Genomic DNA, 55,879 nt, shown 5'->3' with positions numbered 1-55,879 from the left:
CAGGCCGTGCTCGATGAGCGCGGCGTCGCGGCGCTGGAGGCCGAGGCAGATGCGGTACGTGACGGCGTACGCCAGGACCGGGCCGAGGATGATCGCGGCGCGGAAGAACCAGGTCGTCCAGAAGAGGGGGATCTGGAAGGTGTGGGCGATGACGTCGTTGCCGCCGGCCGCCCACAGGACGCCGTAGAAGACGACGCCGCCCATGCCGATCCCGGTACGGGCCGGGACGTCGCGGGGCCGGTCGAGCAGGTGGTGGATCTCCTTGTCGCCGGTGACCCAGCGTTCCAGGAACGGGTACGCGGCCAGGCCCGTGAACAGGATCCCGGGGACGACCAGGGCGGGGACGACGACGCTCATCGCGATGGTGTGCCCGAACGCGTTGATCTCCCAGGCCGGCATGATCCGGAGGGCGCCCTCCAGCCAGCCCATGTACCAGTCGGGCTGCGAGCCGGCGCTGATGGCGCCCGGGTCGTACGGGCCGAACAGCCAGATGGGGTTGATCTGGAAGAACGTCGCCAGCAGCGCGGTGGCGGCGAAGACCCACAGGAAGAACGCGGTGGTCTTGCCGATGAAGACGGGGAAGAACTGGTATCCGTAGACCGTCCGGTTCGTACTGCCCTTGCCGGGGAACTGGGTGTGGGTCTGCATCCAGGTGAGGACGACGGCGTGGAGCGGGATGAGGGCGAGCAGGAGGCCGGGGATGAGCAGGACGTGGATGATGTACAGCCGCGGGATGATCAGATCGCCCGGGAACTCGCCGCCGAACAGGAACATCTGCGCGTAGGTGCCCACGACCGGGATGCCGAGCAGGACGCCTTCGAGGATCCGCAGGCCGGTGCCGGAGAGCAGGTCGTCGGGGAGCGAGTAGCCGAAGAGGCCGTTCACCATCACGAGCATGAACAGCACGATGCCGATCAGCCAGTTGAGTTCGCGCGGCTTGCGGAACGCCCCGGTGAAGAAGTTGCGGAGCAGGTGGACGACGATGGCCGCCATGAAGACGATCGTCGCCCAGTGGTGGATCTGCCGCATGAGCAGCCCGCCGCGCACGTCGAAGCTGATGTGCAGGGTGGACGCGTACGCCTCGCTCATCCGGACGCCGCGAAGGTGCTGGTAGGAGCCTTCGTACACGACCTCGGTCATGCTCGGCTTGAAGAAGAGGGTGAGGAAGACCCCGGTGAGGAGGATGATCACGAAGGAGTACATCGCGATCTCACCGAGGAGGAAGCTCCAGTGGTCGGGGAAGGCCTTCCGGATGGACTTGCGGGCCCAGGCGGCCCCGCCGAACCGTTCGTCGATCGCCTTGCCGGTGCCGGCCAGTGCCTTCGGCGGCCGCCGGTGCTGCTGTCTCGCCACGCGGACCTCCCGCACGGGCGGCCCGTCGCGGTCCACCCATCGCTTCGGTGGTTCGTCCTCCAATGTCGCACTCACCGGGTAGACGGGCCAGGGGGTCCGGTTGTGACATCTCGACATCGAAGCAGTCCGAATCTGGACGAATCTCCAACTGGACTTTGCGTCCAGCGCCGTCAGGGGACATGATTTTCACCACATAAGTCGCATAAGTGAGCAATTACCCCGCGTGTCCGGCCTGCGACAACGCGGGATCGGACGGGGCAGGGAGGTACACGTGGCCGAGGACGGAGCCGGGCCCTTCGGGCGGCCGTGGAGCGACCTGCCCCGGGAGCTGGCCGATCACATGCGGCCGCACCTGGACGAGGTCGCCGACGACATGATCCAGGAGATCCGGACCCGGGTCCGCGAGTACGACCGGCCGGGCGACGGCGCGTACTCCGGCACCATGCGGCAGGCCGTCGAGCGCGTCCTGCACTACTTCGTCGACCGGGTCGGCGACGCCGGGCACGACTCCGGGCCGGTGGCCGACTTCTTCCGCGCGATCGGGCGCGGCGAGGCGGGCGAGGGGCGCAGCCTCGACGCCGTCCACACCGCGATGCGCGTCGGCGGCATGGTCGCCTGGCGGCGGATCACCGAGGGCGCCACGGTGCTGGAGGTGTCACCCGGCACGCTGGGCGCCGTCGGCGAGGTCATGATGCAGTTCCAGGACGAGCTGGCCACGGCCGCCGCCGAGGGGTACGCGCAGGCCAAGGCCGCCGTCGCCGGCGAGATGCAGCGGCGCCGCAAGCGGCTGCTGGACCTGCTGTTCGCCGATCCGCCGGTCGGCCCTGAGGCGATCGCCGACCTGGCCGCCGCCGCGCACTGGCCGGTCCCGCGGACGATCGCCGCGGTGGCGCTCGGCCGGGACGGCCACGGCGCCCGCCAGCCCGCGTTCCCGCCGGACGTGCTGGTCGACCTGACCCGCCGCACCCCCAGCCTGATCATCCCCGACCCGGACGGGCCCGGCCGGGCCAACGTCGTGGACCGCTCCCTCAGCGGCCGGCTGGCCGTGGTCGGGCCGACCGTGCCGGTCGCGGAGGCCGCCCGGTCGATCCAGTGGGCCCGCAAGACCCTCGGGCTGGTGGAACGCGGCGTGATCGAGGCCGACAGCGGTGTGATCCGCAGCGTCGAGCACATGTCCACGCTGATCCTCTTCCAGGACGAGGAACTGATCACCTCGCTGGCCGAGCTGCGGCTGGCCCCGCTCGCCCACCTGCGCGCCGGCCAGCAGGACCGGCTGGCCGAGACACTGCTGGCCTGGCTCCAGTCCGGCCGCAACGCCAACGAGGTCGCGCTGCGGCTGCACGTCCACCCGCAGACCGTCCGCTACCGGCTGCGCCAGCTGGAGGAGCTGTTCGGCGACCAGCTGATGGACCCCGACCTGCGCTTCGACCTGGAGATCGTGCTGCGCGCCCGCGCGCTGCTCACCGACCAGGCGGGGGAGCGGGTGCCGCCTGCCGCCCGGGAGGCCGTCGGCGACTCCGGCGAGGTCGTCACGTTCCGCCGCTGACCTCGTCCGCTGTTTCGGGCCGTTCCACAGGTGGGTCGGGGATCGTGACGCGGATGTGGCAGCCGCGCGCCGTGTCGAGGACGCGGATGTCGCCGCCGTGCAGGTCGACCGCCCAGCGCGCGATGGCCAGGCCGAGTCCCGTACCGCCGCCCGGGGTGCCGATGCGGGCGGCCTGGACGGCCGTACCGCGGGAGAAGCGCTCGAAGACCCGGGCGCGCTCGCTCGGCGGGATGCCGGGGCCCTCGTCGGCGACCTCCAGGACCAGTCCGCCGTCCTCGGCCGGGCGGGCGGTCACCGTGACGGGCGCGCCGGGCGGGCTGTGCCGGGACGCGTTGTCGAGCAGGTTGGCCACCACCTGGTGGAGCCGGTCGCGGTCGGCCACCGCGCGCAGGCCCGGCACCACGTCCGCCTCGATGGCACCGCCGGGACGCCCCGCGCTCGCCTCCGCGATCACGTCCCCGAGGAACGCGGCGACGTCGATCTCGCTCGCGTCCAGCCGCGCCGCGCCCGCGTCCACCCGGGACATGTCGAGCAGCTGCGTGACCAGGCGGCCGAGGCGCTCGGTCTGCTCCAGCGCGGACTCCAGCACGTCCGGGGTCGCCGGGGTGACGCCGTCGGCGACGTTCTCCAGCACGGCCCGCAGCGCGCTGATCGGCGTGCGCAGCTCGTGCGAGACGTTCGCGACGAACTCGCGGCGCTGCCGGTCCACCTCGGCGAGGTCGGCGGCCATCCGGTTGAACGCCTGGGCCAGCTCGCCGACCTCGTCCCGCGACGTGGCCCGTACCCGCCGGCTGTAGTCGCCGCGCGCCATCGCCCGCGCGGCGGCGGTCATCTCGCGCAGCGGCGACGTCATGCCGTGCGCGAGCAGCTGCGCCACGACGAGCGAGCCGAACACGGCGACCGGGAGCGTCTGCCGGGCGCGGAAGTCCAGCAGGTACCCCCACAGCACCATGAGGATGGCCGTGCACGCCATCACCGCCGCGACGATCCCGAACTTCACCTTGATCGAACGCAGCGGGTCCAGCGGGCGCGGCAGCTTCGCCCACAGCCTGTGGACGACGGGGGCGCTCACGCGTCCCCCCGGCCGCCGCCGACGGGTTGGGGCACTTCCAGGCTGTAGCCGACGCCGTGGACGGTACGGATCAGGTCCGCGCCCAGCTTGCGGCGCAGCGCCTTGACGTGGCTGTCGACGGCCCGCGTCCCGGACGCGCCCGCCCAGTCCCAGACCTGCTCCAGCAGCACGGCGCGGGTCAGCACCGTGCCGCGGTTGCGGGCCAGGCAGCCGAGCAGCTCGAACTCGGTCGGGGTCAGGTGCACCTCCCGCCCGTCCCGCCGGACGCGCCGCGAGCCCTGGTCGATCTCCAGCGGCCCGGCGCGCAGCGTCGCGGTCTCGACGGGCGTGGCGGGCGGGGCGGCGGACCGCTCGACCCGGCGCAGTACGGCGCGTACCCGGGCCGACAGCTCGCGCATGCTGAACGGCTTGGTGATGTAGTCGTCGGCGCCGACGCCCAGGCCGACCAGCATGTCGGTCTCGTCGTCGCGCGCGGTGAGCATCAGCACCGGCACGGGGTGCTCCGCCTGGACGCGGCGGCAGACCTCCAGCCCGTCGAAGCCGGGGAGCATGACGTCGAGCACGATCAGGTCGGGCGCGTACGACCGCGCCGCGGCCACCGCCGCGGGCCCGTCCGCGGCGATCTCCACCGCGAACCCCTCGGCCGCCAGCCGGTCGGCCACCGCCCGCGCGATCGTCGGCTCGTCCTCAACCACCAGGATGCGTTGCACAGCCCGACTGTATGAGGGAAATGTGGGGATTGTGTGGTGATAAGCGGCCCTGGTCAGGGCCCGATCGGCCAGGTGTGAACGGGCTCGTTCGAATGCATCAGCCGCGCGTAGCTCTGCGTCATCAGCCGCAGCGCCTCGTGCCGCTCCGTACCGAACGACTCCTGGATCGCGTCGACGGTCTGGAGCTGCCAGGCCGCCCCGGTCTGCCCGGTCGCGCAGCGCCGCTCGATGATCCCGAGCAGCCGGTCGCGGCGGGCCGGGTCGACCTCCCAGCGGTCCAGCCCCTCGTACGCCAGCGGCAGCAGCGTCCGCTGGATCAGCTCGGCGGCCGGAACCTCGCCGATCCCGGGCCAGTACAGGATCGCCTCCAGCCCGTCCCGCGCGGAACGGTGCAGGTTCTCCGCCGCGGTCGCGAACGACATCCGCGTCCACACCGGCCGCTCCTCCTCGGCGAGCATCCGGACGAGGCCGTAGTAGAACGCGCCGTTCGCCACGACGTCGGCGACGGTCGGCCCGGCCGGCAGGACGCGGTTCTCCACGCGCAGGTGCGGGCGGCCGTTCACGACCGCGTAGATGGGGCGGTTCCAGCGGTAGACCGTCCCGTTGTGCAGGCTCAGCTCGCCCAACTCGGGGATCCCGCCCTCCTCCAGCACGGCGTCCGGGTCCTCGTCGTCGCACAGGGGGAGCAGCGCGGGGAAATAGCGGGTGTTCTCCTCGAACAGGTCGAACACCGACGTGATCCAGCGCTCCCCGAACCACACCCGGGGCCGTACGCCCTGCGTCTTCAGCTCGTCCGGCCGGGTGTCGGTGGCCTGCTCGAACAGCGTGATGCGGGTCTCCTGCCAGAGCCGGTTCCCGAACAGGTACGGGGAGTTGGCGGCCAGCGCCACCTGGGGGCCGGCGATCGCCTGCGCCGCGTTCCAGTAGTTCCCGAAGTGGTCGGGGCTGACCTGGAGGTGGAACTGGACGCTGGTGCACGCGGCCTCGGGGAGGATCGTGTCGGTGTGCATCCGCAGCGGCTCGGGGCCGTCCACCGAGATCCGCATCTCCTCGCCGCGCGCGGCGAAGATCTGGTCGTTCAGCATCTTGTAGCGCGCGTTGGCCGACAGCGTCTCCTCGCCGATGTCGGAACGGCGCAGCGTCGGCAGGATGCCGATCATCACCAGGTGGGCGCCGACCTCGCGGGCCCGCGCGTCGGCCAGGTTCAGATGGTCCCGGACCTCCGCCTCCAGCTCGCCGGTGCCGGAGCCGCCCAGCTCCCGGGGCGGGATGTTGATCTCCAGGTTGAACTGGCCCAGCTCGGTGGCCCAGGCCGGATCGGCGATCGCCTTGAGCACGTCGGCGTTGCGCATCAGGGGGTCGCCCATGGCGTCGATCAGGTTCAGCTCGATCTCCAGCCCGATGTGCGGGCGCTCGAAGTCGAACTGCGACTCGCCCAGCATCCTGGCGAGCACGTCCAGGCACTGCCGGACCTTGTCGCGGTACCGGCGCCGGTCCTCGCCGCTGATGGCGATGGGGGTGACATCTCTGCCCATATGAGTCGGATGTCCCAATGTTCGATGGCGAAACCCGTGGACCGGTTTCGGCCCGTCCGTTGCTCGGTGACCTGCGCCGACATGGCCCTACATTCATTACCTATGGGTAAGTTTTGGGGGGACGCCACGGGCCGTGACACGCTGGTCAGCCGAGGAGGACGACCGATGCGGCTTCGACCCCGGTCGATCCGGGCACGCGACACCCTGATCGCCGCCGTACTGGCCGCGCTCGTCTTCGGCGGCATCGCCGTCGGGGTCGACTACGCGATCCGCGCCGCCGTCGGCGCCCGGCTCCTGGAGGACACCCAGCTCGCCGCCCGCCGGGTCAGCGCCAGCGTCCGCGACGGCTCCCTCACCGGCCCGAACATCCCGGACGAGTCCGGCGGCCCGGTCCTGATCCAGGTCGTCGCCCCCGGCGGCCGCGTCCTCGGCGCCACGCCCGCCGCGTCCGGCCGCCCGCCGCTCACCACGCTGTGGCCGTCCCGCGACAAGCGCATCCTGGACCTGGTCGAGTGCGACGGCCGCGGCCCCGGCGGAAGCTGCATGGCCATCGAGGTCATCCGCACCACCACCGCCCCCGACTCCGTCGTCGTGTACGCGGGCAAGCCGATGCCGTCGATCCTGGTGACCGGCCTGCTCGAACTCCTCCTCGGGCTCGCCGTCGTCCTCCTCTCCGCCGCGGCGGCATCGATCACCTGGCGCATCGTCGGCCGCACCCTGCGGCCGGTCGAGCAGATCCGCGCCCAGCTGGCCGAGATCAGCGCCAGCGACCTGAGCCGCCGCGTCCCCGAACCGCCCGGCGAGGACGAGATCGCCGAGCTGGCCCGTACCGCCAACCAGACCCTCGACCGGCTGGAACGCGCCGTCGCCCGGCAGCGCCAGTTCGCGTCCGACGCCTCCCACGAGCTGCGCACCCCCATCGCCGGCCTGCGCGCCAACCTCGAGGACGCCTCGATGCACCCGGACGACACCGACCTGGAGGGCACGGTCCGGTCGGCGCTTCGCGACACCGACCGGCTGGAGTCGATCGTCACCGACCTCCTCCTGCTGGCCCGCATCGGCACCGGCGCCCCCGGCGCCGAGGAGGACATCGACCTCGGCGTCCTGGCGGAGACCGAGATCGCGCGCCGCCCGTCCCTCCTGGCGATCGACACGCGCCTGCCCCCGGGAATCCTGGTACGCGGCGTGCGCATGCAGATCGTCCGCCTCCTGGCCAACCTCCTCGACAACGCCGAGCGCTACGGCGGCGGCAAGGTCGAGGTGGCCCTCCAGCGGAACGGCGCCACCGCGGATCTGACCGTCACCGACGACGGCCCCGGCATCCCGGAGGCCGACCGCGAACGTGTCTTCCAGCGCTTCACCCGCCTCGACACGGCCCGCAGCCGCGGCGCCGGCGGCACCGGCCTGGGCCTGGCCATAGCCCGCGAGATAGCCCAGGCCCACGGCGGCACCCTGAAGATCGACGACCACCCCGCCGGAACCCGCTTCACCCTGACCCTCCCCCGCCTCCCCTGAGGCGGTGCCAGGCGGCCAGGGGGCCGCCTGGCGGGCCACGGGCCTAGAGGATGTCGTCGAAGTCCAGGTCGACGACGTCCTTGTCCCAGTTCTCCCAGCCCTGCTCCTCGTCGTCGTCACCGCCCCCGAAGAACCACGGCCAGCCGTCGTCGGCCGGCGCGGACTGGACGGTGGCGGCGGACTGCCCCACGCCCGCCTCGGCGTGGGCGGTCGCGGCCGGGAGCAGCAGACCGGCGGTCAGGGCGGCGAGCGTGATCACGAGCCGACGCATGACGGCTCCTCTCTGTATCGACTCGACTACCTTATGTAGCCACAAGGCGTTTGCCCTGCCGAATCGATGGCGAAACCCTGGCGGCCCAGGGTCTCCACTGACGGTCACATTGGAGTGCCGAGAGGTGCCGTTGGTGTCCCCGTTGCCATCTCTTGGCAGACCGGCCGGGGCCAGGCCGCCGATCAGGTCCGGGACATCAGTTCCAGTAGCGCCGGCGGGAGAGCCCCGCCAGAGGCTCGCCCAGGAAGAGGCGATCGCCGTCCTGCCAGGTGAACGGGACGAACAGGGCGAGCGCGACGCCGGCACGGTGTTCGAGGTCGATGGCGATCGCGTCCTGCGCGCCGTCCTGCGGCGGAGGCTCCTGCCAGTGGGTCGTACGCCAGATCTCGACCTCCTGCGGGGCGCCGCCGTTAGGGACCGGCAACCGAGCGCGGTAGTACAGGGCGGCGCAACGGAGCTCGGAGGCCCGCCCTGCGATCCGCTGGGCCATGGTGCCCAGCGCGGTGAGCGCGGCCCCGGCGTCGTACGCGTAGTCCAGGTCGTGCTCGGTGAGCACGTCCAGGGTGCCACCGGCGTCCATCACCAGCCCGGCGGGCGGCACGATGGTGCCGCTCGCCCCCATGCCGAGGTGGATCTCGATGCTCTGGAGAACGGAGGCGAGGCAGGTCTCGAAGTCCGCGCGGGCCTCGGGCGGCAGGCCGCCGATGCCGAGGAAGCTCAGGTCGACCAGGTCGAACGGCCGGGGAAACGTGAGCTGGGAGCCCCCCGCCGCCGGATGCCAATTGATCATGACCGCCCACGCTAGCCCGAGCCACTGACGGTTTCCCGGCGCACAGACCAGAAGCGCCGCGCCCGCCGGGAGAGGTCCAACGCAAAAAGGTCCGCGACCACCTCAGCCGTCCTGCTGGAGTGGTCACGGACCCGAAGCGTTGCGATCGCGTGCGAAGCCAGATTCGAGCGCGAGCAAGAACCTGATCGCGCAGCGAGCCGCCAGGCGAGACGGAGCGATGCAGCGATCGCCGCGAAGCCCGCCGAAGGAAGGCCGTCAAGGCCTGACGCCAAGGGCTACGCAGAAAACACAGCCTGGATCTCCAGCTGGATGTCGACCTTGTCGCCGAGCATGGCCTTGTCGCCCTTGAGGGGCACGTTGAACTCGATGCCCCAGTCCTTGCGGTTGATGGTGGTGGTGGCGGAGAAGCCGGCGCGGACGCCGCCCCACGGGTCGTCGGCGACGCCGTGGTACTCGACCTCGAGGGTGACGGGGCGGGTGACGCCGCGGATGGTGAGTTCGCCGTCGACGTAGTTGTCGCCGCCTTCGGCGCGGACGCCCTTGGTGACGAACTTCATCGCCGGGTGGTTCTCGACGTCGAGGACGTCGGAGGAGCGCACGTGGGCGTCGCGGTCGGCGTTGCGGGTGTCCAGGGAGGCCATCTGGATCTCGGCGGTGGCGGTGGAGACGGCGAGGTCCTCGGCGACGGTGACGGCGCCGGTGAACTCGGTGAAGCTGCCCCGTACCTTGGTCATGAGGTGCCGGATCGCGAACGTGACCTCGGAGTGGGTCGGGTCGATGTTCCAGGTGCCGGCGGTCAGCCCCGGAGCGGCGGTGGCGATGCTCATGCGGTTCTCCCGAGAAGTGCTTGAAGTTTCAACAACTGGTCCCGAGGGACACTAGTTGAAGGTTCAAGCACTGTCAACAGGCTAGGCCGCGGCCTTGTTCCCGATCGGGTGGTCGCTGCCCTCCAGCAGCACCCTGGCCACCAGCTCCGGGTCGTCCCCCATCGGGACGTGGCCGCAGCCCTCCAGCCAGACGAACCGCGCGTTCGGCAGCGCCCGCTGCGCCCGTACGGCCTGGCTCGCGCGGAGCAGGCGGTCCTTCACGCCCCAGGCGATCGTCACCGGGACGTCGGCGCAGGATCCGCGGAACCGGACCTTCCGCCCGGCCCGCAGCGTCGGCTCGAACCCGGCCGCGCTCCGCATCGCCCGCGTGTCGCCGGCCAGCGCCTCCCAGTCCAGCAGGTCGGGACGGCCGTAGATCAGGCCGAACATCGCCGTCCGCAGCCGCGGGTTGCTCGCGAGCCGCTCCATGAGGTGGGCGGGCACCCCGGCCGCGAACCGCGACGTCCGCAGCATCCAGGCGGCCATCGCCAACTCGCGGGCGTTGTAGAACCCGGCCGGCGACAGCACGGTGGCCGAGCTCACCAGCCCGCGGTCCGCCGCCTCCAGCGAGAACAGGCCGCCGAGCGAGTTGCCCGCGATGTGCGGCCGCTCGATCCCCAGCTTCGCGAAGAGGCCCTGGAGAACGTCGATCGTGGCGTCCACCGTGTACGGAGTCCCGGCGGGCAGCGGCGGCGAGGCGCCGAAACCGGGCAGATCGACGGCGATCACGTCCCGTTCGGCCGCCAGCCGGTCCATGACGGGATTCCAGCCCTGGCGGCGGTGCCCGATGCCGTGCAGCAGCACCAGCGGCGGCCCTTCACCCCGGCGCTCGAAATCGATGTCCACGGGGCCGAGGGTAGCCAGAAGTTACCGACGGGTCACGAGTGATGGTCCTCACAGGCCGCGGGGCCCCGGGGCGGGCCTGATCGTGCGGGGCGGAACGGGCCGTGCTGCCGTGCGGGGCGCGGGAGGCCGGAGGTCGTCCGAGGTCAGAGCGTGGCCGGGGCGTCCGCCGGGACGTCGGCCGGGCGGCGGTGCTCGAGGGCGGCGCGGAGCTGCGCGCGGCCCCGGTGGATGCGGCTGCGGACGGTGCCCAGCTTCACCCCGAGGGAGGCCGCGATCTCCTCGTACGTCAGGCCCTCGATGTCGCACAGGACGACGGCGGCGCGGTACTCGGGCGCCAGCGCGTCCAGCGCCTTCTGGATGTCGTGGTCCAGGTGCCGGTCGTCGTACGCCTGGGCCGGGGTCGGCTCGCGTCCCTGCAGCCGCTCGGCGGCGTCGTCCCCCAGCGAGTCGAACCGGATGCGCTGCTTGCGGCGCGCGCGGTCCAGGAACAGGTTGGTGGTGATCCGATGCAGCCAGCCTTCGAAGGTGCCGGGACTGTACGACGACAGGGACCGGAAGACGCGGATGAAGACGTCCTGGGTCAGGTCCTCGGCGTCGTGCCGGTTCCCGGTCAGGCGGTACGCCAGCCGGAACACCCTGGTGGAGTGCTCGCTGACGATCTCCTCCCATGTCGGAGGAGTCCACGCCATCGCGCCTGCGCTCACCGCTACCCCCGTCTGATGCGAAATCGTTACGGCCAAGCATGCCGGTACCCAGATAAGAGCCGTGTAAGAACGCCGGGGCGTGGCCGGAAACGGCAGACGATCTTGGAGGCGTCCGCCCCAGGAAAGTCTCCTGATCAGCGCATATGCGGGACGTATCGGATTTGCCCGAGTAGTGTCGAGATACAGCGATGTGACCGATCACTCATCGGCCGGACCGTGTGACCCATTTCATTGGACGATCTGTCAGCAAGGATTGAGTCGGCGCGGCCCGGACGGAGATGATCGGGACACTCTCCTCCCACCCCCGCATCCCGAGGACGTGGCATGGCGCGAAGCTACAACCTGGCCGACCTGCTCGAAATCCTGGCCGAGGCCGGTCCGGACCGGCCCGCGCTCGTCGCCGGGGACGAGCGCCGTACGTACCGCGAACTGAACGAACGGGCGAGCCGCGTCGGGCACCACCTCGCGGCCGCCGGGGTGAAGCCGGGCGAGCACGTGGCGATCCTGGCCTACAACCGCGCCGAGTGGCTGGAGAGCATGCTCGGCATCTTCAAGATCCGGGCGGTGCCGATCCCGGTGAACTTCCGGTACGTGGCCGCCGAGCTGCACCACGTGCTGGCCGACTCCGACTCGGTCGCCCTGATCGGCGAGCGGTCCCTGCTGGCCCGGGTAGAGGAGATCCGCGCCGACCTGCCGAAGCTGCGGCACGTGGTCGTACTGGAGGACGGCGCCGACGACGCGATCCCCGGCTCCGTCCGGTACGAGGACGCCCTGGCCGAGGCCGGGGCCGGCGACGACTTCCCCGAGCGGTCCAGCGACGACCGGTACATCATGTACACCGGCGGGACGACCGGCTACCCCAAAGGCGTCGAGTGGCGCTGCGAGGACATCTTCTTCGGCGCGCTCGGCGGCGGGAACGTTCTAGGCGACCCGATCGGCAGCCCCGAGGCCATCGCCGTGAACGCCGAGGCCGACGCCATGTGCGTGCTCGACTGCGCGCCCGTCATGCACGGCGCCGGCCAGTGGGTCGCGTTCATGGGCCTCTTCAGCGGGGCCAAGGTCGTCCTCTACACCGACCACGCGTTCGACGCGGGCCGGGCGCTGCGCATCGCGGTCGACGAGAAGGCGAACGTCATCATGCTCGTCGGCGACGTGATGGCGCGTCCGGTCGCCAAGGAGCTGGGTGCGGGCGAGTACGACATGTCCTCGCTCTTCGCGATCGCGTCCGGCGGCGCGCCGCTGACCGAGGGCGCCAAGGCGGAGCTCAAGGAGCACCTGCCGAACATCATGTTCCTCGACAATTATGGTGCGTCCGAAACCGGCGCCTGCGGGCCCTCGATCGAGTCCAAGGAGGGCACCGCGCGGTTCATGATGAAGCCGGGCATCACCGTCCTGGACGACGACCTCAAGGTCGTCCGCGCCGGCGAGATCGGCAAGCTGGCGCGCAGCGGGCACATCCCGATCGGCTACTACAACGACCCGAAGAAGACCGCGTCCACGTTCTTCACCGACGCCGACGGCGTCCGCTGGTCCGTTCCGGGCGACTTCGCCGCGCTGGAGGAGGACGGCACCATCACGCTGCTCGGCCGCGGCTCCCTGATGATCAACACCGGTGGCGAGAAGGTCTACCCCGAAGAGGTCGAGGTCGCGCTCAAGGACCACCCCGACGTGTACGACGTCGTCGTGGTCGGGCTGCCGGACGAGCGGTTCGGGCAGCGCGTCGCCGCCGTCGTCGCGCCCCGCCCCGGGACGCGGCCGACGCTGGAGGAGCTGACCGAGCACTGCCGCGGCCGGCTGGCCGGCTACAAGCTGCCGCGCCAGATCCAGCTGGTGGACGAGGTGCAGCGCACGGCCGTCGGCAAGTCCGACTACAAGTGGGCGAAGGCGGTGTTCGCCGGCTGATCCGGCGCGCCCGCCGCCGCCGCGGCCGGCATGGTCAAGAATCCATTTGGTGTCCCCGAGCATGCCTTGGGGTGGTTCACGCGCATAACCACCTCATGGGGAGGGATCGGTTGATACCGCTTGCGGAGCGGTATCACCTGCTCTCGGTGGTCGGTCGCGGCGGGATGGGCACCGTCTGGCGGGCGCATGACGACATGCTCGCCCGCGATGTCGCGGTCAAGGAGGTCCGCCTCCCGGAGCGGCGCACGCTCGGCGAGCGCCGGCTCCTCTGCCGCCGGCTCATCGAGGAGGCCCGCGCCACCGCCGCGCTGCGGCATCCCGGCGTGGTCGACGTGCACGACATCGTCATCGAGGACGGCCGGCCCTGGATCGTCATGGAGCTGCTGCGCGCCCGCTCGCTGCACCAGGTGATCGTCGAGGGCGGGCCGCTGCGCGTGGAGCGCGCCGCCCGCATCGGCCAGTGCGTGCTGTCGGTGCTCACCGCCGCGCACGACGCCGGCATCCTGCACCGCGACGTCAAACCCAGCAACGTCCTGCTCTGCAACGACGGCCGGATCCTGCTCACCGACTTCGGCCTGGCCGTGCACATGGACCAGGCGAGCGAACCGGAGGACACGCTGGTCGCCGGCATCGAGGGGTCGCCCGCGTACCTGTCGCCCGAACGCGTCCGCGGCGATCCCGGCCGCCAGGAGTCGGACCTGTGGTCGCTGGGCGCCACGCTGTACGCCGCCGTCGAGGGCGTCTCGCCCTTCCTGCGCAGCCACGCGCTGGCGTCGATGCTGGCCGTACTGCTGGGAGAGTACGACCCGCCGGTACGCGCCGGCCGGCTCGCGCCGGTGATAGAGGGCCTGCTCCGCCAGGACCCGGACGAGCGCTTGCGCGCGCCCGAGGCCGCTCGCCTGCTGCGCGAGGCGGCTCGTCCGCCCGACCCGCCGGGCGATCCGCGTTCGCCGCCGTGGCGCCGCCGCCTGCTGCCGAAACCGTGGCCCGTACGGATCGGCCTGATGGCGCCCGATCCGCGCCTGTTCCTGGGGACGGTGCCCGTCAGGTCGTCTGCTGCACCTTGAGCAGGAACTCGGCGTTGGAGGTGGTGCCCTTCATCCGCTCCAGGAGCATCTCGACGGCCTGCTGCCGTTCGAGGCCGTGCAGGGCGCGGCGCAGCCGCCAGTTGAGCTGCAGCTCCTCGCCGCCCATGAGCAGCTCCTCGCGGCGCGTGCTGGACGCCTCGATGTCGACCGCGGGGAAGATCCGCCGGTCCGCGAGGCCCCGGTCGAGCTTGAGCTCCATGTTCCCGGTGCCCTTGAACTCCTCGAAGAACACGTCGTCCATCCGCGACCCGGTGTCGACCAGCGCGGTCGCCAGGATGGTCAGGGAGCCGCCGTTCTCGATGTTGCGGGCGGACCCGAAGAACTTCTTCGGCGGGTACAGCGCGGTCGTCGCCACACCGCCCGCCAGGATCCGGCTGCTGGACGGCGCCGCGAGGTTGTACGCGCGCCCCAGCCGGGTGATCGAGTCGAGCAGGATGACCACGTCGCGGCCCTGCTCGACCAGGCGCTTGGCCCGTTCGATGGCCATCTCGGCCAGCGTGATGTGCTCCTCGGCGGGGCGGTCGAACGTCGAGTGGACGACCTCGCCCTTCACCGAGCGCTGCATGTCGGTGACCTCCTCCGGCCGCTCGTCGATGAGCACGACCATGAGGTGGCATTCCGGGTTGTTGGTGCTGATGGCGTTGGCCAGGGCCTGCAGGATCATCGTCTTGCCGACCTTGGGCGGCGACACGATCAGCCCGCGCTGGCCCTTGCCGATCGGCGCGACCAGGTCGATGACGCGCGGCGCCAGCGCGCCGCTGTCCAGCCGCAGCCGCTCGTTCGGGAACAGCGGAGTCAGCTTCCCGAACTCCGGCCGCGCCGCCGCGTCCTCCGGCCGGCCGCCGTTGACGGCCTCGACCTCGACGAGCGCGTTGTGCTTCTCCCTGTTGGAACGCGGCGGGCGCGCGGTCCCGGCGACGATGTCACCGGCCCGCAGGTTGCTCGCCTTCACCTGCGCGAGCGTCAGATACACGTCGGCGGGCCCGGGCAGGTAGCTCTCGGTCCGCACGAAGGCGTGCTTGTCCTGAACGCAGAGGACGCCCTGGAACGGGACGGTGGCCTGCTGCTCCGGACTCGGACCGAGGTCCTGCGCCGCGGCCCGCGGCGCCCTGCGCCGGCCCGCGCCCTGCCTGGGCACCGCCGTGCGTTCGGGTGTGGTGGTGGTCATGAAGATCCCTTCTCGGGCGGTCACGCGCTGCCGCGCGCTGCCCGGAGTCGGTTTCGGCGTACGGCCGTCCGCCGCGCGGGGCGCGTACGCGAAAGGGGGGGTGCAGCTCCGTTCACGGGGCTGTCGACGGCTCCCTAGGTGCGATGGCCCGGGACGCGGATCCGCGTGTCCCCCGGGCACGGACGAATGGGGGAACTCGAACGATCACCGGGCGCTCAGATGGCCCGGGCGGGGTAGAAACGCTCACAAAGGCGCTACCACGACAGTACAGCACACAACGCCCGGTCCGCATTCCCACCGTCCGGCGATCCCCGCGCGCCGGTCGTTCATCGGACGTTCCCCCTTGAAGAGCCCCCGGTTCCTCTGACAACCCGTATGACTCCGCACCCCCGGCCGAGGTTCCCGGACGGCCGCGGAAGCCCGGCTGCTCGTACGATTACGGTTCGTCGAAAACAAGGAGGCGGGATGCCCGCTGAGCACTGGCTGCGCGGCGAGGTCGCCGGCGGCGTCGCGACGATCACGATCGACCGGCCGGACAAGCGCAACGCCATGAGCGAGACCATGTGGCTGCGCCTCCCCGAGCTGCTCGACGCGTTCCGCGCCGACCCCGCCGTACGCGCCGTGGTGCTCACCGGAGCCGGCGGCGACTTCTGCGCGGGCGCCGACATCGGCGAGCTGGAGGACATCCGGCGCCGCGGCGACGCGCACCCGTCCACGATCGCGGAAGAGGCGCTGGCCGCGTTCCCCAAACCCACGATCGCCGCCATCGAGGGCTTCTGCGTGGGCGGCGGCTGCCAGCTCGCCACGGCCTGCGACCTGCGCTTCGCGTCGGAGGACGCCCGCTTCGGCATCACCCCGGCCCGCCTCGGCATCGTCTACCCCGGCTCGGCGACCCGCCGCCTCGTCCGCCAGGTCGGCGCCTCGTCCGCCAAGTACCTGCTGTTCTCGGCCGACCTCATCGACGCCCCGCACGCCCTGCGCATCGGCCTCCTGGACGAGGTCGTCCCCCCGGACGCCCTGCACGACCGCGTGGCCGCCTTCGCCGCCACCCTGGCGTCCCGCTCCCTCCTCACGCAGCAGGCCACCAAGGAGATCGTCGACACCCTGGCCGCCGGCGGCGACGCCGACGCCACCGTACGAGCCTGGCTCAAAGAGGCCCACGCCCCCACCGGCGACATGAACGAGGGCGTCACCGCCTTCCTGACCCGCCGCCCACCCCAGTTCACCTGGACGACCCCCCAAACCTGAAACACCACACCCTCAGGAACGCGCGCCGCTGGGCTATGCCGCGTGTGGGGCTAGGGGGTGGCGTTGTGGAGGCGGGGGTGGGGGAGGTGGCTCAGGCGGGTGGCCGCGGTGGTGGGGGTGGCTACTAAGGGGGTGGTCTCTGTCTTGCGTAGTTCGGCCAGCGGGAGGACGCCGCAGAGTAGGGAGGTCGGGGTGCGGGCCAGGAGTAAGGGGCCGATCTGCGCGGCGGCTTGTTCGGTGCGGAGCAGGGCGTTCAGGAGGATTTCGGCGGAGTCCAGGTCCTGGGCCTCGCTGGGGGTGCGGAGCTGGTGGAGCAGGTCGATGAAGTCGCGTTCCAGGCCGCGGGGGCTGCGGCCGGTGAGGTAGTAGCGCATCGTGTGCGCGGCGGGGGCGGTGAGTTCGATCCGCATTCCGTAGCGGCTGGTGAAGAGTTCGTAGGCGTGGGAGAGGTCGTCGGAGGGGTCGCCGGTGGGGGCGTGCAGGGCGCCGGTGACGGTGTCGGGCGGGGTGGTGCCGAGGGACGCCGCGGCGGCGTGGTCCATGCGGCGGACGAGGTGGTCGCGCAGGCCCGCGACCTCGGCGGTGAGGCTCTCGATCGTCTCCCGCTGCTGGGTGAGGCGGGTGTTGACCTCGGGGAGCATCCGGTCGTTGATCTGGGTGATCAGTGACCGGATGCGGGCGTCGGTCTCGGCGAGTGAGCCGGCGTGGTCGTCCTGGGCGGAGGAGAGGCGGTCGTTTCGCTCGCGCTGGGCCGAGCGGAACTTGCCGAGTTCCTCGCGGACGTCCTCGAGGTGAAGGCGGAGGCGGGTGAGTTCGGGCGCGGGGCGCTTGCGGTCGAACGCGAGGTAGAGCTCCCGGCCCGCGATCGCCAGGCAGAGCAGGAACAGGATCCACGTCATGGCGCCCCTCCTGGAGGGCTGTTTCTTGCCAGGCAAGATAATTCACCATGTGCGGACCGTGATAGGCCGAAATCGCGCTTCAGAGACCTACAGAGACCTTCGGCGACTAGGAGGCGTCCCGCGCGGGGGTGATCTCGGCGATGGCGCGGAGCGCGGCGCAGTGGGCCTCGAACGCGCGGCGGCCGTCGGCGGTGAGGGAGAGCCAGGTGCGGGGGCGCTTGCCCACGTACCCCTTGCTCACCTTGACGTAGCCGGCCTTCTCCAGCGTGGCGCTCTGCTTGGAGAGGACCGAGTCGCTGACCTCGACGGTGTCGCGCACGTAGCCGAACTCCGCCTTGTCCGCCGCCGCGAGTGTCGCCATGATCGAGAACCGGACGGGGGCGTGGATGACCTCGTCGAGGCCGTGCCGGGGATGGGTCATGGCCGGGCCGCCCGCCGCGCGGTCAGGTAGGCCATGAGCAGCGGGGGCACGGCGACCGCGAACGAGCCCGGCAGCCACCAGGCGAGATCGCCGCGGAACCAGTTCACGCCGGGGAAGAGCACGGCGAAGTACACCAGCGTCCAGCTGCCGATCATGATGGCGTGCGAGTGGCCCAAGCCGCGGTGCGCGACCGGCTGGCGCTGGGCGTAGACGGACAGCAGGACGACCGCGGCCAGCCAGAACGCGATGCTGATCGTGAATCCGGCGGCGTTGGGGAACAGGCCGAGCAGCAGCACGCTGACGAACGTCGAGGCGCCGTACGCCAGCTGGTAGCGGACCATCCAGCGGGAGCGCCGCCGCACCGTCGCCTTCAGCTCACCCGCCCTCTCGAGCGCCGTGGCCGCGTCCATGGTGTCGTCTTCGCGATGCATCCAGGTCCCCTTCTGTGGAAAGTACTTTCCATGATGGCAAGTAATCGCCATGATGGCAAGAGGGGTGGTTCGTGAAATAGTTGCGTGATAGGACTTACTGGTGATCGAGGACCCTCGTCTCGACGCGATGCCCGGGCTGCGGTACGCCCCACGCGTGGAATGTCACCAGGCAGGCGCCACCGGAGGGCGGGCAGTCGGGGCGGCTCGACCACGGCTACACGCGCAGGGAGCCGGCGGCCGCCGCCGCGTACTTCCGTGAGGCCGGGCTCAGGGGGCCGTTCTGGGGCCTCAGCGATTGAGGTAGGCCAGCACCGCGAGGACGCGGCGGTTGTCGTCGTCCGACACCGTGAGGCCCAGCTTCCCGAAAATGTTGGCGGTGTGCTTGGTGACCGCGCGCTCGGTGACGACGAGCTGCTGCGCGATCGCCGCGTTGGAGCGGCCCTGGGCCATCAGCTCCAGGACCTCCAGCTCGCGCGGCGTGAGCCGTCCCAGCGGCTCCTGCCGGGTGTTGCTCGCGACGAGGCGGGAGATGACCTCGGGGTCCATGGCCGTGCCGCCCGCGGCGACGCGGCGCACCGCGTCCACGAACTGCGCGGCGTCGAAGACCCGGTCCTTCAGCAGGTAGCCGATCCCGCCGGTACCGTCGGCCAGCAGCTCGCGCGCGTAGAGCTGCTCCACGTACTGCGACAGCACCAGGACGGGAAGGCCGGGCACCTGCCGGCGCGCCTCCAGCGCCGCCTGCAGCCCTTCGTCGGTGAACGAGGGCGGCAGGCGCACGTCGACCACCGCCACTTCAGGGCGGTGGTCGAGCAGTGCCTTCAGCAGGGACGGCCCGTTGTCGACGGCCGCCGCTATCTCGAAGTCGTGCGCCTCCAGGAGGCTGACCAGGCCCTCCCGCAGGAGGGCGAGGTCCTCGGCCAGGACGACCCGCATCAGCGGGGCCGCCCGGTGCTCAGAGCACGGGGGGAGCGGGCAGCGCGCACGGAACCTCCAGGGTGGCGATGGTCGGGCCGCCCGGGGGAGAACTCAGGGCGAGCACGCCGTCGAATGTACCGATCCGCCGCTCGATCCCGCGCAGCCCCGTACCGCCTTCCAGGCTCGCGCCGCCCCTGCCGTCGTCGGTGACGCTGACGCGGATCGCCCCGTTCCGGTACGCGAGCTCCACCCAGACGCGTTCGGCGCCGGAGTGTTTCGCGGTGTTCGTGAGCATCTCGCAGACGGCGAAGTAGACGGCCGACTCGACCGGCGGCTCGGGACGGGCCGGGAGGTCGACGGTCACCTCGACCGGGAGCGGGTGGTCGAGCGCGATGGCGCGTACCGCGTCGCCGATACCGCGGTCGGCCAGCACCGGCGGGTGGATGCCGCGGACGAGGTCGCGCAGCTCGGCCAGCGCCTTCGCGGACGACGCGCGCGTCTCCGCCAGGAGGATCCGGGCCTTCTCGGGGTCCTTGTCCAGCAGGTGCTCGATGGCGCCGAGGCTCATGCCCATCGCGACGAGCCGCGCCTGCGCCCCGTCGTGCAGGTCGCGTTCGATCCTGCGCAGCTCGGCGGCCGACGCGTCCACGGCGTCGGAGCGGCTCTCGGTGAGGTGCCGTACGCGCAGCGCCAGCCGCGACTTCTCGGTCGGGCCCAGCAGCCTGGTCCCCCACCGGCCGTACACGTCGAGCATCTTCGGCCCGAGCAGGAGCCCGGCCACGATGAACATCGTGCCGACCACGGCGGTACCGACCATCCGGTACGGGCCGTCGGTGTAGTGCTCGTCCACCCGGATGAACGTGTAGTAGTCGACCCAGCCGAGCTCTCCGAAGACGCCGCCGGCCCAGGCCGTCAGGTTCCAGCCCCAGAACCCGTACACGATCAGCATGGCGGGCAGCCCGGCCGTGAACGGCACGACGAGCGGCTCGGCCACCAGCCAGGCGTAGTCGCGCCAGGTGGCCGGATCGGCCGTGATCCGCTGGAAGCGCGCCAGCTGCCGTGCCGGCGCCTTTCCGGTGCTCTCCGCGGGCCGGTCCGGAAGGTAGGGCCGCTCGATCCGGTGGCCCGTCCACTCGGTGATCCGGGCGCGGTAGACATCGGTCAGCCCGCGCACCATCGCCACCACGGCCGGCAGGATCAGGACGCCGATCCCGGCGCCGACCAGCGACAGCGAGCTGGAGAACAGGACGCCGAGCAGTATGGCGGGTGTCGCCAGCAGCGACAGCAGGAATCCGCGCCACGGTGCGCGAGCACGTTCCATCACCCAGGATCGCCTGGTCAGTTCGCCGTTCACCGCTGCCTCCGTACCTCGCCCATCGTACGGTTGCCAGTCTCCGCCTGATCCCCGCGCAGCGCAGTGTGCCCGAACCCCGAAACAGGGGTGTACTCAGGTACACCCCCTGCCGCGCTACCGGGGATGGCTTGCGCCTACATCCCGGGCTGTAAGGCGTCTCCCCGCGGTTACATCGCCGGCCCGACGCCGCGGCGATCACCGTCGCCGCAGAGTGAGCGCATGCCGAACTTCCGCGTCTCCGCCCTCGCCCTGAGCCTCACGACCGCCGGCGTGCTGGGCCTCACCGCCACGATCCCGGCGAACGCCGCCGCCGCGCGTCCGTACGCGGCCGCCATCGTCGTCACGCCGGACGGCTTCACGGCGCCCGCGTCCGTGCCGGCCGGCGCCACGGCCTTCCGGGTCGGCGCCACCGACCCCGACGGCGCGTACATCGGCGTCGTACGGCTGCGGCCGGGCGTCTCCAAGGAGCGCTACCTCGCCGACCTGGAACGCGCGTACGACGACACCGACCGCGAGGGCGCGCTCGCCGGCGCCCGCGCCGTGGAACGCGACGTGGTGATGCACGGCGGCGCGGCGGTGCTCCCCGGCACGCCCGTCACCTTCACCGCGGCGCTCGCGCCGGGCGGCCGCCACCTGGTCATCGACTTCAAGGACGTCGGCTCGCCCGGCCTGGCGGCCAAGGTCCGCGAGCTCCGCGTCCTGCCCCGCGGCGCCCGCCCGGCGCTCCCGCCGGCCGAGGCGGAGATCGTGCAGGTGCGTACCGCGGACGGCCCGAGGTTCCGCGCGCCGCGTACCGTGCGGGCCGGCGCTCCGGTACGCGTCGCCAACCGCTCCCGCCAGTTCAACGAGGCGATCCTCATGCCGGTGCGCCCGGGGACGACCCGGCAGGACGTGGGCGCGTTCTTCGTCGCGATGGAGGGCGGCCCGCAGGCGCCCGCGCCCTTCACCGGCGGGCCCGTGGGCATGGTGCCGCTGTCGCCGGGACGTTCGGCGGTCCTCGCGGCGGACCTGCGTCCCGGGACGTACGCGCTGGTCACGTGGTTGACCGACTACCGCACCGGGCGCATGCACGCGGCCCAGGGCATGCACGAGATCGTCACCGTGGAGTGAGCCGCCGCCCGCGGCCGCCGCGCGTTCCCGGGGCGCGGCGGTCAGAGGGCGACGAAGCTCAGGCCCTTCGCCTTGAGCTTGGGGAGGGCCGTGCGGAGCGCCTTGACGGTCTGGGAGCGATCGCCGCCGCCGTCGTGGATGAGCAGGATGTCCCCGGCCTTACTCTTCGTCAGTGTCCTACGGATGCTGCCGACACCGGGACGGGACCAGTCGCGCGGGTCGACCGCCCAGTCGATCGGCAGCATGCCGTGCTCGCCGATGACGTCCATGACCGCGGGCGACCAGGCGCCGCCGGGCGCGCGGAAGAACGTCGGCACGACCTGGGAGATCTGCGCGATCACGTCGTGCGGCTCGGCGATCTCCTTCTTGAGCCGCTTCCTCGGCAGGCCGTCGAACGACAGCGGGTGCGTCATCGTGTGGTTGCAGATCTGGTGGCCGCCGGCGGCGATCCGCTGGACGAGCTTCGGATACTCCTTGACCTGCTCGCCGATGATGAAGAACGTGGCGTGCACCTGGTGCTCGGCGAGGACGTCCAGGACCCGCGGCGTGTACTCGGGGTGCGGCCCGTCGTCGATCGTGAGCGCGATCGTGTTCGGCGGCGCGGGCGGGACGAACTCCGACAGGTGGCGGATGGGCTCGCCGGGTTTGACCGCGGTGAGCCGGGCCGGCGACCAGGGCGCGGGGCGCACCTTCGGCGTGGGCTTCGGGGTCGGTGTCGGCCGCGGGCGCGGTACGGCGCGCGACCGCGGGTCGGCGCCTGTGCGCGACGTGGTGGTCGCGCCCGCGCTGTCGGCGCCGAGCGCCAGGAGACCGGCGCCGCCCATCAACCAGAGAGCCTTGCGACGAGACGCGAGGCCGGGATCTATTTCCCCCACAGGCCCCACGCTATCGGGGTCGAAGGGGTCAACGTGGTCAAAACGATCACAATCCGTTGAATCCTTGTCGCGATCCGGAGATCTCCGGGAGATCGCCCTTGATCGGGGGAGAACGAGAACATGAACGCGGCTCCCGCCGTCGGCCCGATCCTGGGCCTGGTCCTGCTCGCCCTGGCCTGCCTCGCGGCGCTGCTCGTGCGGCTGGGCGGGCTCGGCCTGTCGCGCGAGGTGCTGGTCGCCGCGGCCCGCGCCACCGTCCAGCTCGCGGTGGTCTCGCTGCTCATCGCGGCCGTGCTGGGCAGCGCGGGGTGGACGGCGGTGTTCGTGACGGGAATGGTCGTGGTCGCGGCGGCGACGTCCGGCCGCCGTATCACCGGGACGGTACGGGGCGGCGCCTGGTGGACGCTCGTCCCGATCGCGGCGGGGGTGGCGCCGGTGCTGGCGCTGCTCATGGCCACGACGCTCGTCCCGGCGCGGCCGGTCGCGGTGCTGCCGATCGCCGGGATCTTCATCGGCGGCGCGATGACGGCGACGGCGCTGACCGGGCGGCGCGCGCTGGACGAGCTGCGCACCCGGCGCGGCGAGTACGAGGGCGGGCTGGCGCTCGGGCTGATGCCGCGGGACGCGGCCCTGGAGGTGTGCCGGCCGGCGGCGGCGCTGGCGCTGATCCCCGCCGTCGACCAGACGCGTACGGTCGGGCTCGTCACGCTGCCGGGCGCGTTCGTCGGCGTGCTGCTGGGCGGCGCGGACCCGGTGGAGGCGGGCGCGACGCAGCTGCTGGTGCTGATCGGGCTGCTGGCGATCGAGTCCGCCGCCGCCCTCATCACGCTGGAGCTGGTGGCCACCGGCCGCCTGACCGCCGGATGAGCCCGCCGGAGCCGCGTTCAGTCGATATGGGTGATATGGGTGATGTAGCCGCAGTCGGCGGAGATGGCGCGGGTCGTGGCCAGCAGCTCCGGGAGCAGGGCGAACACCTCCTCGCGGGGGAGGACGACGTCCGGTACGGAGATGGACGCGGCCGCGATGGCGCGGCCGCCGGCGTCGCGGACGGGCGCGGCGATGCAGCGGATGAACGTCTCGTGCTCGGCGTCGTCGGCCGCGTACCCCTGCTCGGCCACCTTCTCCAGCTCGGCCAGCAGCGCGTCCGGGCCGGCGATGGTGTGCTCGGTGTACCGGGTGTATTCGATGCCGGCCGCGACCGTCCGCCGGCGCTCTTCGGGCAGGTCGGCCAGCAGCACCTTGGCGATGGCGGTGCAGTGCAGCGGCATCCGGAGCCCCACCCGCGAGTACATCCGGATGGCGTGCCGGGAGTCGTACTTGTCGAGGTAGACGACCTCGCCGCCCTCGTAGACGCCGAGGTGGACGGTCTGGCCGGTCCGCTCGTTCAGGTCGGCGAGGTGCGGCGCGGCGACGCCGCGGACGCCGCGCTGCTCCAGGGCGGCGCCCGACAGCGAGAACAGCCGCGAGCCGAGGTGGAAGCGGTGGCCTTCGTCCCGGTACGCGAACCGCTCGTCCTCCAGCGTCCGCAACAGCCGCAACACCGTCGTCTTGTGGACGCCGATGGTCGCGGCCAGCTCGTCCAGCGAGCGCGGGCCCTCCCCCAGCTCCACCAGGATGCGCAACGCCCGCGCGAGGCTCTGGCTCATCGCGCGATGGTACAACCGCAGCGGCATGGGAGCGATTCACATTGCGAACCATGCAACGAAGGAGGTCATGACCATGATCGATGACGCCGCCGTGGACGCGCTCGGCGAGGAGGTCCTCGACTGGCGCTTCAAGGCGATCCCCGCCTCGGCGCACGGCTCGACCGTGCGCGAGTACGCGCGCTCCCGCCGTCCGCTGGACGAGTTCGGCACCCCGCTCCTGACCCTGGACGCGGGAGCCCTCGACCACAACCTGGAGCTGATGGCGGGCTGGGCCCGGTCGGCCGGGGCGCTGCTGGCACCGCACGGTAAGACGACGATGGCGCCGCAGCTGTGGCGGCGGCAGCTGCAGGCCGGCTCCTGGGCGATCACCGTGGCCAACCTGCCGCAGCTCCGCGTCGCGCGCGCGTTCGGCGTACGGCGCGTACTGCTGGCGAACGCGCTGCTCGACCCGGCCGGGCTCGGCTGGCTGTCGGCGGAACTCGAAGAACACCCCGAATTCGACTTCCTCTCCTGGGTGGACTCCGTCCGTTCCGTCGAGCTGATGGACGAGGCACTGCGGGCGGCGCGCGCGCAACGGCAGGTGGACGTCTGCGTAGAACTGGGCGGCCCCCATGGCCGTACGGGTGCCCGCGATGTGAACGAAGCCATCGCCATAGGGGAGGCCGTCAAGAAGGCCCCCACGTTGCGGCTCGTCGGGTCGGGCGGTTACGAGGGCGCCCTAGCGCACGACGCGTCCACCGAAGGGCTCGCGGCAGTCGACACGTACTTGGGCCGCCTTGCCGACCTCCACGGGCGCCTCCCGTACGAGACGGACGAGCCACTGGTGACGGCGGGCGGCAGCTCGTTCTTCGACCAGGTGGTGGAGGCACTCGGTGATCTGGACGGCCATCTGGTGCTGCGTTCGGGCGCCTACCTCGTCCACGACGACGGCTTCTACCGGCAGATCTCTCCGTTCGCGCGCGGCTCGGGCGGCGGGGACCGGTTGCGTTCGGCGATGCACGGCTGGGCGCGCGTGGTGTCGCGGCCCGAACCGGAACTGGCGCTCCTGGACGCGGGCAAGCGCGACCTCCCGTTCGACGAGGGGATGCCGGAACCGCAGATCGTGCGCGGCACCGGCGGCGCGCCGCTGGCGAAGGCGCGCGTCACCGCCCTCAACGACCAGCACGCCTTCCTGAGGGGAGCGGCGGTCGAGGTCGGTGACATCGTGCGGCTGGGGCTCTCGCACCCGTGCACGGCGTTCGACAAGTGGACGCTGATCCCGGTCGTGGACGACGCCGGCGCCGAAGAGCCCGCCGTCGTCGACCTCGTCCGGACGTGGTTCTGATGGCCGACCTGGTCATCAGGGGAGCCACGGTCATCGACGGGACCGGCGGGCCGGGACGCGTCGCGGACGTCGCCGTGACGGGCGGCCGCGTCGCCGGGATCGGCGGTGGCCTCACCGGCCGGAGCACGATCGACGCGTCCGGCCTCGTCCTCGCGCCCGGCTTCATCGACATGCACGCGCACTCCGACCTGGCGCTGCTGGCCGAGCCCGACCATCTCGCCAAGGTGAGCCAGGGCGTCACGTGCGAGGTCATCGGGCAGGACGGCCTGTCGTACGCGCCGGTGGACGACGCCACGCTCGCCGCCACCCGCCAGGCGATCACGGGCTGGAACGGCGATCCGCCCGGCTTCGACTGGAACTGGCGGCGTGTCGGCGAGTACCTGGACCGCCTCGACGAAGGCATCGCCGTCAACGCCTGCTATCTCGTACCGCAGGGGTCGGTGCGGATGCTCGCGATGGGATGGGACGCGCGCCCGCCCACGGAAACCGAACTGAACCGGCAGCGGGAGCTGGTCGCCCTAGGCATGGAAGAGGGCGCGGTCGGTATGTCGAGCGGCCTCACATACGTGCCCGGCATGTACGCCGAAGACAGCGAACTCATCGAACTGTGCCGTGTCGTCGCCGGACTCGGCGGCTTCTACGCCCCGCATCACCGTTCCTACGGCGCCGGTGCCTTGCAGGCGTACGCCGACATGGTGAAGGTCTCGCGCGCGTCCGGCTGCCCCTTGCATCTCGCCCACGCGACGATGAACTTCCCTGTTAACAGGGGACGCGCTGCGGAACTGCTCGCCTTGCTGGACGACGCCATCGGCGACGGGTGCGACATCAGCCTGGACACCTATCCCTACCTCCCCGGTGCCACGACTCTCGCCGCGCTGCTGCCCAGCCGCTCCTCCGAAGGCGGACCGGAAGCGACGCTGCGCCGCCTCGCCGACCCGTCCGAACGGGAACGGATCCGGCACGTCATGGAGGACGAGGGCTCGGACGGCTGCCACGGCGTCCCCGTCGAATGGGAGACGATCGAGATCGCCGGCTCCCGCGACCCGGACGCCGTCGGCCGCACCATCGCCGAACTCGCCGCCGCCTCCGGGCGCACCCCGTTCGACACCTACTGCGACCGCCTCCTGGCCGACGACCTCGGCACGACGATCCTGCAGCACGTCGGCGACGAGCCGAACGTCCAGGCCATCATGCGGCACCCCGCCCACACCGGCGGCAGCGACGGCCTCCTCGCGCCCGCCAAGCCGCACCCCCGCGCGTGGGGGACGTTCCCGCGCTACCTCGGCCATTACACGCGCGAGCTCGGCGTCCTCTCCCTGGAGGAGTGCGTCGCGCACCTGACCGGGCGGCCCGCGCGGCGGCTCCGGCTCGCCGATCGCGGACTCGTGCGTACCGGGTACCACGCCGACCTGGTGCTCTTCGACCCCGCGACCGTACGGGACGCGGCGACCTTCGACGAACCGCGCCGCCAGGCCGAGGGGATCCCGTACGTGCTGGTCGGCGGCGTCCCCGTCATCGCGGAGGGTCGCCACACCGGCGCGCTCCCCGGCCGCTCGCTCCGCCGCGGCCCGGACGGCGTCCACTGACCCGGACGGACCGGGCAGGCCGGCGCGTCCACGGAAGCGGACCGTATTGCGCCATGCCCGTCCGCGACACCCTCAAGATCTGGCCGGGGACCGTGATCCGCTTTCGCCGTGGCGGGACTACTCGCCCTGGCCGTCCGCTGAGCCCGCGGGCCGTCCGGCGGGCGCGCCGGCCAGCCACACCAGCTCGCCCGCGACCTCGGCCGCCCGGTCGCCGTCGCCGGTACGGCCGTGCATGATCGCCGCGGCCAGCGCGCGCAGGTCGTCCGGCGACATCCCGTACATCGTGCCCGTCCGCCGGAGCCGTATCCGCAGCGGCCGCTCCCCCGGCGTGCGCGCCGTCAGCCACGGGTCGGGCGGCCGCCCGTCCAGCAGGTTCGGGCCGAGCCGCGGATCGTCGAACCCGTGGTCCATCTCGACCGCCGCCCGCGACAGGTCGCACCGCACCGTCCCGCCGACGCGCCGCGCCACCAGTACGGTGCCGTCCAGCCAGTGGGCGCTGTTGTACGCCCTGACGATCCCGTGCACGGCCGCGGCCAGGGCGCCGATCGCCGGAACCGTCCAGACGACGGCGAACAACCGGCCGAGCGACTCGTTCAGCATCGCCCCCGAGGCCGCCAGCAGGTACCCCGCCAGCCCCAGCAGGGCCAGCACGTACAGCGCGGTGAGCGCCCAGATCGCGGACCCCTGGGCGGGCGCCAGCCGCCGCCCGCGGTCCCCGGCGCGCGCCGTGCCGCCGGCCGGCCGCCTCCTGCGACGGAACACCGCCCCTCCCCGTTTCGGCCGCCCCATGATGCGCGCCGGCGCTGTCCGCCGGGGTCGCTCCGGACGGCCTTCGGACGGCCTCTGGATGACCGTCAGATGAACGCCCGCCGCCGTTCATCACGAGACCGAGGAGGGAAGCGCACTCTGACCTGGCGGATGTGCGGGCTCACGGCCGGATGCGCATCCATGACGGCGAAGTCGGGATCGATGCCGTGCTGGTGGGCCGCCTGGTGGCGGAGCGGTTCCCCTCGGCTGGGCCTGGAGGCGGGGTCAGGGGAGGAGGCCGGTGCGGCGGGCCTTGGTGACGGCTTCCATGCGGGTGTGGCTGTTCAGCTTGCGCATCGCCGATTTCAGGTAGCTCTTCACGGTCGCGGGGAGCAGGCCGAGCTGCTGGGCGGCCTGCGCGTTGGTGCAGCCGATGGCGACGTACGAGAGGACGTCGAGTTCGCGGGGGGACAGGCCGGGGGACGCGGGGGCGGGCGCGCCGTCGCGGCCGGCGGCGGCGAGGCGGGAGGAGGCCTTCAGGAGGCGGGCCTGGAGGTCGGGGTCGGTGATCTGGTCGGCCAGGCCGCGGAGTTCGGCGTGGACGGCGCGGATCTCCTCCCAGCGGGCGGACGCGGAGTCGGAGCACGGCGCGTTGAGCCGGGCCAGGGCCTGGTCGGCCTCGTCCCGTACGGCGAGGTCCTGCTCCAGGTCGCGGGCCGCCTGGACGGCCATGCCCAGGACGCGGTCCGCCAGCGACAGCGGCTCGCGCAGCGCCCCGTACAGGACGCCTCGCACGTTGCGCCGCACGACGACCGGCACCGCGACGATCGAGAGCAGCCCCTCCGCGCCCACCGGACCGTCGTAGTCATGGCTGATCGAGGACGCGCGGGGGTAGTCGCTGACCCATACGGGACGGCCCAGCGCCATCGCCTTGCCGCCCAGCCCGGAGTTGCGGCGGACCACCAGCCCGTCGAGCGACCCGGTGGTGCCTCCGACCAGTTCCGTGATGCGCATCCGGTCGCGGCCGCTCAGCGCACCCCCGAACACCATCGGCAGCCCGGTCGCGCGCTGGAGCGACAGGACCGCCGTACGCACCGCTCCCGCGTCGTCACCCATGAGCAGCAGCATGCCCGCCCGCACGGCAGGAGGAAAGAGGTGAGAGTGATCTGGACCACTCGCCTCCTGGGCCGCGGCCGGGCCCGCCGTGAGATCAGGTGGAGGCGGGCGGGCCGGGGGCGTTCAGGTTGAGGATCTCCATGGCCTCGGCGCGCATCTGGACCTTGCGGACCTTGCCGGTGACGGTCATGGGGAAGTCGTCGACGAGATGGACATAGCGGGGGATCTTGTAGTGGGCGAGCCGGCCGGTGCAGAACTCGCGGAGGGCCTCGGCGGTGAGGGGGTCGGCGCCGGGCCGGAGGCGGACCCAGGCCATGAGCTCCTCGCCGTACTTCTCGTCCGGTACGCCGATGACCTGCGCGTCCACGATGTCGGGGTGGGTGTAGAGGAACTCCTCGACCTCGCGGGGGTAGATGTTCTCGCCGCCGCGGATGACCATGTCCTTGATCCGGCCGGTGATGTTGACGTAGCCCTCGGCGTCCATCACGGCCAGGTCGCCGGTGTGCATCCAGCGGGCGGGGTCGATGGCCTCGGCCGTCTTGGCCGGTTCGTCCCAGTAGCCGAGCATGACCGAGTAGCCGCGGGTGCACAGCTCGCCGGGGGTGCCGTGCGGGACGGTCGTGCCGGACTCCGGATCGATGATCTTGATTTCGAGATGGGGGTGGACGGTGCCGACCGTGGAGACGCGGCGGTCGAGCGAGTCGCCGGCGCGGGTCTGGGTGGAGACGGGCGAGGTCTCGGTCATGCCGTAGCAGATGGTCACCTCGGCCATGCCCATCCGCTCGATGACCTGCTTCATGACCTCGACCGGGCACGGTGAGCCGGCCATGATGCCGGTGCGCAGGGACGAGAGGTCGTGCTCGGCGAACGAGTCGTCGTTCAGCTCGGCGATGAACATCGTCGGGACGCCGTAGAGGGACGTGCAGCGCTCGGCCGCGACGGCCTCAAGGGTGGCGCGGGGGTCGAAGCCCGGCGCCGGGATAACGACGCAGGAGCCGTGGCTGGTGGCCGCCAGGTTGCCCATCACCATGCCGAAGCAGTGGTAGAAGGGCACCGGGACGCAGATCCGGTCCTCCTCGTCGTAGCCGCACGTCTCGCCGACGAAGTAGCCGTTGTTGAGGATGTTGTGGTGGGACAGCGTGGCGCCCTTGGGGAAGCCGGTCGTCCCGCTGGTGTACTGGATGTTGATCGGGTCGTCGGCGCTGAGCTCGACGGCGTCGAGCCGCGCGCGGTCGCCCGCTTGGCCACGGGCGAGCAGGTCGTCCCAGGACTCCCGGCCGATCAGGACGACGTCGCGGAGGCCGGTCCTCGGGCGCACCTCCTCGATCATGGCGGCGTAGTCGGAGGTCTTGAACGAGGGCGCCGCCACGAGGGTGCGGACGCCGGCCTGGCCGAGCACGAACTCCAGCTCGTGGACGCGGTACGCGGGGTTGATGTTGACGAGGATGGCGCCGATCCGTGCCGTCGCGTACTGGACGAACATCCATTCGGCGCAGTTGGGCGCCCAGATCCCGACCCGGTCGCCCTTGGTCACGCCGAGGGCCAGCAGGCCGAGCGCGACGGTGTCGACCTCGGCGGCGAAGTGGTCGTACGACCAGCGGCGGCCGGTGGCGCGCTCGACCAGCGCGTCGCGGTCGGCGAACGCGGCGACCGTACGGGCGAGGTTGGCGCCGATGGTCTCGCCCAGCAGCGGCCGGGCGGAGGTCCCCGAGGCGTAGGACAGGCTCATCGCGCACCCCCTGGGGCTGCGGGAATCCGGTTCGTCGCGGGCTTCGTCGTGGGCTTCATCGCAGGTCCTCCTCGCGGTACTCGCCCTCGGGGCGGGCGGAGGGGCCGGGGTGCTTGGCGGTCTCGGCGGTGCGGAGCTCGACGCGGCGGATCTTGCCGGAGATGGTCTTGGGCAGCTCGCCGAACTCCAGCAGCCGGATCCGCTTGTACGGGGACAGCTGCGCCCGGCTGTGCTCGAAGATCGCCTTCGCGGTGGCGGCGCCGGGCTCCCAGCCGGCGGCCAGCGTGATGTACGCCTTGGGGACGGCGAGCCGCACCGGGTCGGGGGACGGCACCACGGCGGCCTCGGCGACCGCCTCGTGCTCGATCAGCACGCTCTCCAGCTCGAACGGGGAGATCTTGTAGTCGGAGGCCTTGAAGACGTCGTCGGAGCGGCCCACGTAGGTGATGTAGCCGTCCTCGTCCACGGAGCCGATGTCGCCGGTGTGGTAGCGGCCGCCGGCCATGGCCTCGGCGGTGCGGTCGTCGTCGCCGTGGTAGCCGGTCATCAGGCCGAGCGGGCGGTCGTCGAGGTCGAGGCAGATCTCCCCCTCCTCGGCGGGCTCGCCGGTGATCGGGTCGACGAGGGTGACCTTGTAGCCGGGCGCGGGGCGTCCCATCGAGCCGGGTTTGACCGGCTGGCCGGGCGAGTTGGCGATCTGCACGGTCGTCTCGGTCTGCCCGAAGCCGTCCCGGATCGTCACGCCCCAGGCGTCGCGGACCCGTTCGATGACCTCGGGGTTGAGGGGCTCGCCGGCGGCGACGACCTCGCGGGGCGGGGTGGCGAGCCGGGACAGGTCGGCCTGGATGAGCATCCGCCAGACGGTCGGCGGGGCGCAGAAGCTGGTGACGCCGCACCGGTCGAGCTCGCCGAGCAGCCGGTCGGCGTCGAAGCGCGTGTAGTTGAAGATGAACACGCAGGCGCCGGCGTTCCAGGGCGCGAAGACGTTGCTCCAGGCGTGCTTGGCCCACCCGGCGGACGAGATGTTGAGGTGGATGTCGCCAGGGCGCAGGCCGATCCAGTACATCGTGGACAGGTGGCCGACCGGGTAGCTCGCGTGCGTGTGCTCCACCAGCTTGGGCCGGGCGGTGGTGCCGGAGGTGAAGTAGAGCAGCAGCGTGTCGCTGGAGAACGTGGTGCCGTACGGGGTGAAGTCGGTCGCGGCGCCGTAGGCGTCGGCGTAGCGCAGCCAGCCGTCGACCTCGGCGCCCACGGCGATCCGGGTGTAGTCGCCGGGGATGTCGGCGAACCGTCCGGTCACGGCCGAGGCCGCGACGACATGGCGGGCGCGGCCGCGGTCGAGCCGGTCCCGGAGATCGGTGGTGCCCAGCAGCGTCGTGGTCGGGATCAGCACGGCGCCCAGCTTCATCGCGGCCAGGATCGTCTCCCACAGCTCGACCTGGTTGCCGAGCATGAGGATCACGCGGTCGCCGCGGCGGACCCCGGCCGCGCGCAGGTGGTTGGCGACCTGGTTGGAGCGGCGGGCCATGTCGGCGAACGAGTGGCGCTCCTCCGAGCCGTCCTCCTCGACGATCCAGAGCGCGGGCTCGTCGTTGCCCTCCGCCAGCTTGTCGAACCAGTCCAGCGCCCAGTTGAACCCGGTCAGCACCGGCCACCGGAACTTCTCGTACGCCGTCGCGTAGTCCTCGCGATGGGCGAGCAGGAAGTCGCGAGCCGCGCGGAACTCGACTGCCGCCATGAGTCCTCCTCGTCAACCCCACAGCTTCATCGGCCACGAGAATCGTTGGCCACGCCGGCGACCTCGCGCCACCCCCGAAAGTAGGTAGTCACTCCCTACCCGGTAGGGGGCCCGGTACGACGAAGGTCGCGCGCAGCAGCCTGCCCGCGCGTCGCCGATCGAGGGGAACCTGGGCGCGGGGCTCGGCCTTTCGCCGGCTCCGCGCGCGGGGCGCGGCCGCCCGCGCGTTCCGAAACATCCGTATCTCCGCGGAAATGACACTGATGTGGCACTCGCGGCCCCGGGACGGGCGGGTGTGACGGAACGGCGGGCGGCGGCGCTGGATCAGGCGTGGGAATTCGCGCGCTTGACCCGGGCGAGCAGGTCGGCGAAGTTGTCCAGCGTGAGCGTGAGGGCGCCCTGATCAGGGGCTTTGCTGTCGCGTACGCCGACGCGCCCGGCGAGGCGCGCGAGCTCCACGCAGTCGCTCTGTCCGGAACTGCCGCTGCTGAAGCTGGACTTCCGCCATATCGCGGGGGTGGTCATCGCATCGACTCCAATGCATGTTCGATGAGTTGGCGAGAAGCGGACCGGGACAACGCATCCGTTCCGATCCTGTCATAGCGTATTTCGAATGCGTGGACTTCGGCAGGATCTCCAACCAATCTGCCACCGCCGGATGCCTCGATGTACGCGAGTGTCTCCCTGGCGACACCGAGCAGTTTGAACGAACCGTCCAAGCCCGGGTGAAAACCGATCGAACGGGGGACCACCCGGAGCATCACGTGCGGTTTGGCGGCCAATTCCAAAAGGCGGGACAACTGCTCGTACATCACCCGCGGCTCGCCGATCGCCCGGTCGATGACGTCCTCTTCGAGCAGGACCCACAGGAGCGGCGGCTCCGGCCGGAGCAGGGTCTCCTGGCGGGCCAGCCGGCCGGCGACCGACTCCTCGATGTCCTGCACGCCTCCCTGGACGAAGAGAGTGCGGGCGTACGCCTCGGTCTGGAACAGCCCCGGGACCAGCGAACGCTCGTAGATCTTGATCGTGGAGGCCCGCGCCTCCAGCTCCAGATGCGCCGAGAACCAGTTGGGGTCGTGCCCGGTCCTGGCGTGGTGGAGGAGCAGGCACAGAAGATCACCGGTGCCGTACGTGTCGTCGAGTGCTCTCAGCTGACGCTCCGAGGGCTTCAGCCGGCCCGCCTCCCAGTGAGAGACGGTCTGCCGCGCGGTGTTGGTCATCTTGCCGACGGCGGCGCAGGACAGCCCGTGCTTGTTCCGGAGAAAGTGCAGGTAGACGGCCAGGAAGTCCCACATCGACGCTCTCGGATCGAGCGAATCGCGCAGCGGCACGTGCGGTGCTCCATTCAGTGATCATGTCTCTAATGTCTCCAGAGCCATGGCCAAGCTAGCGCTACGCCAACACAATGTCACGGAGAGCGAGCATCGGGGGGACAGTCAATGGGGGCCGAAAGTACGATCGCTGACGATCTGGACATAACCGTTCCGGGGGCGCGTACTGCACCGGGATGGGCGCGCGCACTGATCGAATTGCGCGTCGCCCGCTGGTCGATGTGGCATATCAAGCACGACGCCTGCCTGATCGCCGGCGAATTGATCGCCAACGCGGTGGCGGCGGCGCCGGGCGAGGAGATCAGGATCAGGTGCACGCGGGAGCCGGAGGCGATCCTGCTGGGGGTGTGGGACGCCTCCGACGAGATGCCCGTCGTCCTGCCGGTCAAGGAGATGACCTTGGACGATGTGGAGGGCGACCCGCTGGCCCTCGAACCGGGGCACGACGACGGGACGGGCGGCTGGGGGCTGCCGATCGTCGAGGCCCTCGCCGCGGAGTGCGGGGTGGATCCCACGGAGCCGCGCGGTAAATGGGTCTGGGCGCGCATCGCCTGCTGACCGCCGATAACGCGGGCACAAGGCGGGCCGGGGCCCGCACACAAGATCGAATGGAGCGTTCCCAATACGGGGGGAACTCCGCCGGACGAGTTCCGGGGAACGCGCCGGACCGGCCGATCCGCAGGTCTCCCGCCGAGTCATCGCGGACAGTCAAGGCCCGGTGAACGGTGACACGGAACTAACCGCGAGGAAAGGAGGAGTGGCGAGGGGTGGGCCGGTCGTGTCCGGCGGCTCGAAGGAGGGGGGCCACCCCCGGGCGGGGGGCTCGGGGGTGACCGGAGAGAGCCGCGGCGCGTACCCGGGGGGTGAGCGGCCGAGGGGGCGGCGACGCCGTGGAGGGAGTGCCGGCAGCGGGGGCGCCGGCACCGCTCCGGCGGCGATTAGCAAATACGGATATGTCTACGGAAAGGGATTTGGAATGACCAGCGCCGTCAGGAGAGGAGTGTCCTGGGTGTGATGGGATATCGGAATCCGGCCGGCCATGCGACGGCCGGCCGCCATCGGGGGTCAGGACTCCGGAACGTACGGGGGCGCGACGCCCCAGCCCCACCGGGGCACGGGGATGCCGTCGGACGGCGGCGCGGTGCCGAGGCCGGAGTTGGAGACGGCCAGGCGCGTCCCCCATTCGATGTAGCCGGAGAACGCGGCGCGGAACTCGGGGTCGGCGGGGAGACCGGCCTCGTCCGCCGCGTCCATGAGGAGGCTCACCCAGCGGCGGCGCTGCGGCTCGGTGATGTGCCTGCCGAGGTGCTGGGAGAGCATGTGGGGGTAGCCGCCGCGCTCGTCCGTGTAACGGGACGGGCCGCCGAACACCTCGCTCAGCCACATCGCGACGTACCGGGGGTGGCCCGGGTCCATGTGCGCGAACAGGGGGCCGATCAGGTCGTCCTTGAGCACCCGCGCGTAGAAGATCTCGGTCAGGTGCTCGAACGCGTCCGTTCCGCCCGCCCACTCGTACAGGCTCGGAACGGCTGAACCGGCGCCCTTCACGGCGGTGCGCTCGTAGTGGCGCATCTCCTCGATCCGCTTCACGTAGGGGCGGATCTCCGCGAGGAAGGCCGTGAAGTGCTCGCCGCCGCGGAACTCCTGCATATGGGCCTCGGCCGAGGTCCATGTGATGCGCAGGATGTACGACTCGGGCTCGTCCGTGCAGCGGGACAGCTCGTAGTCGACGCACTGGGGGGCGGCGGCCAGGGGGACCGCGGCGCGCGCGTACGCGGCCTCGAACTCCTCGGCGTCGCCCTGGTCGATCCGGTAGCGGATGTACTCGACGATCATGTGATCACGCCCTTGATCATGGTTGGCGTCATCAATGTAATCGGGTAATCATCCGGGCTGGGGCGTTCTGGCCGAATCCGGCGCGACCGCGATCGGGAAGGCCCGGCATCCCGCACGGCGCGGGATGCCGGGTCTGTCGGCACTGGCGACACTGGCAGCACTGCCGGCACTGCCGGGTCGGTGCTCGGGCCCGCCGCCCGCCGGCGTCAGTCCTCGCCGGGACGCCGCGCCCAGAACACGCCGCCGGCGATGACGACGATGACCAGGGCGGCCACCCCGATCCACAGCCAGCCGGACGAGGAGCCGCTCTCCTCCTGGCTCGCGGCCTGCGTGGTGGCGGTCGCGGACGGCGCGGGCGCGGCCGGGGCCGCGGACGCCGAAGCCGACGCCGACGAGTCCGGGGATCCCTTCACGGAGAACTTGAAGCTGCCGGAGATCGGGTGGCCGTCGCTGGAGACGACGCGCCAGCCGACGGTGTACTCGCCGTTCGGGAGCGTCCCCTCGACCGCCTGGGTGACCTTGTTGTCGACGGCCCGCGCCTCCCCGGCGCCGTGCTTCGCGCCGTCGGGCCCGGTCAGGACGATCTGCGGGACGCGGACGGTGCCGGTGAAGGTCAGCTCGATCTCCGGCGGCGACACGATCTCGGCGCCCTTCTCCGGATTGGAGGACTTCAGCGCGTCGTGCGCCCAGGCGGGCGCGGCGCCGAGCCCGAGCACCGCCGCGACCAGGGCGATCGCCAGGGTGATCCTGCGGAACCTCATGCTTGCCTCCTTGCGCGGGTGAGGCCGAGACCGCCGACGCCGATCCCGATCACTCCGGCGGCCAGGCCCAGGCCGCCGAGCAGCCGGGCCGTGCCGTCGTCGGCCGGGGACGCGGTCGCCGCGGGCTTCGCGCCGTTCGCGGCGACCGGCTCGGCCGCGGCCTTCGGAGTCAGTTTGAGGGACGGAGCGGGGTGCTCGGGTTCGTTGGAGCCGTCCCCGGGGTCCTGGTCCCACTTCACGACCTCGTCGTTGGAGTAGGTCTGCTCGGCCTTGAAGAGGACCCGGTCGGCGTTCGCCGGCAGCGGCCCCATCGAGACGTCGAACTCCTCGAATTGCCCGGCCGCTATCTCCCCGCCGGTCCAGATGATCTTCGAGACGTACTCGGTGAGCTCGCCGCCCTCGATCTTGACGGGCTCGGGCAGCTTGGCGCGCTCGACCTCGACCTTCCAGCCGGGCACGGGCCGTACCGACACGTGCTCGATCACGGGATCGGACGGCATCTCGATCACGAGCTTGGTCGTCCGCGCGTTGTCGCGCTCGTTCGGTACCCGGAAGGCGACCTTGGTGTACGAGCCCTGCTCGGCGGTACGGGGGTTGGCGGTGACGTGGGCCGACGCGCCGGTGGCCAGACCGGCGAGGGTGACGGCGGCCAGCGCGGTGACGGCGGCTGATCTGCGGATATGCCGTGACATGCCATGAGGAATGCGACGGGACATGGGAATCTCCGTTCGAGGCGTACGGGTGAAGCCGGACGGGCCCGGGACGGGCGATCGGTCCGGTGACGTACGGCACTCGACGGCTCGCGGTACGAGCCCGGCGGCTCAGCAGGCGAGCGCGAGCGCCCTCGAACGGCGCGGCGGCCCGCGGCGGACGACCTCGTGCCGCAGGATCCGCCCGCACGGGCGGGCGGGGATGTCCTCCGCCGGGAGCGGCGCGGTGCGCGGCGGGGCGGCGGCAGGCTCGATCGCGATCAGTACCCGGGCCGGGGCCGTGGCGATCCGCCGGGCCAGCGACCAGGCCGCCCGCTCGCCGCGCCGCAGCCACCAGGCCGAGACGACCGCCGCCGCGACGTGCGCGAGCGTCATCGCCGTGCCCGATCCGCCGCCCCCGCCGGGGCCCGGCGCGACGGCGACCGTGTGGTGCCCTGCGGCGGTCGCGGTCGCGGCCGTGCATTCGGCGCTCGCGTACAGGCTGTGCAGCGCGAACTGGCCGCCCAGCAGCCCGCCGAGCAGGGTGGGCAGCGAGCGCTCGTGGCCCGCCAGCGCCTGCGTCACCGCGAGGACGCCGCCGAAGCCCGCCACGACCGCCCAGTACGGGATGGCCGCGGTGGACGTGAGCGAGTGCCCGAGGGTCGCCAGCGTCACGCAGACGGTGGTGAAGACCACCGCCCGCGAGGTACGGAAGAGGGGACGCGGCGGGTGCGGGGACATGGCGGGAACATCGTCCCACCCCCGGCCGGTGATCTCTACACACCCCCCGAGATCGGTATGGCGCCCCAACATCTAGTGTTGTCGCAATCGGTCCCCGCCAGATGTAGGGTCATGATCGTGCTGGTTCGCCCGCGCCGATCGCCGGTGCGGGCGTCGTAAGAGGGAACCCGGTGCGGTGCGGCCCGATGTCTCGGGCCGCCCAATTCCGGGACTGCCCCGCAGCGGTGAGCGGGAACGACCGCCGTCAGAGAGCACTGGCGCGCCGTGATGGCGCGCCGGGAAGCGACGGTCATTAGGTCGCGCGCTCCTTCCGGGAGGGAGGGGACGCGCGGTGCCCGCGAGTCCGAAGACCTGCCCGCACCGATGGACGTCCAGGCTTCGCGGGAGGCCGGTGGGCGCGCGGCGGCCTGCCGTGGCGTTCTCCTCCCCTGCCCGCGGGGCGATCTCAAGGGGAGAGAGAGTACGTGACACGGCAACTCACGGCGCCGCCGAACCCGTCCGGGGTGTCCGGCGACATCGGCGCCGCGATCGAGCGTGCCTGCGCCGGGCTGCCCGGCGCCGAGCCGGCGCCGCTGCTGGCGGCGGTACGGGGGGAGAGCGGGGAGGCGGCGCGGCGGGAGCGCGCCGTCGCCGAGGCGGCCGCGCTGGTGGCGGCCGAGCCCGCGTACTCCAGGGTCGCCGCCCGGCTGCTGGCCGTGAAGATCGCGGAGGAGACCGCGGCCGAGGGCGTGCTGACGTTCGCCGGCTCGGTGGCGGCCTCGCACCGCGAGGGCCTGCTGTCGGACGAGGCCGCCGCGTTCGTCGCCGCGCACGCCGCCGAGCTGGACGCGCTGATCGACGAGGGCGCCGACGAGCGTTTCGAGTATTTCGGCCTCCGCACCCTCTACGACCGCTACCTGCTCCGCCACCCGAGCACCCGCCGCGTGCTGGAGCGCCCGCAGTTCTTCCTCCTGCGCGTCGCGGCCGGCCTGTCCGACACCGTCGCCGAGGCGGCGGAGCTGTACGGGCTGCTCAGCACGCTGTCGTACCTGCCCAGCTCCCCGACGCTGTTCAACTCCGCGGCCCGCCGCCCGCAGCTGTCGTCGTGCTTCCTGCTGGACTCGCCGCGGGACGAGCTGGAGTCGATCTACGAGCGGTACGCGCAGGTCGCGCGGCTCAGCAAGTACGCGGGTGGCATCGGGATCTCGTGGTCGCGGGTCCGGTCGCGCGGCTCGCTGATCCGCGGCACCAACGGCCTGTCGAACGGGATCGTCCCGTGGCTGCGGACCCTGGACTCCTCCGTCGCCGCCGTCAACCAGGGCGGCCGCCGCAAGGGCGCAGCGTGCGTGTACCTGGAGCCCTGGCACGCCGACGTCGAGGAGTTCCTGGAGCTGCGCGACAACACCGGCGAGGACCAGCGCCGCACCCACAACCTCAACCTCGCGAACTGGATCCCGGACGAGTTCATGCGCCGGGTCGAGTCCGACGGGACCTGGTCGCTGTTCGATCCGAAGGAGGTGCCCGAGCTCACCGACCTGTGGGGCGAGGAGTTCGACGCCGCGTACCGCAAGGCCGAGGAGGACGGCCGGTACGTGCGCCAGGTCTCGGCCCGGCGCCTGTACGGCCGGATGATGCGGACCCTCGCGGAGACCGGCAACGGCTGGATGACGTTCAAGGACGCCGCCAACCGCGCCTGCAACCAGACGGCCACGCCGGGCCGCGTCGTCCACCTGTCCAACCTCTGCACGGAGATCCTGGAGGTGACGGGCGACACCGAGACGGCGGTGTGCAACCTCGGCTCGGTGAACCTGTCCGCCCACGTCGGCCCGGACGGGGTGGACTGGGCGCGGCTGCGCGCGACCGTCCGCACCGCCGTCCGGTTCCTGGACCGGACGATCGACCGCGGCTTCTACCCGACCGGCGAGGCCGCGGGCGCGAACCGGCGCTGGCGGCCGGTCGGGCTGGGCGTGATGGGCCTGGCGGACGTGTTCTTCAAGCTGCGGCTGCCGTTCGACTCCGCCGAGGCCCGCGCGCTCTCGACCCGGATCGCCGAGGAGATCGCGCTCGCGGCGTACGGCGCGTCCGCCGACCTGGCCGAGGAGCTGGGCCGGCTGCCCGAGTACGAGCACACCCGCACCGCCCGCGGGCGGCTCCACCTGGACCACTTCCCGGACGCGAGCCCGTCCCGCGCCGCCGAGTGGGACGCCCTGCGCGCCCGGATCGCCGAGGTCGGGCTGCGCAACTCGCTGCTGATCGCGATCGCGCCGACCGCGACGATCGCGTCCATCGCGGGCTGCTACGAGTGCATCGAGCCGCAGGTGTCCAACCTGTTCAAGCGCGAGACGCTGTCGGGCGAGTTCCTGCAGATCAACTCCTACCTGGTCGCGGACCTCAAGGCGCTGGGCCTGTGGACGCCGCAGGTCCGGGACGCGATCAAGCGCGCGAACGGATCCGTCCAGGGCCTGGTCGATCTCCCCGAGGAGCTGCGCGCCCTCTACCGGACGGCCTGGGAACTCCCCCAGAAGGCCCTGATCGACCTCGCGGCGGCGCGCACGCCGTACATCGACCAGAGCCAGTCGCTCAACCTGTTCATGGAGACGCCCACCATCGGCAAGCTCTCCTCGATGTACGCCTACGCGTGGCGCGCGGGTCTCAAGACGACCTACTACCTGCGTTCGCGGCCCGCGACGCGCATCGCGCAGACGACCGTCTCCCCTACGGAAGCGGTCATGTGCTCCCTCGAAAACCCAGAGACCTGCGAGGCATGCCAGTGAGCCTGCTGGACCCGGGCATGGACCTCACCCTCCGGCCCATGCGCTACCCCGACTTCTACGAGCGCTACCGCGCCGCCATCCGCAACACGTGGACGGTCGAGGAGGTCGATCTCGCCTCCGACCTGGCCGACCTCGCCCGCCTCACCCCGGCGGAACTGCACCTGGTCAACCGCCTGGTCGCGTTCTTCGCCACCGGCGACTCGATCGTGGCGAACAACCTCGTGCTGAACCTCTACAAGCACGTGAACGCGCCCGAGGCCCGCCTCTACCTGTCCAGGCAGCTGTTCGAGGAGGCCGTGCACGTCCAGTTCTACCTGACGCTGCTGGACACCTACCTGCCCGACAACGACGAGCGCGCCAAGGCGTTCGCGGCGATCGAGCACATCCCGTCCATCCGGGCGAAGGCGGAGTTCTGCTTCCGCTGGATCGACTCGCTCGGCGGGCTGGACGAGCTGCGCACGGCGGAGGACCGCCGCTCGTTCCTGCTCAACCTCATCTGCTTCGCCGCGTGCATCGAGGGCCTGTTCTTCTACGGCGCCTTCGCGTACGTCTACTGGCTCCGCTCCCGCGGCCTCCTGAACGGTCTCGCGTCCGGCACCAACTGGGTCTTCCGGGACGAGAGCATGCACATGGAGTTCGCGTTCTCGGTCGTGGACACCGTCCGCGAGGAGGAGCCGGAGCTGTTCGACGCCGCGATGACCGAGCAGGTCACCCGCATGATGGAGGAGGCCGTGGAGGCGGAGCTGGCCTTCGCCCGCGACCTCTGCGGCGACGGCCTGCCGGGGATGAGCGCCGGCGACATGCGCCGCTACCTGGAGTACGTCGCCGACCAGCGCCTCGCCCGGCTCGGCCTGCCGGTCCGGTACGGCTCGGCGAACCCGTTCTCGTTCATGGAGCTGCAGGACGTGCAGGAGCTGTCGAACTTCTTCGAGCGCCGCGTCTCCGCGTACCAGATCGGCGTGGAGGGCAGCGTCGCCTTCGACGAGGCCTTCTGACGGCCGCCCCCCGCCCGGAGGCCGCGTCCGCGCGAAGCGGCCGGCCTCCGGGCGCGGCGGTCAGGGCTCCAGGCCGGGCCGCCAGCAGAGTTCCGGCGGGATGCCCTCGGTGATGAAGTGGTCGGGGGCGAGCCGGGACTCCCATCCGGGACGCCAGCCGGGGTCCCGGCGCTCCATCTCCTCGCGCAGCACGTCGATCGGCTCCCTGGGCTCGTGGAAGTCCATGGTCTTCCGGCGCGCGACGGCGAAGCCCGTCCAGAACGGGGGCCGGTGATCGTAGGCGCGCTCGGCCGTCACCTCCCCGTCCCGCACGCGGACCCGGACGAACAGCCAGCGCCCGGACCGGTCGTCGCCCTCCTCCTCCCGCCAGGCGTCGAGGAGCTCGCCGAACGCCGGGTCCTTCCACTCCGTCCCGTCCCGGTCGCGCAGCGTGAACCGGCCGTTCCACCTGCCGGCGAGGGCGGCCCGGATCTCGGCATGGCCGTTCTCCCGCATCCACGCGGCGACGGCGCGCAGCGCCTCCCCCTCGGCCGGGACGGGGCGTTCCGCCTCTTCCGCCAGGCACATGGCCCGCCCGACGAGGTCGCTCTGCCAGCCCTCGTGCTGGGCGAACACGCGGCGCTCGGCGGGCTCGCCGTTCCCGGCCGGGACCTCGGGCCACCGGGATCCCGGCGCCACTCCGGCCCACTCCGCGACCGCCAGCGCGCCCTCAAGGGCGAAACCCGCGTCGGCGTCGAAGAAGCTTGCCGTGCCGGCGACCGCTTCGGGGTCCAGGGCGCGGATCAGCGCCTCCAGCACGTCACGGTCCACCGTCCGGGCGCGGGCGGCGGCGAGCACCGCGTCGTACGCCGCTTGCGCGGCCCTCTCGTCCGCTGCGTGCTCCATGAAGTTCTCGTGGAACTGGAAATAGCCGCGGAGCTCGTCCCCGAACCCGTCGTCCATGCCGTCCGGGTATGCGGTGCGCCCCCAGGACTCGCCGTCCCACCAGTGCACGAACGCGAGGATCTGCTCTTCGCGGATCAGCTCGACGAGCCGTTCCCACGGCAGCCACGCCGGGCCTCCCGCCAGCAGGTCGATGGGCAGAACCTGGTGGCGGGTCCGGCTGTAGTCGACGTCGTGGCCGTAGACGACCGCCCGGCCGCCCTCGATCCGCGTCATCCCCCACCAGCCGTTTCCGGCGTCGTCGAGGCTCCGGATCCCGCCGCCGGCCGGCTCGTACCGGCCGAGGCCCGGGACGAGCGCGCTCAGGACGGCGCGCGCCGCCAGTTCCGTCCACGTCCCGTCGGCGTCCGGCCGGGTGATCTCGTTCGTCATGGCGCCGTCCTACCACCGGGCGGGGGTCAGCGGGCGATGAAGTCGGTGATCACGTTGTGCACGTGGTGCGTCTTCTCCTCGCCGCGGAACTCGACCTCGTAGATCTGCGTCCCCACGTGGATCGCGATCGCGCCGCTGGAGAAGAACGACCCGGCCCACGACTTGTTGCTGACCACGCTGACCGAGCTGATCCTCGAGTAGGGGATGCTGGTGATCGCGACCCGCTTGCCCACGAACGACGTGTCCTGGACGATCACCCGCCGGTTGGTCAGGCCGATGAAGCCCGTCCCGGTCCCCACCGCGTCGTACACGGCGATGATCTGCTCGCCCGGCAGCAGCCCGCTCTCGATCTGCTTGAGCTGGCCCGACCTGTCGTGCGGAATCCCGCTACGTCCCACTTGGCCTCCCCGTATGCCGTTTACGGTTACGACGGGCGGGACGTACCGTCCGGTTCCGGGCACCGGGCGAACGCTGGGAGGGGCCGGGTCAGGCGGCCTGCTGCCAGTGGCGCAGGCCGGTCCAGATGCGGCACAGGTCGGCGTCCTGCCGGTGGAGGATCCGGACGGCCGTGCTGGAGCCGTCGGCGAGCAGGCCCCAGATGAGGTCGCCGGGCTCGGCCAGCGGGCGGCGGCCCCGGCGGGCCGACCACAGGGCGACCTCGATCGCCTTGCGGCCGCCCTCGTCCAGCCGGATCCGCACCGCCGGGCCGGTGAGGGTGACGCGCAGCGGGAGTACGGGGGAGCGGTCGAGCCGCCACAGGGCCGGGTCGTCCGGACGCGCGGACGTGGCGGCGGCGGCACGGCGGCGGACCTCGTCCAGGTCGATGCCGAGGGTGGCGAGCAGTTCCCGGTCGCGGCCGGGGGAGGCGCCGAGCTCGTCCCGTACGGCGCCGGGGTCGAGGCCGAGGAGCGGTTCTTCGGCCAGCGCCCACAGCAGGCAGCCGGTGCCGAGCGTCTCCTGGCCGGATTCCGCCGCGAAGCGGGCGGCCCGGACGATCGTGTCGCGTGCGGTGGGCGAGAACCTTGCGAGCATCGTCACTCCGATCCGATCCGCCGGGCGTGCTTCTTGTGCACGGACTGCCGCCGTACGCCGAGGGAACGGGCGATCGCCTCCCACGACCAGCCCTGGGCGCGCGCGTTGGCCACGTGCAGGGTCTCCAGCTCGTCCACGAGCCTGCGCAGGGCCGCCACCGCGGCCAGGCCGGTCGCCGGGTCGCGGCTGTCCACGTCCGCCGCCAGCTCCGTCATGGATGTCATGGTGTCAGCCTAGGCTGACATCCCCAGTTTGTCACCCTAGGCTGACAGGCGTCTTCAGCGGCGGGTGAGGTAGTCGCTGATCTGCTTGATCCAGTACGTGTAGTAGCGGCTGAGGAACGCCTCGGGGAGCAGGCGGGACAGCCAGGGCCGGTACTTGTTGATGTCCTCGGTGCCCGCGTGCCGGGCGACGATGCCCGCCTTCTTCGACCGGGTGCGCTCGTAGCCGCGCAGGACGTCCGGCAGCATGTCCGGCAGCGCGCCCGTGCCGCGGCGGAGGTCGTGGGCCAGCAGCCAGGCGTCCTCCAGCGCCTGGTTGGCGCCCTGCGCCCGGGTCGGCGGCATGCTGTGCGCCGCGTCCCCGACCAGCGTGATCGGTCCGGCGCCCCAGACGCGCGGGACGCGGTGCCGGAAATGCGGGAAGAATTCGAGGTCGTCCTCGTCCGCCATCGCGAGCACGTCGCGCGCCGGCGAGGCCCAGTGCCCGAACCGCCGCCGCAGGACGTCCAGGGGCGCGTCCGGCATCGGCTCGGCGGGCGACCAGCGCACGTCGAACCACCATTGCAGCAGGCCCTCGCCCGCCGGCATGAGACCGCACATGCCCTCCGGTCCCACGATCATCATGCCGCGGCGGGAGGAGGCGACCTCGATCGGGATCCGGCTGAGGCCCTGCCAGGTGGCCCATCCGCTCGGCGTGGCCGGGTCGGCGCCCCACACGTGGTCGCGCACGGCGGAGCCGCGGCCGTCGGCGCCGATCAGCAGGTCGCCCTCGGCGGTGGTGCCGTCGGCGAACTTCACCAGCACGCCGTCGCCGTCCTCGACGACGCCCGTGCAGGCGCGGTCGAACTCGATCAGCCCGGACGGCGGCCCGGCGGCGAGCCGCTCGATGATCCGCCGGCGCGGCAGCGAGATGTTCGGGTGGCCCAGCACGCTCGCGGACCGGCCGACGTCGATGTCCACCAGGTGCCGCCCGTCGTAGGTGCACTGCCGCAGGACGTCGACCGGCGCGCCGACCCCGTCCAGGGACACGCCGAGGTCGGCCAGGATGCCGGTTCCGTTGCTCCACAGGGTCAGCGCGGCGCCGGTCGTGCGGAGCCCGCCGGCGCGCTCGAACACGCTGACCTGGTGCCCGTCCGCGTGCAGGGCCCGCGCGGCCGCCAGGCCGCCCACACCAGCACCGATGATCAGGACTTTCATCGTCCGCCCTCCTTGTCACTACGATAATAGTACTATCAGAGTCGTACTAATCTGGAGGGGTGCCTCCTTCGCCGAACCTCCAGCGCCGGCGCGCGCTGGCCGACGCCGCCGTCGAGGTGCTGGGCACCTCGGGGATCCACGGGCTGAGCCATCGCGCGGTGGACGTCCAGGCCGGCCTGCCGCCCGGGACGACGTCCAACTACTTCCGCAACCGCGACGCCCTCCTGGAGGCGGCGGCCCGGCGCGCGATGGAGCTGCACCAGGCCGACATGGTCGCGACGCAGGGGCCCGAGGGCGCGGTGGCCGACCAGGAGCGGATGGTCGAGCTGATCGCCGCCTCGCTGTACCGGGCGGCGACCGAGCACCGCGTCCGCTACCTGGCGATCTACGAGCTGACCATGGAGTCCACCCGCCGGCCGGCGCTCCGCCGCGCGCTGGCCGGCATCGCGGGCGGCGCGCACGACTTCACCGTCGAGCACCACCGCGACCTGGACCTGGCGACGACCCGCGAGCAGGTCGGCATGCTCATCACCCTGTACGGCGGGGCGCTGTTCACCCTGGTGACGGCCCCGGAGCGCGAGCTCACCCCGGAGTCCGTCCGGCCGATCGCCCGGGCCGTCGTCGTCGGGGGGACGGCCGGGGCGCGAGCGTAGCGAACGCCCGCGGCGGCACCGGACCCGGCAAAACTTTGTACGCTGTACGTAATAGAGTGCGGCGAACATGAGGGAGCGTCCGATGCATCCGGCCGACGGCCACAGCGCGATCCAGGTACGCGGAGCCCGCGAGAACAACCTGGCCGACGTCTCGCTCGACCTGCCCAAGCGGCGGCTCACCGTCTTCACCGGGGTGTCCGGCTCCGGCAAGTCGTCCCTGATCTTCGGGACGATCGCGGCCGAGTCGCAGCGGCTGATCAACGAGACGTACACCGCGTTCCTGCAGTCGTTCATGCCGAGCCTGGGCCGCCCCGACGTGGACGAGCTGCGCAACCTGAGCGCCGCCATCGTCGTCGACCAGGAGCGGATGGGCGCCAACTCCCGCTCCACGGTGGGGACGGCGACGGACGCGTACGCCATGCTGCGGATCGTGTTCAGCCGCCTCGGCGAGCCGCACATCGGCGGGGCCGGCGCGTTCAGCTTCAACCTGCCCGAGGGGATGTGCCCGGAATGCGAGGGCATGGGGCAGGTCTCGAAGATCGATGTCGATCGGCTGGTGGACCGCGAGCTGTCGCTGAACGAGGGTGCGATCACCGTTCCGAACTTCGCCGTCGGCTCCTGGTACTGGAAGGTCCTGGCGGGTTCCGGCTTCTACAGCCCGGACAAGAAGCTGAAGGACTTCACCGAGCGGGAATGGGAGGACTTCCTGTACAAGCCGGCCACCAAGGTGAAGTCGAGCACGGCCAACACCACCTATGAGGGGCTGGTCGTCAAGGTCCAGCGGATCTTCCTGGCCAAGGACCGCGAGTCGATGCAGCCGCACATCCGGGCGTTCGTCGACCGCGCCGTGGTGTTCGCCGACTGCCCGTCCTGCGGCGGCAGCCGCCTCAGCCAGGCCGCGCTGTCGTCCACCATCGACGGGACGAACATCGCGCAGTGCGCGGCGATGCAGATCAGCGACCTGGCCGGGTTCGCCGGCAAGCTGGACGCCCCCTCCGTCGCGCCGCTGCTCGGCAACCTGCGCGACCTGCTCGACTCGCTCGTCGAGATCGGGCTCGGCTACCTCAGCCTGGACCGGCCCGCGAGCACCCTGTCCGGCGGCGAGGCGCAGCGCGTGAAGATGGTGCGGCACCTCGGCTCCTCGCTCACCGACGTCACGTACGTCTTCGACGAGCCGACCGCCGGGCTGCACCCGCACGACATCCAGCGCATGAACGGCCTGCTCCGGCGGCTCCGCGACAAGGGCAACACGGTCCTGGTCGTGGAGCACAAGCCCGAGGTCATCGCCATCGCCGACCATGTCGTGGACCTCGGCCCGGGCGCCGGCGCCGCCGGCGGCCGGATCTGCTACCAGGGCGACGTGCCCGGCCTGCGCGCCTCCGGCACCCTCACCGGCCGGCACCTGGAGCACCGCGCCCGGCTGCGCGAGACACCGCGTACACCGCGCGGGGCCCTCTCCGTCAGGGGCGCGAACCTGCACAACCTCCGGAACGTGGACGTCGACATCCCGCTCGGCGTGCTGACCGTCGTCACCGGCGTCGCGGGCTCCGGGAAGAGCTCGCTGATCCACGGGTACGTCGCCGGGCGGGACGGCGTGGTCGTCGCGGACCAGTCGCCGATCCGCGGCTCCCGGCGGTCCAACCCCGCCACGTACACCGGGCTCCTGAACCCGATCCGGACCGCGTTCGCCAAGGCCAACGGGGTGAAGCCGGCCCTGTTCAGCGCCAACTCCGAGGGCGCCTGCCCCAACTGCAACGGCATCGGCCTCGTCTACACCGACCTGGCGATGATGGCGGGGGTCGCCTCGGTGTGCGAGGAGTGCGAGGGCAGGCGGTTCACGGCGAAGGTCCTGACGTACGAGCTGCGGGGCAAGAACATCGGCGAGGTCCTCGACATGTCGATCGCGGAGGCGCACGGGTTCTTCCCGTCCGGCCAGGCGCACACGATCCTCGGCCGCCTCCAGGACGTGGGCCTCGGCTACCTCCGGCTCGGCCAGCCGCTCAACACCCTGTCCGGCGGCGAGCGGCAGCGGATCAAGCTGGCGATCAACATGGCGGAGAAGGCCGCGACGTACGTGCTGGACGAGCCGACGACCGGGCTGCACATGGCCGACGTGGACCAGCTGCTCGCCCTCCTCGACCGGCTGGTGGACGGCGGCGACTCGGTGATCGTCATCGAGCACCACCAGGCCGTGATGGCGCACGCGGACTGGATCGTCGACCTCGGCCCCGGTGGCGGCCACGACGGCGGCCGGGTCGTCTTCACCGGCACTCCGGCCGACCTGGTGGCCCGCGGCGACTCCCTGACGGCCCACCACCTGCGCGAATACGTCAACGCCTGACCCTCGCGGGCGAGCGGCCCGGTTTGTCGAAGGCTTGGGGTGGGCTTGCCGTCACCGGGCGATAGGCAGGGAAGTATCCGGAATGTCGGCACTCGGTACCGGGAGGGAGCGTCCATGTCCAACGGCTCGTCGGTCCTCGCCGGGCTGGACGCGATCAGGCCGGGCCTCGAATCGCTCTACCGGGACCTGCACGCCCACCCCGAGCTCGGCCACCGGGAGACGCGCACCTCGGCCGAGGTCGCGCGGCGCCTGAAGGAGTGCGGCTACGAGGTCCACGACAAGGTCGGCGGCACCGGCGTGGTCGGCGTGCTCGCCGGCGGGAACGGCCCCACCGTGCTGGTCCGCGCCGACATGGACGCGCTGCCGGTCGAGGAGAAGACGGGCCTGCCGTACGCGAGCGCGACGCCGAAGGTGATGCACGCCTGCGGGCACGACATGCACGTGACCGCCCTCCTCGGCGCCGCGCGGCTGATGGCCGCGGCCAAGGAGCGGTGGAACGGGACGTTCGTCGCGCTGTTCCAGCCCGCCGAGGAACCCGGGGACGGCGCCGACGCCATGGTCGGGGACGGCCTGACGGAACGGATCCCGAAGCCGGACGTGTGCCTGGCGCAGCACGTGCTGCCGTACCCGGCGGGCACCGTCCTCACCCGGCCCGGAGCGGTGCTGTCGGCCGCCGACAACTACCGCGTCACCGTGCACGGGCGTTCGGCCCACGGGTCGGCGCCCCACCTGGGCGTCGACCCGGTCGTGCTCGCCTCGATGATCGTGGTGCGCCTCCAGTCGGTCGTGTCCCGCGAGATCGGCCCGCTGACCCCGGCGGTCCTCACCGTCGGCAGCATCCACGGCGGCTCGAATCCGAACAACATCCCCGAGTCGGCCGAGATCCAGATCAACGTCCGGACGTACGACGACGCCACCCGCGCGCACGTGAAGGACGCCATCGAACGCATCGCCACCGCCGAATGCGCCGCCTCGAACGCGCCGCAGCCGCCCGACATCGACCATTTCGGCAGTTTCCCGCCGACCGTCAACGACAGCGGGCCGACGGAGAAGGTCGCCGCCGCGTTCGCCGGCTTCTTCGGCGATCGCGCGGGCTCGCTGGACCTCCAGACGGCCAGCGAGGACTTCAGCCGGATCCCGAAGGCGTTCGGCGTCCCGTACACGTACTGGGCGTTCGGCGGCATCGACCCCGGCGCGTACGCGGAGGCGGCGAAGAAGGGGACCGTGGCCACCGACATCCCGTCCAACCACAGCTCCCGGTTCGCCCCGGTCGTCCAGCCCACCCTGGACACCGGCGTCCAGGCCGCCGTGGTCGCGGCGCTCGCCTGCCTCGCCGCCTGAGGGAACGGCCCGCGTCAGCGCTCTTTGTTCTTGTAGACCTTCGGCTCCTTCGACCTGCCGGGGAAGACGGCGAGGAGGTGGCGTTCGGCGGGCGCTTCCGAGGTCAGCGTCTCGCCCGCGTTCCGGCCGCGGACGTACACGCGGAGCCGGTACGGTCCCGGCCCGGCGGCGGTGACCACGGGCAGCCGCGCGGGATCGCTCATCGAGGAGATCCGGGTCGCGCCGTCCGCGCTGTCGAACCCGACCTCGGCGGCTCGCTCCCAGCCCTTGAGGTCGAGCGGCGGCGCCTTCCGGTACGCGCGTACGGTCAGGCACAGCCAGCCTTCCGTGCCGGTGAGGATCGTGGCACCGCGGCCCGCCGCGGCGACCAGCCCGTCGGCGTGCGCCGCGTCGAACGGCGCCCCCGCCCCCACCTGGTAGCTGCTGCTCTCACCGCCGGAGAAGACCAGCGTGGCCTGCCGTACGGGGCGCGGGCCCCGCGGGAGGCCGCGCCTGCAATGCGCTGTGGCCCGCGCCTCGTCCCGGTCGTACTCCGCCTTGAGAACGGCTGTTCTGCGCCTCTCCTCGCGATCCCGGGCCGCGACCGTCTCCGGGCACAGGTACGTGATCGCCGACAGGATCCTGTGCCCCCGGCTGCTCTGCCACACCTTTCCCTCGCCCCGGCAAGCGAGCCGCCCTTCCCTGAGCAACTGCCCGTCGGCGATCGGAGGCTCCTGGAAAGGGGGACCCTGCAACACGGGCGCCAGCCCGTACCGGGTGATGCCGCGCGATACGCAGAGGTAGGCGAGCTCCCGCTCGTCCCACGTCATGCGGGCCACTTCCCGGACGGCCGCCTCCCCGCGCGGCAGGTCGGGGAGGCGCGCGTTCCGGCACTCCTTCTCACCGGTCGCCACGATCCGCGTGCGCTCCTGGTCCGCCGCCGTCCCGAACAGCAGCACGACGGCCAGCACCGCCGCGCCGGCCGAGCGGTACGCGCGGGGACCGGGCCGGTACGTCGCCGCCAGGATCAGCGCGGCGGGCACCAGGCCGTACGCCCATTCCGCGATCCGCTGCCCGCCGAACTGGCCCAGCCAGACCCGGGAGCACGCCGTTCCGTGCCGCAGCAGGTCGTACCCGAACAGCAGCGGCTCGGCCGCGCACACCGCGCCGAGGACACCGGCCGCCGCCCACCCGACCGCGCGCCTACGGGTGGACAGCCACAGGAGGAACGCCGGCACGACGACCAGGAACGGGAGATCGCGCACGAGCGTGAATCCCGGCACGGACCACAGCTCTCCCCTGACGAACGAGCCGCAGTCAGAGGGGGCGCCGAACCCGAACGCGATACCCGCGCGCCGCCCGGGCTCCGCGAGCAGGGAGTCGATCGCGGCCAGCGCCGTGGGCGCGACGCTCACCGCGACCGCACCCGTCCACAACCACGTCTGCGCTCGCCGGCTCCGCTGGGACATGCCCTAGGACATTAGTGATCAACCACCGGAAAATCCGCCGATCCGCGGTCAGGACCCGTCGCCGGGAACGGCGCAGAAGCCGTCCTCGCAGACCCCCGCGCCGGTGTCGCCCACGATCGTGAACGGCGAGGCCACCGCGCCCTCGGGCTCCTCGATCGCCTCGCCTGCCATGCCTTCCGTGTCTTCCCGCTCGCCGCCGCTCACGCCGTGGCCTCCGTACGGTCCCCGGCCGCCTTCCGCAGCGCCTGCTCGAACACGGCCGGGTCCTGGGCGCCGGAGACGCCGTAGCGGGAGTCGATCACGTAGAACGGCACCCCGGAGATCCCGTACGTGCGGGCCTGGTCCATGTCGGCCTGGACGTCGGCGTCGTACGTCCCGGCCCGCAGCGCTTCGAGGACCTCCGCACGGTCGAGCCCGGCGTCCGCCGCGAGGTCCGCCAGCTCCTCGTCATGCCCCACGTGCCGGCCCTGCTCGAAATAGGCGCGGAAGAGGCGCTCCACCATTTCGAGCTGCAGGCCGCGCGCCTTCGCGAGGTGCAGCACCTGGTGCGCCTTCAGCGTCTTGGTGTGCCGGACGGAGTCGAAGTCGTACGCCAGCCCGGCATCGGCCGCGACCTGCGTCACCCTGTCGAGCATCTGCCGTACCTGCGCCGCCGGGATGCCCTTGTGCCCGGACAGGAACTCGACCTCGTCGCCCTCGAAGTCGACCGGAGTGTCGGGGGCCAGCTCGAAGGAGTGGTACTCGATCTCGACACCAGGCCCGCCGTCGGCGGCGTACCGGCGCAGCCCCTCCTCGAACTTCCGCTTGCCGATGAAGCACCAGGGGCAGGCGATGTCGGACCAGATGTCGACCTTGATGGCGTCACTCATGCCAGCACCAACCTCCGTCCCCCGACCGGCATTCCGCCCTCTCGCCCCACCGTTGTCCACAGGCTGTGGACAACATGTGGCGCGGCTCAGCGGCGTTCGAGGGCCTGCAAGACCAGGTCGGTGAACTCCTTGGTGGTGGCGGTGCCGCCCAGGTCCGGGGTACGGGCGCCGGTGGTGGCCAGCACGGAGGCGAACGCGCCGAAGACCTCGGCGGCCGCCTCGGGGTGCCCGAGATGGTCGAGCATCATCGAGGCGGACCAGATGGCGCCGAGGGGGTTGGCGATGCCCTGGCCGGCGATGTCCGGCGCGGACCCGTGGACGGGCTCGAACATCGAGGGGTGGTCGCGCTCCGGGTTGAGGTTGGCGGCGGGGGCGATGCCGATGCTGCCCGCCACGGCCGCCGCGAGGTCGCTGAGGATGTCGCCGAAGAGGTTGGACCCGACGATGACGTCGAACCGCGCCGGATCCAGGACGATCTTGGCGACGAGGGCGTCGATGTGCTCCTGGCGCCAGGTCACGTCCGGGAAGCGGGCCCCGGCCTCCTTCACCAGCTCGTCCCAGAACGGCATGGTGTGCACGATGCCGTTGGACTTGGTCGCCGAGACCACCTCGCCGCGCCTGGTACGGGCGACCTCGAAGGCGTGATCCAGGATCCGCTCGGTGCCCTGCCGGGTGAAGACCGCCTCCTGGACGGCCATCTCGGTGGGGAGCCCGCGGTTCAGGCGCCCGCCGATCTCGGAGTACTCGCCCTCGACGTTCTCGCGCACCACGACGAGGTCGACATCGGTGGTCGCCCTGGCGACGGGGCTCGGCACGCCGTCGAGGACCTTGATCGGGCGCAGGTTCACGTACTGCTGGAACCGCCGGCGGATCGGGATCAGCAGGCCCCACAGCGACACGTGGTCGGGAACGGTCGGCCAGCCGACGGCGCCCAGCAGCACGGCGTCGTGGTGCCGGATGAGGTCGAGGCCGTCGTCGGGCATCATCGCCCCTTCGGCGAGGTACCGCCCGCAGGACCAGTCGAAGGTGTCGTACGTGAAGCCGACGCCGTGGCGGCGTCCGGCGGCGTCCAGGACGGCGCGGGCGGGCGGTATCACCTCGGTGCCGATGCCGTCGCCGGGAATGAGCGCGATGCGGTGGCGAGTGGTCATGGGACAAGTGCAGCGCCGGACCGCCCCGCATGTCCAAGACCCGTTGGCAGCCCGGCCGATAGGCGGTGCCTATCGTTCCCCGGCGAGGGCCACGAAGGCGGCCGCCGCCGGGCTGAGGCGGTGCCGCTGCCAGACCAGCGCCACCTCCAGCCGGTCCCGGACGTCCAGCCGCCGGACCCGCAGCCCCACGGCCTCCGCCAGTCCGCTCCAGGCGTCGGTGACGACCGCGACGCCCACACCGCTGAGCACGAGCGGGAGCAGGCCCTCGCGGTGCTCGATCTCGACGGCGACGCGGCAGTCGGTCGCCGCGGCGATCGCGTCGGCGACCCGCCGCATCCCGGTACCCGGCTGGCCCGCCACCAGGCGCAGGCCCGAGAGCTCGCCGACGCCCAGCGCGCCGTCCCCGGGCGGCAGGCCGGCGTCGTCGCGGGCGACCAGGACGAACGACTGCGACTCGATGGGCAGCCGCTCCAGGTCGGCCATGGCCTCGTGGCCCGCCGTCGCGACCACCCCGATCTCCGCGGCGCCGCGCCGCAGCGTGTCGCGCACGTCGTCCGGCCGGGCGGCCGCCGCTACGGCCACGTTCACCTCGGGGTGGCGGCCGGCGAACGCGGCGACCAGCCCGGTCAGCGGGCTGACGACCTGCGAGGGCATCGAGGCGATCCGCAGCCGTCCGCCGCGCAGCCCCTCGACCGCCGCGACCGTCTCGCGGGCGACGTCCAGGGCCCGTACGACCTCGCGGGCGGGCTCCACCAGGGCCGCTCCCGAAGGGCTCAGGACCAGGCCGCGGGACTGCCGCGTGAACAGCTTGGTGCCGAGCTCCGATTCGAGCCGCCGGATCGACTGGGTGATCGAAGGCTGCGCCACGAACAGCTGCTCGGCCGCCCGGTGCACGCCACCGTGGTCCACCACGGCCAGGAAGTAGCGCAGCTGCCGAACGTCCATCACGCACCACCCCTGCCGCCGATAGACGGACCCTATCGATCGGCCCGCAATCGAGGCGTACGGAAGAGGCCTAGCGCCAGGGGTCGAGGGCGTGCTTGCCGCGGGTCCGGCCCGATTCCAGTTCCCCGAGCACCGCCGGCCCATCGCCCAATGGGTGGATCTCCGGAGTGCCGGGCGGGTAGACGCCGTGCGCGATGAGCGACTCGATCTCCGTGACCAGCGTTCCGTAGACGCCCGGGGCCGCCGCCGCGAGCGCGCCGATGTGCAGCCCCTTGACCTGCACCTGGTGGGTGAAGACCAGATCGTGAGTGGACAGCGTCGCATCACCTGACGCGGCCCCGAACACCACGACACGTCCGGCGAACGGCTTGGCCACGGACAGGCTGGTCCGGAACGTCGCCCGGCCGACCGATTCGAGCACCAGGTCGATCCCGCCGGTCAGCCGGGTGATCTCCTCGGCGAGGTCGGGGCGCGTACCGTCCAGCACCGCATCGGCGCCGAGCGCCCGCACGGTCTCGTGCTTGGCCGGCGAAGCCGTGGCGATCACACGCGCCCCGTAGTGGCGGGCCAGCCGTACGGCGGCCTGCCCCACCCCTCCGGCCGCGGCATGGATCAGCACCGCGTCGCCCGGCTCGATCCCGCCCAGCGGCTTCAGCGCCGCCAGAGCGGTCGCCCAGCTGAGCACCATGCCGAGGGCCTCGGCGTCCTTCCAGCCGGCCGGAACCCGAAGCGCACCGGCGGCCGGCATCACCATGTACTCCGCGAAGGCCCCGGGCCCGGCCCCGATGACGTGCGTACCGACCGCGAACGGGCTCTCGACCTCCGGCCCGACTTCGACGATCTCGCCCGCGGCCTCGAACCCGGCGACGTAGGGCGGCCGCGGCCCGCCTCCGTACGTCCCGCGGGCCTGCATCACGTCCGCGAAGTTGACCCCGGCTGCACCGACCCGAACCAGGTACTCGCCCGGCCCCGGACTCGGGCGCCGAAGGTCGTCCGTGAGGACCAGATCCACCGGCCCCCGCCGCGACCTCTGCACCAGTCCCCGCATGGTCCATCGCTCGTTGATCTCCATGCCGGGCAACGTAGGAGCCTCACACTTGCGTGAAGGTCAAGTCGCCTTCCGCAGGAACGCGTCGAGCGCCGACCGCTGGGCGCTGAGAACGGCGATCCGCGCGGCCAGCCGATCGCGATGGCCCCGCACCTCACGGAGGAACTCCGCGCACACCACCTCCGCCTTGCCATCGGCGCCGAGGTGGGGAAGCACCTCCCTGATCAACCGCAGGGGCAGCCCGGCGTCGAGCAGCGAGCGGATCACGAGCACCCGTTCGATCGTGGACCGGCAGTAGTCCCGATACCCGTTGCCCTGCCGCCCGGGGACGATCAACCCCTCGTCCTCGTAATGCCGCAACGACCGCGCACTAACGCCACTGACCCCGGACGCCTCACCGATCCTCATACCCGAGCCAACCCCGAAACCTCCTGCGCCCTTCCAGCACCCCTGGCAGGCCCCGCTCGGCTCAGGCGTCCGCGGGCGGGACGTCCAACGCCCGGTACCGGTCGAACGCCTCCAGGGCATCGGGGACGAACGTCATCTCCCGGATCGCAGCGCGCAGTTCGGCCGGTGCGAGCCAGGAGTGCCAGGCGATCTCCGAGGAGTCCGGGTGCAAGCGGCTGGTCGAGTACCGCCTCGTGCAGTCCGAGCCAGTACGGGCCGATCGCGCCCCGGCACAGGTACTTGAAGACGAACCGCGCAGGC

55 protein-coding genes and 1 riboswitch (1 of these 56 only partly in view) are annotated in these 55,879 nt (G+C 71.9%); of the genes, 15 read left to right on the top strand and 40 right to left on the bottom strand.

Going from position 1 to position 55,879, the window contains the following annotated elements; all coding sequences use genetic code 11:
- Positions 1–1,353: the 5' portion of a cytochrome bc complex cytochrome b subunit gene (locus AB0881_RS08475; RefSeq protein ID WP_366615371.1), read on the bottom strand. The gene continues 273 nt to the left of window position 1, outside the view; 1,353 of the gene's 1,626 nt are visible here — the first part of the coding sequence; the start codon lies at positions 1,351–1,353; the stop codon falls past the left edge of the window.
- Positions 1,354–1,624: 271 nt separating this feature from the next.
- On the opposite strand from AB0881_RS08475, the gene AB0881_RS08470 reads away from it, so the two are divergent.
- Entirely contained in the window at positions 1,625–2,899 is a 1,275-nt protein-coding gene (locus AB0881_RS08470; protein ID WP_366615370.1) for a helix-turn-helix domain-containing protein, read from the top strand.
- Here AB0881_RS08470 and AB0881_RS08465 read toward each other — a convergent pair.
- Genes AB0881_RS08465 through AB0881_RS08455 form a run of 3 tightly spaced genes read right to left on the bottom strand, consistent with a single transcriptional unit; the run spans position 2,883 to position 6,216 of the window.
- Positions 2,883–3,971, bottom strand: coding sequence for a HAMP domain-containing sensor histidine kinase (locus AB0881_RS08465; RefSeq protein ID WP_366615368.1), 1,089 nt, complete (start codon positions 3,969–3,971; stop codon positions 2,883–2,885). The genes AB0881_RS08470 and AB0881_RS08465 overlap by 17 nt on opposite strands.
- Positions 3,968–4,681, bottom strand: coding sequence for a response regulator transcription factor (locus AB0881_RS08460; protein WP_366615367.1), 714 nt, complete (start codon positions 4,679–4,681; stop codon positions 3,968–3,970). The genes AB0881_RS08465 and AB0881_RS08460 overlap by 4 nt, the downstream gene beginning before the upstream one ends.
- A 53-nt stretch (positions 4,682–4,734) precedes the next feature.
- A complete protein-coding gene (locus AB0881_RS08455; protein ID WP_366615365.1) occupies positions 4,735–6,216 on the bottom strand; it encodes a glutamate--cysteine ligase in 1,482 nt (493 codons plus the stop codon).
- A 165-nt stretch (positions 6,217–6,381) separates the two neighbouring features.
- On the opposite strand from AB0881_RS08455, the gene AB0881_RS08450 reads away from it, so the two are divergent.
- Complete coding sequence (locus AB0881_RS08450; RefSeq protein ID WP_366615363.1) at positions 6,382–7,731, top strand: HAMP domain-containing sensor histidine kinase; 1,350 nt, start codon at positions 6,382–6,384, stop codon at positions 7,729–7,731.
- Positions 7,732–7,774: 43 nt separating this feature from the next.
- On the opposite strand, the gene AB0881_RS08445 is transcribed toward AB0881_RS08450, so the two are convergent.
- From AB0881_RS08445 to sigE, 5 genes are all read right to left on the bottom strand, one after another.
- Positions 7,775–8,002, bottom strand: coding sequence for a hypothetical protein (locus AB0881_RS08445; RefSeq protein ID WP_366615362.1), 228 nt, complete (start codon positions 8,000–8,002; stop codon positions 7,775–7,777).
- Positions 8,003–8,198: 196 nt separating this feature from the next.
- Complete coding sequence (locus AB0881_RS08440; RefSeq protein WP_366615360.1) at positions 8,199–8,792, bottom strand: hypothetical protein; 594 nt, start codon at positions 8,790–8,792, stop codon at positions 8,199–8,201.
- 275 nt (positions 8,793–9,067) lie between these two features.
- Positions 9,068–9,619 (bottom strand): YceI family protein, encoded by a 552-nt coding sequence (locus AB0881_RS08435; RefSeq protein ID WP_366615358.1) that lies wholly within the window; start codon positions 9,617–9,619, stop codon positions 9,068–9,070.
- Positions 9,620–9,700: 81 nt separating this feature from the next.
- Positions 9,701–10,504 (bottom strand): alpha/beta fold hydrolase, encoded by an 804-nt coding sequence (locus tag AB0881_RS08430; RefSeq protein ID WP_366615356.1) that lies wholly within the window; start codon positions 10,502–10,504, stop codon positions 9,701–9,703.
- Positions 10,505–10,647: 143 nt separating this feature from the next.
- Entirely contained in the window at positions 10,648–11,193 is a 546-nt protein-coding gene (sigE, locus tag AB0881_RS08425) for an RNA polymerase sigma factor SigE (RefSeq protein WP_366615385.1), read from the bottom strand.
- A 339-nt stretch (positions 11,194–11,532) separates the two neighbouring features.
- Between sigE and AB0881_RS08420 the strand changes: the two genes are divergently transcribed.
- Together AB0881_RS08420 and AB0881_RS08415 are read left to right on the top strand one after the other, a co-directional pair.
- Positions 11,533–13,110, top strand: coding sequence for an acyl-CoA synthetase (locus AB0881_RS08420; RefSeq protein WP_366615355.1), 1,578 nt, complete (start codon positions 11,533–11,535; stop codon positions 13,108–13,110).
- A gap of 95 nt (positions 13,111–13,205) precedes the next feature.
- Complete coding sequence (locus AB0881_RS08415; protein WP_366615354.1) at positions 13,206–14,177, top strand: serine/threonine-protein kinase; 972 nt, start codon at positions 13,206–13,208, stop codon at positions 14,175–14,177.
- Here AB0881_RS08415 and rho read toward each other — a convergent pair.
- The gene (rho, locus tag AB0881_RS08410) at positions 14,155–15,366 is read right to left on the bottom strand and encodes a transcription termination factor Rho (protein WP_366615353.1); all 1,212 of its coding nucleotides are present in this window, start codon (positions 15,364–15,366) and stop codon (positions 14,155–14,157) included. The genes AB0881_RS08415 and rho overlap by 23 nt on opposite strands.
- 465 nt (positions 15,367–15,831) lie before the next feature.
- On the opposite strand from rho, the gene AB0881_RS08405 reads away from it, so the two are divergent.
- Positions 15,832–16,614, top strand: coding sequence for an enoyl-CoA hydratase/isomerase family protein (locus tag AB0881_RS08405; protein WP_366615351.1), 783 nt, complete (start codon positions 15,832–15,834; stop codon positions 16,612–16,614).
- A gap of 50 nt (positions 16,615–16,664) precedes the next feature.
- Here AB0881_RS08405 and AB0881_RS08400 read toward each other — a convergent pair whose 3' ends face one another.
- The 5 genes from AB0881_RS08400 to AB0881_RS08380 all read right to left on the bottom strand — a co-directional run bounded on the left by AB0881_RS08400 (position 16,665) and on the right by AB0881_RS08380 (position 20,634).
- Positions 16,665–17,513, bottom strand: a complete 849-nt coding sequence (locus AB0881_RS08400) for a hypothetical protein (protein WP_366615350.1) — start codon at positions 17,511–17,513, stop codon at positions 16,665–16,667.
- 106 nt (positions 17,514–17,619) lie between these two features.
- Entirely contained in the window at positions 17,620–17,934 is a 315-nt protein-coding gene (locus AB0881_RS08395; RefSeq protein WP_366615349.1) for a transcriptional regulator, read from the bottom strand.
- A complete protein-coding gene (locus tag AB0881_RS08390; protein WP_366615347.1) occupies positions 17,931–18,365 on the bottom strand; it encodes a hypothetical protein in 435 nt (144 codons plus the stop codon). The genes AB0881_RS08395 and AB0881_RS08390 overlap by 4 nt, the downstream gene beginning before the upstream one ends.
- A gap of 288 nt (positions 18,366–18,653) precedes the next feature.
- Positions 18,654–19,298 carry a response regulator transcription factor gene (locus AB0881_RS08385; RefSeq protein ID WP_366615345.1) on the bottom strand — a complete coding sequence of 215 codons (645 nt, stop codon included), beginning with the start codon at positions 19,296–19,298 and terminating at the stop codon, positions 18,654–18,656.
- Between the two features lie 19 nt (positions 19,299–19,317).
- Positions 19,318–20,634: a sensor domain-containing protein gene (locus AB0881_RS08380; RefSeq protein ID WP_366615344.1), complete on the bottom strand. Its 1,317-nt coding sequence runs from the start codon at positions 20,632–20,634 to the stop codon at positions 19,318–19,320.
- Positions 20,635–20,853: 219 nt separating this feature from the next.
- On the opposite strand from AB0881_RS08380, the gene AB0881_RS08375 reads away from it, so the two are divergent.
- Positions 20,854–21,744 (top strand): hypothetical protein, encoded by an 891-nt coding sequence (locus tag AB0881_RS08375; RefSeq protein ID WP_366615343.1) that lies wholly within the window; start codon positions 20,854–20,856, stop codon positions 21,742–21,744.
- 41 nt (positions 21,745–21,785) lie between these two features.
- Here the strand turns inward: AB0881_RS08375 and AB0881_RS08370 are convergent, their stop codons facing one another.
- Positions 21,786–22,568 carry a polysaccharide deacetylase family protein gene (locus AB0881_RS08370; RefSeq protein ID WP_366615341.1) on the bottom strand — a complete coding sequence of 261 codons (783 nt, stop codon included), beginning with the start codon at positions 22,566–22,568 and terminating at the stop codon, positions 21,786–21,788.
- Between the two features lie 171 nt (positions 22,569–22,739).
- On the opposite strand from AB0881_RS08370, the gene AB0881_RS08365 reads away from it, so the two are divergent.
- The gene (locus tag AB0881_RS08365) at positions 22,740–23,486 is read left to right on the top strand and encodes an ABC transporter permease (RefSeq protein ID WP_366615340.1); all 747 of its coding nucleotides are present in this window, start codon (positions 22,740–22,742) and stop codon (positions 23,484–23,486) included.
- 17 nt (positions 23,487–23,503) lie between these two features.
- Here AB0881_RS08365 and AB0881_RS08360 read toward each other — a convergent pair whose 3' ends face one another.
- A complete protein-coding gene (locus AB0881_RS08360) occupies positions 23,504–24,265 on the bottom strand; it encodes an IclR family transcriptional regulator (RefSeq protein ID WP_366615338.1) in 762 nt (253 codons plus the stop codon).
- Positions 24,266–24,332: 67 nt separating this feature from the next.
- On the opposite strand from AB0881_RS08360, the gene AB0881_RS08355 reads away from it, so the two are divergent.
- Together AB0881_RS08355 and AB0881_RS08350 are read left to right on the top strand one after the other, a co-directional pair.
- Entirely contained in the window at positions 24,333–25,589 is a 1,257-nt protein-coding gene (locus AB0881_RS08355) for an amino acid deaminase (protein ID WP_366615336.1), read from the top strand.
- Positions 25,589–27,175 carry a D-aminoacylase gene (locus AB0881_RS08350; protein WP_366615335.1) on the top strand — a complete coding sequence of 529 codons (1,587 nt, stop codon included), beginning with the start codon at positions 25,589–25,591 and terminating at the stop codon, positions 27,173–27,175. The genes AB0881_RS08355 and AB0881_RS08350 overlap by 1 nt, the downstream gene beginning before the upstream one ends.
- A gap of 117 nt (positions 27,176–27,292) precedes the next feature.
- Here AB0881_RS08350 and AB0881_RS08345 read toward each other — a convergent pair whose 3' ends face one another.
- From AB0881_RS08345 to AB0881_RS08320, 6 genes are all read right to left on the bottom strand, one after another.
- A complete protein-coding gene (locus AB0881_RS08345; protein ID WP_366615333.1) occupies positions 27,293–27,937 on the bottom strand; it encodes a hypothetical protein in 645 nt (214 codons plus the stop codon).
- Positions 27,938–28,207: 270 nt separating this feature from the next.
- Positions 28,208–29,038 carry a LuxR C-terminal-related transcriptional regulator gene (locus AB0881_RS08340; RefSeq protein WP_366615331.1) on the bottom strand — a complete coding sequence of 277 codons (831 nt, stop codon included), beginning with the start codon at positions 29,036–29,038 and terminating at the stop codon, positions 28,208–28,210.
- A 94-nt stretch (positions 29,039–29,132) separates the two neighbouring features.
- The gene (locus AB0881_RS08335) at positions 29,133–30,767 is read right to left on the bottom strand and encodes an AMP-binding protein (protein WP_366615329.1); all 1,635 of its coding nucleotides are present in this window, start codon (positions 30,765–30,767) and stop codon (positions 29,133–29,135) included.
- 55 nt (positions 30,768–30,822) lie between these two features.
- On the bottom strand, positions 30,823–32,505 hold the full coding sequence (locus AB0881_RS08330; RefSeq protein ID WP_366615327.1) for an AMP-binding protein: 1,683 nt from the start codon (positions 32,503–32,505) through the stop codon (positions 30,823–30,825).
- Positions 32,506–32,829: 324 nt separating this feature from the next.
- Positions 32,830–33,030 carry a DUF397 domain-containing protein gene (locus AB0881_RS08325; RefSeq protein ID WP_366615326.1) on the bottom strand — a complete coding sequence of 67 codons (201 nt, stop codon included), beginning with the start codon at positions 33,028–33,030 and terminating at the stop codon, positions 32,830–32,832.
- Complete coding sequence (locus AB0881_RS08320; RefSeq protein WP_366615325.1) at positions 33,027–33,836, bottom strand: helix-turn-helix transcriptional regulator; 810 nt, start codon at positions 33,834–33,836, stop codon at positions 33,027–33,029. The genes AB0881_RS08325 and AB0881_RS08320 overlap by 4 nt, the downstream gene beginning before the upstream one ends.
- A gap of 198 nt (positions 33,837–34,034) precedes the next feature.
- Here AB0881_RS08320 and AB0881_RS08315 point away from each other — a divergent pair, with 198 nt between their 5' ends.
- A complete protein-coding gene (locus tag AB0881_RS08315) occupies positions 34,035–34,394 on the top strand; it encodes an ATP-binding protein (RefSeq protein WP_366615324.1) in 360 nt (119 codons plus the stop codon).
- Between the two features lie 507 nt (positions 34,395–34,901).
- Here AB0881_RS08315 and AB0881_RS08310 read toward each other — a convergent pair.
- From AB0881_RS08310 to AB0881_RS08295, 4 genes are all read right to left on the bottom strand, one after another.
- Entirely contained in the window at positions 34,902–35,672 is a 771-nt protein-coding gene (locus AB0881_RS08310; RefSeq protein WP_366615322.1) for an antibiotic biosynthesis monooxygenase, read from the bottom strand.
- Between the two features lie 206 nt (positions 35,673–35,878).
- A complete protein-coding gene (locus tag AB0881_RS08305) occupies positions 35,879–36,433 on the bottom strand; it encodes a copper resistance CopC family protein (protein ID WP_366615321.1) in 555 nt (184 codons plus the stop codon).
- Positions 36,430–37,125 (bottom strand): YcnI family protein, encoded by a 696-nt coding sequence (locus AB0881_RS08300; protein WP_366615319.1) that lies wholly within the window; start codon positions 37,123–37,125, stop codon positions 36,430–36,432. The genes AB0881_RS08305 and AB0881_RS08300 overlap by 4 nt, the downstream gene beginning before the upstream one ends.
- 129 nt (positions 37,126–37,254) lie before the next feature.
- The gene (locus AB0881_RS08295) at positions 37,255–37,863 is read right to left on the bottom strand and encodes a hypothetical protein (RefSeq protein WP_366615318.1); all 609 of its coding nucleotides are present in this window, start codon (positions 37,861–37,863) and stop codon (positions 37,255–37,257) included.
- Positions 37,864–37,967: 104 nt separating this feature from the next.
- Positions 37,968–38,237, top strand: a riboswitch (cobalamin riboswitch).
- A gap of 90 nt (positions 38,238–38,327) precedes the next feature.
- Between AB0881_RS08295 and AB0881_RS08290 the strand changes: the two genes are divergently transcribed.
- A complete protein-coding gene (locus tag AB0881_RS08290) occupies positions 38,328–40,616 on the top strand; it encodes a ribonucleoside-diphosphate reductase subunit alpha (RefSeq protein WP_366615317.1) in 2,289 nt (762 codons plus the stop codon).
- Positions 40,607–41,611 carry a ribonucleotide-diphosphate reductase subunit beta gene (locus AB0881_RS08285; RefSeq protein ID WP_366615315.1) on the top strand — a complete coding sequence of 335 codons (1,005 nt, stop codon included), beginning with the start codon at positions 40,607–40,609 and terminating at the stop codon, positions 41,609–41,611. Before AB0881_RS08290 ends, AB0881_RS08285 begins: the two co-directional genes overlap by 10 nt.
- Before the next feature lie 60 nt (positions 41,612–41,671).
- Here the strand turns inward: AB0881_RS08285 and AB0881_RS08280 are convergent, their stop codons facing one another.
- From AB0881_RS08280 to AB0881_RS08260, 5 genes are all read right to left on the bottom strand, one after another.
- Positions 41,672–42,925, bottom strand: a complete 1,254-nt coding sequence (locus tag AB0881_RS08280) for a hypothetical protein (protein ID WP_366615313.1) — start codon at positions 42,923–42,925, stop codon at positions 41,672–41,674.
- Positions 42,926–42,951: 26 nt separating this feature from the next.
- A complete protein-coding gene (locus AB0881_RS08275) occupies positions 42,952–43,323 on the bottom strand; it encodes a PH domain-containing protein (protein ID WP_366615312.1) in 372 nt (123 codons plus the stop codon).
- A gap of 88 nt (positions 43,324–43,411) precedes the next feature.
- Positions 43,412–43,957, bottom strand: a complete 546-nt coding sequence (locus AB0881_RS08270; protein ID WP_366615311.1) for a Clp protease N-terminal domain-containing protein — start codon at positions 43,955–43,957, stop codon at positions 43,412–43,414.
- A gap of 2 nt (positions 43,958–43,959) precedes the next feature.
- The gene (locus tag AB0881_RS08265) at positions 43,960–44,181 is read right to left on the bottom strand and encodes a helix-turn-helix domain-containing protein (protein ID WP_366615310.1); all 222 of its coding nucleotides are present in this window, start codon (positions 44,179–44,181) and stop codon (positions 43,960–43,962) included.
- 54 nt (positions 44,182–44,235) lie between these two features.
- Positions 44,236–45,375 (bottom strand): NAD(P)/FAD-dependent oxidoreductase, encoded by a 1,140-nt coding sequence (locus AB0881_RS08260; RefSeq protein WP_366615309.1) that lies wholly within the window; start codon positions 45,373–45,375, stop codon positions 44,236–44,238.
- A gap of 59 nt (positions 45,376–45,434) precedes the next feature.
- Here AB0881_RS08260 and AB0881_RS08255 point away from each other — a divergent pair, with 59 nt between their 5' ends.
- From AB0881_RS08255 to AB0881_RS08245, 3 genes are all read left to right on the top strand, one after another.
- Positions 45,435–46,028, top strand: coding sequence for a TetR family transcriptional regulator (locus AB0881_RS08255; protein ID WP_366615308.1), 594 nt, complete (start codon positions 45,435–45,437; stop codon positions 46,026–46,028).
- 82 nt (positions 46,029–46,110) lie between these two features.
- The gene (locus AB0881_RS08250) at positions 46,111–48,369 is read left to right on the top strand and encodes an excinuclease ABC subunit UvrA (protein ID WP_366615306.1); all 2,259 of its coding nucleotides are present in this window, start codon (positions 46,111–46,113) and stop codon (positions 48,367–48,369) included.
- A gap of 114 nt (positions 48,370–48,483) precedes the next feature.
- Positions 48,484–49,710, top strand: a complete 1,227-nt coding sequence (locus AB0881_RS08245; RefSeq protein WP_366615304.1) for an amidohydrolase — start codon at positions 48,484–48,486, stop codon at positions 49,708–49,710.
- A 14-nt stretch (positions 49,711–49,724) separates the two neighbouring features.
- Here AB0881_RS08245 and AB0881_RS08240 read toward each other — a convergent pair whose 3' ends face one another.
- The 8 genes from AB0881_RS08240 to AB0881_RS08205 form a co-directional block, all read right to left on the bottom strand.
- Positions 49,725–51,104: a hypothetical protein gene (locus tag AB0881_RS08240; RefSeq protein WP_366615302.1), complete on the bottom strand. Its 1,380-nt coding sequence runs from the start codon at positions 51,102–51,104 to the stop codon at positions 49,725–49,727.
- Between the two features lie 102 nt (positions 51,105–51,206).
- Positions 51,207–51,329 (bottom strand): hypothetical protein, encoded by a 123-nt coding sequence (locus tag AB0881_RS08235; RefSeq protein WP_366615300.1) that lies wholly within the window; start codon positions 51,327–51,329, stop codon positions 51,207–51,209.
- Positions 51,330–51,358: 29 nt separating this feature from the next.
- Entirely contained in the window at positions 51,359–52,027 is a 669-nt protein-coding gene (locus AB0881_RS08230) for a DsbA family oxidoreductase (RefSeq protein WP_366615299.1), read from the bottom strand.
- A gap of 86 nt (positions 52,028–52,113) precedes the next feature.
- A complete protein-coding gene (locus tag AB0881_RS08225) occupies positions 52,114–53,178 on the bottom strand; it encodes a tartrate dehydrogenase (protein ID WP_366615297.1) in 1,065 nt (354 codons plus the stop codon).
- Between the two features lie 69 nt (positions 53,179–53,247).
- Complete coding sequence (locus AB0881_RS08220) at positions 53,248–54,123, bottom strand: LysR family transcriptional regulator (protein WP_366615296.1); 876 nt, start codon at positions 54,121–54,123, stop codon at positions 53,248–53,250.
- Positions 54,124–54,193: 70 nt separating this feature from the next.
- Positions 54,194–55,195, bottom strand: coding sequence for a zinc-binding dehydrogenase (locus tag AB0881_RS08215; RefSeq protein WP_366615295.1), 1,002 nt, complete (start codon positions 55,193–55,195; stop codon positions 54,194–54,196).
- A gap of 36 nt (positions 55,196–55,231) precedes the next feature.
- A complete protein-coding gene (locus AB0881_RS08210) occupies positions 55,232–55,579 on the bottom strand; it encodes a MerR family transcriptional regulator (protein WP_366615293.1) in 348 nt (115 codons plus the stop codon).
- Positions 55,580–55,640: 61 nt separating this feature from the next.
- Positions 55,641–55,790: a hypothetical protein gene (locus AB0881_RS08205; protein WP_366615387.1), complete on the bottom strand. Its 150-nt coding sequence runs from the start codon at positions 55,788–55,790 to the stop codon at positions 55,641–55,643.
- Positions 55,791–55,879 lie beyond the last annotated feature (89 nt).

The organism is Spirillospora sp. NPDC029432 (assembly GCF_040703975.1).
GTDB lineage: Bacteria > Actinomycetota > Actinomycetes > Streptosporangiales > Streptosporangiaceae > Spirillospora.
This window is presented reverse-complemented; position numbering and strand designations above follow the sequence as displayed.

Coding starts and splice junctions, on each gene's coding strand:
- AB0881_RS08435 (WP_366615358.1), bottom strand. CDS start 9,619: ATGAGCATCGCCACCGCCGCTCCGGGGCTGACCGCCGGCACCTGGAAC.
- AB0881_RS08210 (WP_366615293.1), bottom strand. CDS start 55,579: ATGAGGATCGGTGAGGCGTCCGGGGTCAGTGGCGTTAGTGCGCGGTCG.
- AB0881_RS08400 (WP_366615350.1), bottom strand. CDS start 17,513: ATGACGTGGATCCTGTTCCTGCTCTGCCTGGCGATCGCGGGCCGGGAG.
- AB0881_RS08300 (WP_366615319.1), bottom strand. CDS start 37,125: ATGTCACGGCATATCCGCAGATCAGCCGCCGTCACCGCGCTGGCCGCC.
- AB0881_RS08295 (WP_366615318.1), bottom strand. CDS start 37,863: ATGTCCCCGCACCCGCCGCGTCCCCTCTTCCGTACCTCGCGGGCGGTG.
- AB0881_RS08415 (WP_366615354.1), top strand. CDS start 13,206: ATGGGGAGGGATCGGTTGATACCGCTTGCGGAGCGGTATCACCTGCTC.
- AB0881_RS08360 (WP_366615338.1), bottom strand. CDS start 24,265: ATGAGCCAGAGCCTCGCGCGGGCGTTGCGCATCCTGGTGGAGCTGGGG.
- sigE (WP_366615385.1), bottom strand. CDS start 11,193: ATGGCGTGGACTCCTCCGACATGGGAGGAGATCGTCAGCGAGCACTCC.
- AB0881_RS08260 (WP_366615309.1), bottom strand. CDS start 45,375: ATGAAAGTCCTGATCATCGGTGCTGGTGTGGGCGGCCTGGCGGCCGCG.
- AB0881_RS08440 (WP_366615360.1), bottom strand. CDS start 8,792: ATGATCAATTGGCATCCGGCGGCGGGGGGCTCCCAGCTCACGTTTCCC.
- AB0881_RS08225 (WP_366615297.1), bottom strand. CDS start 53,178: ATGACCACTCGCCACCGCATCGCGCTCATTCCCGGCGACGGCATCGGC.
- AB0881_RS08455 (WP_366615365.1), bottom strand. CDS start 6,216: ATGGGCAGAGATGTCACCCCCATCGCCATCAGCGGCGAGGACCGGCGC.
- AB0881_RS08370 (WP_366615341.1), bottom strand. CDS start 22,568: ATGGGCGGCGCCGGTCTCCTGGCGCTCGGCGCCGACAGCGCGGGCGCG.
- AB0881_RS08305 (WP_366615321.1), bottom strand. CDS start 36,433: ATGAGGTTCCGCAGGATCACCCTGGCGATCGCCCTGGTCGCGGCGGTG.
- AB0881_RS08390 (WP_366615347.1), bottom strand. CDS start 18,365: ATGCATCGCGAAGACGACACCATGGACGCGGCCACGGCGCTCGAGAGG.
- AB0881_RS08375 (WP_366615343.1), top strand. CDS start 20,854: ATGCCGAACTTCCGCGTCTCCGCCCTCGCCCTGAGCCTCACGACCGCC.
- AB0881_RS08335 (WP_366615329.1), bottom strand. CDS start 30,767: ATGAGCCTGTCCTACGCCTCGGGGACCTCCGCCCGGCCGCTGCTGGGC.
- AB0881_RS08395 (WP_366615349.1), bottom strand. CDS start 17,934: ATGACCCATCCCCGGCACGGCCTCGACGAGGTCATCCACGCCCCCGTC.
- AB0881_RS08340 (WP_366615331.1), bottom strand. CDS start 29,038: ATGGGTGACGACGCGGGAGCGGTGCGTACGGCGGTCCTGTCGCTCCAG.
- AB0881_RS08450 (WP_366615363.1), top strand. CDS start 6,382: ATGCGGCTTCGACCCCGGTCGATCCGGGCACGCGACACCCTGATCGCC.
- AB0881_RS08385 (WP_366615345.1), bottom strand. CDS start 19,298: ATGCGGGTCGTCCTGGCCGAGGACCTCGCCCTCCTGCGGGAGGGCCTG.
- AB0881_RS08330 (WP_366615327.1), bottom strand. CDS start 32,505: ATGGCGGCAGTCGAGTTCCGCGCGGCTCGCGACTTCCTGCTCGCCCAT.
- AB0881_RS08215 (WP_366615295.1), bottom strand. CDS start 55,195: ATGGAGATCAACGAGCGATGGACCATGCGGGGACTGGTGCAGAGGTCG.
- AB0881_RS08365 (WP_366615340.1), top strand. CDS start 22,740: ATGAACGCGGCTCCCGCCGTCGGCCCGATCCTGGGCCTGGTCCTGCTC.
- AB0881_RS08350 (WP_366615335.1), top strand. CDS start 25,589: ATGGCCGACCTGGTCATCAGGGGAGCCACGGTCATCGACGGGACCGGC.
- AB0881_RS08265 (WP_366615310.1), bottom strand. CDS start 44,181: ATGACATCCATGACGGAGCTGGCGGCGGACGTGGACAGCCGCGACCCG.
- AB0881_RS08280 (WP_366615313.1), bottom strand. CDS start 42,925: ATGACGAACGAGATCACCCGGCCGGACGCCGACGGGACGTGGACGGAA.
- AB0881_RS08325 (WP_366615326.1), bottom strand. CDS start 33,030: ATGACCACCCCCGCGATATGGCGGAAGTCCAGCTTCAGCAGCGGCAGT.
- AB0881_RS08285 (WP_366615315.1), top strand. CDS start 40,607: ATGCCAGTGAGCCTGCTGGACCCGGGCATGGACCTCACCCTCCGGCCC.
- AB0881_RS08420 (WP_366615355.1), top strand. CDS start 11,533: ATGGCGCGAAGCTACAACCTGGCCGACCTGCTCGAAATCCTGGCCGAG.
- rho (WP_366615353.1), bottom strand. CDS start 15,366: ATGACCACCACCACACCCGAACGCACGGCGGTGCCCAGGCAGGGCGCG.
- AB0881_RS08270 (WP_366615311.1), bottom strand. CDS start 43,957: ATGCTCGCAAGGTTCTCGCCCACCGCACGCGACACGATCGTCCGGGCC.
- AB0881_RS08230 (WP_366615299.1), bottom strand. CDS start 52,027: ATGAGTGACGCCATCAAGGTCGACATCTGGTCCGACATCGCCTGCCCC.
- AB0881_RS08250 (WP_366615306.1), top strand. CDS start 46,111: ATGCATCCGGCCGACGGCCACAGCGCGATCCAGGTACGCGGAGCCCGC.
- AB0881_RS08445 (WP_366615362.1), bottom strand. CDS start 8,002: ATGCGTCGGCTCGTGATCACGCTCGCCGCCCTGACCGCCGGTCTGCTG.
- AB0881_RS08235 (WP_366615300.1), bottom strand. CDS start 51,329: ATGGCAGGCGAGGCGATCGAGGAGCCCGAGGGCGCGGTGGCCTCGCCG.
- AB0881_RS08355 (WP_366615336.1), top strand. CDS start 24,333: ATGACCATGATCGATGACGCCGCCGTGGACGCGCTCGGCGAGGAGGTC.
- AB0881_RS08220 (WP_366615296.1), bottom strand. CDS start 54,123: ATGGACGTTCGGCAGCTGCGCTACTTCCTGGCCGTGGTGGACCACGGT.
- AB0881_RS08310 (WP_366615322.1), bottom strand. CDS start 35,672: ATGATCGTCGAGTACATCCGCTACCGGATCGACCAGGGCGACGCCGAG.
- AB0881_RS08245 (WP_366615304.1), top strand. CDS start 48,484: ATGTCCAACGGCTCGTCGGTCCTCGCCGGGCTGGACGCGATCAGGCCG.
- AB0881_RS08405 (WP_366615351.1), top strand. CDS start 15,832: ATGCCCGCTGAGCACTGGCTGCGCGGCGAGGTCGCCGGCGGCGTCGCG.